The organism is Brevibacterium moorei (assembly GCF_024580735.1).
GTDB lineage: Bacteria > Actinomycetota > Actinomycetes > Actinomycetales > Brevibacteriaceae > Brevibacterium > Brevibacterium moorei.
This window is the reverse complement of the sequence record NZ_JANIJX010000018.1, coordinates 1-57,671: the sequence shown is the minus strand read 5'-3', so window position 1 is coordinate 57,671 and position 57,671 is coordinate 1. Positions and strand designations below refer to the sequence as shown.

The following is a 57,671-nucleotide window of genomic DNA, read 5'->3' as shown; positions in this document are numbered from 1 at the left end:
CTGTTCGATCAGGCCATTGGTGTTCAGCGTCTGCGAACCCATCGCGCCGACCTGCTGATTGATCTGCTGGGGCAGGGTGTTCAGGGTGGGCCTAGGCGCCTGGGACAGGCTGCTCAACTGCGGAACCACGGTGCCGGAGAGATACGATTCGAGCTGGCGGAGCAGTTCACGGGCATAGGGCAGACCGAAGGTCGACACCGAGGTCTCCACCGCACCTGCCAGGCGGCGCTCGAAGGTGTGCGCCCAGTCGAAGGCCCAGCGGTAGACCACGCGGTCGGTCCGCTGGCCCATATCCGGGCCGGTGCGCTGCATGTGTCCGGCCATCACGGCCAGCCACTGGTTGCCCGGCATCCCGGTTGCCGGTGCCATATTCGCCTCGAAGCCGGAGGTCTGCACGACCTCCTGGGACCAGGCGTTCGTCTGCACCTGGCCGATCGAGGAACGCAGCCACGTCACCAGCCCGGCCGGGGTGGTCGCCTGTTGGCGGTCCGGCAGGCCCATTTCACGCAGGAAGTAATCCCACTGGGATTCCACCAGGGCGCGCAGCTGTTCGGTGCTGCCCTGCTGATTGCCGGCCTGCAGATGTCCTTCGCGCAGGCGGTCCACCGCGGTCCGGGCCATCCGCTGAGCGGCGTAGTGCCGGTAGCGATCGCGGCCCAGGGACAGCCGGCCGAAGCCGAATGTGCCCCAGGACAGATCCTGCCGGTTCTTTGCGCCCCAACCCAGATAGGTGCCGTTGGCCGCGGTGTCCGAAGACGGATTGCCCAGGTAGAAGGCCTGGAAGTTCCCCGAGGCCCGGCCGGAGACCATGAGTGCCGCCAGGCCGCGGGCCAGGCCGCGGTACAGTCCGGTCTGCGAGCCGTCGCCGAACCTCGCCCGTTCCAGGCCCTGGTACTTACTCACGGGGAAGACGCGTGCGAAGGGCGGCTGGCCCGTGGAGTTCACGTGCTGGCCCAGGGCCTCGAGCGTGCGCACGTCGTGCGGTTCGGCAGCGGTGGTCTGGGCCGCGACGATCTCGCCCAACATGCCCAGGGCGTTGGGCTTCACCCCGCTCAGGTTGTCCGGGAAGATATCCGAGGTGTACATGAAGACGCCGGTTTGGCTGGAGAGCACGCCGTTGGTCTGGGCCAGCAACCGGCATACGTCCAGGGCCATCGAGGCGCCGGCGCCGCCGGCCATGGACGATACGACGAAGACCATGGTGGGCGAGGCGGGGTCGAAGCTGCCCGCACCCGGCAACTTGGCCGCGACCTCCTGCATCTGCGAGGTGGCCTCATCGGTGTTGAGCTGGTCGATCGCGTATTGCAGGCCCTTGAACACCTCCTGTGACCGGTTGAGCGTGATGATCCGGCCCACTGCGCGCATCTGGCCTGCGCCGGTGACCAGTGGGACGGTTACCTTGCGTGGATCGCGCGGGGCCCAGGTGACGAAGTCCGCCAGGTCCCCGGTGCGCATGAGCTTCTGGGTCACCGCGTTGTCCAGAACCGGATAGGAACCGGACGACGGCGCGGTTCCGATGTAGCGGCCGCCCTGATCGGCGACATTGCCGATCCCCTTGATCTTGGTATCGGCGGCCACCGGCACGTCCACGTGGACGAACTGCCAGCCGGCGGGCAGGCTGTCGAAGCCATAGGGCAGGAGTTCGGACTTCAGGTGGTCCATCAGCCGGGCCAGGGTCTCTCCACCCGAACCACCGCAGCCGACAACGAGGAACTTGAACATCTCTAGCCTTTCGGATCCGGGTGGATAACGTCGAGGTGCACCCCGGGGTGCGTCTTAGGTGCCGCGATCACGCCGAGCTTCACCATGAGGCGTCTCCCCACGGGTTCTGCTGCCCGGGTTGATTGCCCGGTTGCGGAGGCGTGCCCGGCTGTGGCGGGTTGCCGGGAGCCTGTGGCGGGCGCGCCGGCGGTTGTGGGGGCGCGGGCGGCTGCGGCGGTGCGCTCGGCTGTCCGGGCGGAGTGCCCTGACCCGGCTGTGGCCCCGGTGTGCCCTGGGTACCGGGCCCGCTGGGCGCGCCGAACGGATTTCCGCCCTGCGATCCCGGCGGAGTGCCCTGACCCGGCTGTGGCCAGGGCGCCGCGCCGCCGGATACGGCGGTCTGCGCGAACGGGTCGGTCTGCGCGAACGGATTGTCCTGCGGGCCCGCCGGCCCACTCTGGGCCCAGGGGTTGTTCGGATCGGTGCCGCCGCCGGAGGCGGCCTGCGCCTCGGCGGGCAGGGAGGCGTAGAGGTCGTGGGCCTCGCGATTGATCTGGGTCTCCAGCTCCTGCCGCTTGGCATCGGGCCAGCTCGCCGGCAGCAGCACCAGCAGCTCGGCGGTGTCCGCCGGCGCACCCGCCGTGCGCAGCAGCAGCCACTGACCGTGCACCGCCAGGGGCAGGCGTGCGGGCGACTTGCCCGGCGCCGAGGCCGCCACGGTGTACGTGCCCTCTGGGACCTCGACCGCGGTGTAGCCCACGCCCAGCGGCGAGGCGCCGATCCGGGTCCGCAGGGTCACGCCGGCCGCGTCGAGCTGCCTGGCCCCCTGCGGGTCCACGGGCACGGTGCCGCGCAGATCCGCGGCGCTGAAGGCGAAGCGGGAGCCCTCGCGCTGGACCTCGGTTGCGGTGATCTGCACGGGCGCGCGCACCACCACCAGGGGCTGTGCCGGGATCCGGGCGCCCAGCCACTTGATGAGGTACATGAGCGCCAGCGGGATGCCGGGGCCCAGGACCAGGGCGCACACGAGCACCAGCCAGAAGTTCACCAGGTTCAGCGGCTTGCTGATGCCGGCGCTGAAGGAGACCTCGACCGGGGTCGGATCGCCCTTGCCGTCAGCCGGTGCCAGCATCACGGTGAAGGTGCCGGAGACCGTGCCGTTGCCGGTCTGATCCGACTTCAGGTCCACGGGGAGTTCGTTCCCGCCGGAGACGCAGGAGTCCTTACCATTGGCCTGGGCACCGACCTGCGCGCCGGTGAGTTCCTCGGGGGCGGCGGCGATGTTCGTCTTGCCCGATTCGACCCAGGCACAGCCCTCGCCGGTCACCGGCAGGACCGCGTGCAGATCGACACTGCCCTCGGCCTGGCCGAAGTCCACCTTGGTGGGCACCGACGGGTAGTTCGCCGGGGCCTGCACGTTGACGTCCTGGTTCACCGCGACCACGCCCAGCTTGGTGCCGGCCACGGTCTTGCCCTTGTTCGCGGGATCCGGAGCGGAAGCCGTGGTCAGGGCCAGGGACATCTGCAGGTGGCCCGCACCGGTCGGCGCGTCCTGCATCGGCCAGGTATAGGTCTTCGATCCCAGGTCTGCGAACTTCGCGGTCTGCGCCAGGGTGTGGGGCACCGACTTGGCATCGGTGAACACCGCGGAGAATGTACCGGTGCCGCGGATGTCGGAGGCGGACACGGGCTTGCCGTCGCGGTCGGAGAATCCGAAGCTTACATCGGTCAAGTCCTGGCCGGAACGGAATTCCGCCGTGGTGGGGTCGGGGTACTTCTTCGAGTGCCAGACCGGCTTGAGGGCCGGTTCGATGTGCAGGTTCGAATGGCTCTGTGCGTTATTGGCGGAATCGTCCTCGGCCACGAAGGCGAAGCGCCACACGCCCACCTGTTTGCCGTTTGCGCCGTCGAGCTTGAACGACAGGCTGGTGCCCTCGGAGGTGTCCCACTCGTAGTGCAGGCGGTTGCCGCTGACGGTGATGTCCTTGGCGGAATCGGCCTGGTCGAGCTTCACGTTCTTGCCGTCGGGGCCCATGATGATGGCGCCCACGTGGTCGTTGTCCACGGTGGCGAAGGCGTCGACCTGCGGGGTGCTGGCGTCGAGCACGAACTGGTGGGACTGCTTGGTGCAGAACTTGCCGTCGGCGCACACGCCCTTGTCCTGGCGGACCACGGTGGAGCCCAGGCCGGAGATCTTGTCGAAGGCCAACAGTAGATCGTCGATGTCATCGGCCAGGTAGAAGTCGCCCGGTCGGGGGTCGACGAGTTTGCCGCAGGTCTGACCGCCGGAGTCCTTGCCCTCGACGATCGAGCGCATCAAATCGAAGGTCTTGCCGTCTTTGCCCAGGCCGACGCCGAACATCGCGATCTTGGCCGAGCGGACCTGGTCGGCCAGGCCGCCGGAGCGGCAGATGTCCTTCTGCGCGGCTGCTTCCGCCGCCTTGACACCCTTGTCGGTCTTCAGGTCGGCGTCCTTGGCGTAGGCCTTGCGCTTGCCGTATTTGGAGGCGGTGGCAGCGTCGCGCTGCTGAATGTCCATTTCGCCGTCGGAGAGCCAGACGATCGCCTGGCAGTGCGCGTTCTTGCCGCCGGCCGAGTTGTCCGAGCTGTCCTTGCCTGCGTCCTTCTCATCCGCCGAGGCCCGTTCGGCCAGCTGCTTGTGCGCCGAGTCCAGGGCGGTCCAGTAGTCGGTGTCGATGCCGTCGGTGCGCTTGTCCAGGTCCTGCACGGAGTTGCTCATCGATTCCGCGTCGGCCCGGCCGTTGATCCGGGTCCAGTCGCGTTCCCGCTGGTAGTCGTGGGCGAAGGTGCTCAGCGCGACGTTGAGTTCCGTTTTCGGGTCGTCGGCCAGCCGGTCGAGCAGCTTCAGGGTGGCCTTGACGCGCGTGTTCTTCGGGTCGGTGTCGCGCAGGCTGCCCGATGAGTCCATCAGCAGCAGCAGATCGGCCTTGCCGCCGCCGGCCACGCAGGCGCCGAACTGTTCGGGCAGGGGCAGGGCGTCCTTGTCATCGGTCGCGCTGTCCGCCGCCGAGGTGCCGGATGCACCGTCGACCGAGGTGTTCATCGGCTGGGCGGGGGCGGCGTTCGCGGGGACGGGGTTGGCCGGTGTCGCCGGGGATGCGGCGGGGGCGGCGGCCTCCGGTGCGCTTGCGGGGGCGGCGTTCGCGGCCGTGCCCAGACTGCTCAGGCCCAGCAGCAGTGCCGAGGCCGCCAGCAGCCGGGTGGTCTTGCCCGCCAGAGTGCTCAGGCGTCTGCCCATGACTGGTCTTCCCATCACATCCGTCCGATCCAGAAGGCGGTGAACAGCGCCGTCACGATGATTCCCACAACCGCGATCCCCGCGGCAGTCCAGTACAGGGGACCTGCCAGGGACTTGAAGGCGTAGAGGCCCGAGGCCCGGTTGCGCGTGTCCACCGCGCTGAACCGACCCAGAGTCAGCAGGGCGCCGGGCCCGGCCAGCAACCAGCCGATGGGCGCCAACCAATTCCAGGGCAGCAGCGCCAGGACGATCCCGACGACGGCCAGGCCCGCGGAGATGTAGAGGAGGACCAGTGGGGGCCCGGCGAAGCTGAAGTCCTGGTCGAAAGTGCCGCCCTGGGGATGCTGGGCGGAGAAGGGGGAATCGGGGGTCTGCGGGGTAGCGCCCTGCTGGGTAGGGCCCTGTTGGCCGAAGGGGTTCTGCCCTGCGGGTACTTGACCGGCAGGGCTCTGGGCTCCTGGGCCCTGCGCTCCTGGGCCCTGGCCGGCGGATCCGGTGCCGGGGCCGAAGGGCGATTGGCCCGGTGCCGCAGGATTACCGGCGCTCTGTCCGAAGGGCGCGGCGGCTCCCGGCCAGCTCCCCTGCGAGCCGTGCTGATTGTGGTCGAACGGAGATGTCACGCCGCATCATCCTTCCATTGTGAACACTCTCACTCACCCTACTCAGCGCTTATCCAGCTCCGCAAATCCTTTCCATCCCGTAATTCAGGGATACCTACTCATGTCGAGTACCCTGCGATTCTCCGCCCGGCGCTGCCGTGACACACACTTCTTGGGGTCATCTGTTTCAGATTCCACTGTTTGAACGGTGACATCTGAAACAGATGACCCAAGTCTTCAGTAGCTCAGATCCGGACGCCGACGCTGCGCAATTTGGCCCGCAGTCCCCCGCCACGGTGTCCCGCACTGCTCCGTACTGCGCTGCTCCGTCCCGGCTGCCGCACTGCATCTTGTCCGGCAGCCGAGCCCACGACGTCGGCCCATTCGACGCGGACCACACGGTAGTAGCGCTGCAGATAATCCTGCCGGTACTTCTCTCGACGGATGTCATCCTGCTCTGTGTATTTGGACCAGCCGTCTGCCTCGATGATGACCCCCAGGGATTCGATGAGGAAATCCACCCGATAGTGATTCCACCCGTTGTCGGTCACGAAGACGATCTGCTGCGTGAAGTCGTGAATGCCCAGCCGGTGCAGGGCCAGCGCGGTCAGACTCTCCAAAGGCGATTCCGCCAGGCCGGTGGCCCAGTCCGCCAGCCGGCGCGCCCGCTTCATTCCATAGGCGCCGGCCAGATCCTCCAACATGCCGAGGACCTCGTGCAGCCGGGCCCGACGAACCGCGAAGTCCTCGTAGTACCGGGCCCGCACCCCCGGATACCCGATCCCCACCTGGGGCACCGCCACGGGCGGACGCCAGTTCGCGAAGCGCTGCGGGTACCGGTGCAGGACGCCTGCATCCACATCGGAGCGCCCGCCGATATAGGCGTCCGCAGCGATGAAGCCCTGCAGCGGATCCGCGTCTCGCAGCAGGTCGGCCACTGTCCAGATGGGGTTGCTCATCGGGATGCCGGGCAGGTCGATGCAGGAACTGTGCACGAAGGCCTCCGGGATCTCGCGCTTACGCCGCTGCAGACGAGTCGTCCTCACAGCTGGGCGCAGTGGGTCCGATATGGAGAATCGGTCCAAGTGGCTGTCCATCAGGGGTATCCGCTGGGCGGCGGCAGCGCTGTGGTGGCTGAGCACCTGCCCTTCGAGCAGGCCGTACTCAGCGAGGTGGCCCAGATGGTGCTTGGTCCTCTGCTCGTAGACCAACGCCTTGGCCGCTTGCTCGCCGTGCTCGGGGTTCTCCAGGAGCTCCGGGGAATCGATCCAATCCCGGAAGGGGATGTGGCGCGGATCAGCACAGATCCTCGCGACTGCGAACATCCCGCTCGCCACGGTCCGCATGCAGCAGCCCACCGCAGAGTAGATGTCCCGCACTCCGAACTGCGCATTGATAAGCGTTTGACGCGATACGACGTTATACATGTCATGATCGTGACAACAATGGACGATCATTGGAAGAGGACGGTGTTCTCCTGTGTATAACACCATTTCGCTCCACAGACGATTGACCTGCGGTGCCCCCACCTCAAGTCTTGTGGCCATCTGTTTCAGATTTCACTGTTCAAACAGTGAAATCTGAAACAGATGGCCACAAGTCGCAAGCAGTCCGAACCGGCCCAGCCCTACAGCAGCATGATGCGCGGGTCCTCGACGGCCCGGCCCAGATCGGCCAGGAACTTCGAAATGACCTCGCCGTCGACCAACCGGTGATCCGCCGACACCGCAAGGGTGGTGACCTCGCGGACGGCCAACTGCCCATCGACCACCCAGGGCTTCTGTTTGATCGCCCCGAAGGCCACGATCGCGGCCTCACCGGGGTTGATGATCGGGGTGCCCGTGTCCACGCCGAACACGCCCACATTGGTGATCGTGATCGTGCCGCCGGCCTGCGCCGCAGGAGTCGTCCTGCCCTCACGCGCCGTGTTCGTCAGCGCGCGCAGCTCGCGGGCCAGGTCCTCCAGGCCCAGTGCGTCCGCGCGCTTGATGTTCGGCACGATCAGCCCGCGCGGGGTCGCCGCGGCGATGCCCAGGTTGATGTAGTGCTTGATGAGGATGTCATCGCCGTCGAAGCACGAGTTGATCCGCGGATTGCGCAGCGCCGCCCAGATGACGGCGCGTGCGACGACCAGCAGCGGCGTGACTTTGACGCCCTCGCCTAGGACCTTGCCGGCCTTGAGCGTGCGGACGAAGTCCATCGTGCCCGTGGCATCGACCTCGAGGAATTCCGTGACGTGGGGCGCGGTGAACGCCGAGGTCGCCATCGCCTGCGCCATGAACTTCGTGACGCCCTTGAACGGCATGCGCTCCTGCAGCTCGGCCGGGTTCGCATCGCGCGCGGCGCTCTGGCCCGTGGGCAGTCCGCTCACCGTGGCCGAGGCCCCAGCCGCTCCCGCTGTTCCTGCGCCCGCCGCGGCAACCGGCCCGGAGGTCGCGCCCGCAGCGCCGCCTGCCAGGAAGGCTTCGAAATCGGCGCGGGTGACCTCGCCGTGGACACCGGTCGGGGTGATCAGCGACAGGTCGACGCCCGCGTCCGTGGCGGCCTTGCGCACCGGCGGCTTGGCCAGCGGCCGAGCCCCGATGGACCCTGCGGCCGTGGCCGAGGTCCCCGCCGGGCTCTGCGCGGGTGCCTGGCTCTGCGCGCCGGCAGCCGGTACAGCCGCGGCGACCGGAGTGGCAGCAGCAGGTGCGGCTGCGCCGGCCGACACCGCGGTCGCAGCACCAGCGACAGGGGCGCCCGCCTTGCGGGGCCTGCGCTTCTTGGACCCGGCCTTGGAGCCGTAGCCCACCAGATTGGGGCCGTCTCCGGATTCGGCCGGCGCCACTGCCGCCGCTCCGGCTGCAGTGCCGGGCGCCGCACCAGCGGCTGCCCCGACCACGGCGGCGGCCGTGGCTGCAGCGGAACCGGCGGGGGCCTCGGCGCCGCTAGCGCCTGCAGTACCGGATCCACCGGGAGCCGCACCGGTGCCGCCGTCGAATTCGACGATGGGGGTGCCGACCTCGACGGTCTGGCCCTCGTTCACCAGCAGCCCGGTGATCACGCCCGCCTGTGGGCTGGGCAGTTCGACCAGCGATTTGGCCGTCTCGATTTCGACCAGCACCTGGTTGACCGTCACGGTGTCGCCCGGGGCGACCTTCCATGCGACGATGTCGGCCTCGGTCAGTCCTTCGCCCACATCGGGCAGCGCGAAAAGAGTGCTCATATTCCCTCTACCCTCCGAATCAGTAGGCCAGTGCCCGGTCGACGCCGTGCAGGACCCGGTCCAGGTCGGGCAGGTAGTCCTCCTCCAGCTTGGATCCCGGGTAGGGCGTGTGGAAGCCGCCCACGCGGATGACGGGGGCCTCCAGATGGTAGAAGCAGCGTTCGGTGATGCGCGCGGCGATCTCCGAGCCCAGGCCCAAGAACACAGCGCCCTCGTGCAGGACCACCAGGCGGCCCGTCTTCTTCACGGAGGCCTCGATGGTGGCGAAGTCGATGGGGTTGAGGCTGCGCAGGTCGATCAGTTCGACGCTGGTGCCCTCTTCGCGCGCGGCGGCCACGGCGTCCTGCGCCTGCGGCATGGTGGGTCCGTAGGCCACCAGGGTGACGTCGGTGCCGGGGCTGACCACCTGGGCGTGCCAGCCGTCCAGACCGCGGTTGGCCCGGTCGACATCGCCCTTGAGCCAGTAACGGCGCTTTGGTTCGAAGAACATGACCGGGTCGGGACTGGCAATGGCCTCCTGGATCATCCAGTAGGCGTCGTGGGCGTTCGACGGGCTGATGATCTTCAGTCCGGCGTGGTGGGCGAAGACGGTTTCCGGGGATTCCGAGTGGTGTTCGGGGGATCCGATGCCGCCGCCGAAGGGCACGCGGATGACCACCGGCATCTTCTCCGCGCCGCGGGTGCGGTTGTGCAGTTTGGCCAGCTGGGTGACGATCTGGCTGTAGGCGGGGTAGATGAACGCGTCGAACTGGATTTCGATGACGGGCTTGTAGCCGCGGACCGCCATACCGATCGAAGTTCCGACGATGCCGGCCTCCGCCAGCGGGGAGTCGATGACGCGATGCTCACCGAAGTCCTTCTGCAGGCCCTCGGTCACACGGAACACGCCGCCCAGCTTGCCGATGTCCTCGCCGATCAGCAGGACCTTGGGGTCGTTTTCCAGTGCCTTGCGCAGGCCGGCGGTGATGCCCTTGGACAGGGGCATCGTGGTGATGTCGGGCTCGTGGCCATTGGCCCTGGCCGCGATCTCCAGAGCCGAGGCCCCCGCCGGGTTGACTGCCGCTGGTTCCGTTCCAGCAGGATTCGTCGCAGCCGAGTTCGTTGCGGTGGTGGTCATCGGGCGTCAGCCTCCAGGTCCTCGGCGAAGCCGTCGAGGTAGGCCATGTACTCCCGCTTCTCCTCTTCGATCAGTGGGTGGGGTTCTTCGAACACGTAGTCGAAGATGTCGCTCACAGGCGGTTTGGGCATGGCCATGACGGCCTCGCGGATGTGGGCGGCCAGGGCGTCGGCCTCGCGTTCGACCGAGGCGAAGAAGTCTGCAAGTTCGGCTGCGGCGGCCGGGGACCGGTGGGCCGCCTCGGTCTCCAGGTAGGTCTTGAAGCGCACGATCGGGTCCTTGGCGGCCCACGATTCCGTCAGCGCGTCCGACCGGTACTTGGTCGGGTCGTCGGCGGTGGTGTGGGCGCCCATCCGGTAGGTGAAGGCCTCCAGCAGGCGGGGGCCATTGCCCGCGCGGATGTCGTCCAGGTTCGCCTTGGCCACGGCGTACATCGCCAGGATGTCGTTGCCGTCCACGCGGGTGCCAGGCACGCCGAACCCGGTGCCGCGGGTGAACAGCGGCGCGTTCATCTCCACCGAGTTCGGTTCGGAGATGGCCCACTGGTTGTTCTGGATGAAGAACAGAGTGGGGGCGTGGAAGGTCGAGGCGAAGTTCAGGGCCTCGGACACCTCGCCCTGGCTGGTGGCACCGTCGCCACAGCAGGCGATGGCCACCGCGTCGCGGTCCGGGTCGCCGGTGCCCACGTCCCCGTCCAGCGAGATGCCCATGGCGTAGCCGGTGGCCTGCAGCATCTGGGCGCCGATGACGATCGTGTAGGTGTGGAAGTTGTAGGCCTGCGGGTCCCAGCCGGCGTGGTTCTGCCCGCGGTACATCTCGAAGATCGTCTCCGGGCGCAGCCCGCGGCACCAGGCCAGGCCGTGTTCACGGTAGGTGGGGAAGACGAAGTCCTGATTGCGCATCGCGTGACCCAGGCCGATCTGGGCGGCTTCCTGGCCCAGCAGTGGCGCCCAGAGGCCCAGCTGACCCTGGCGCTGCAGAGCATTGCCCTCCGCATCGACCCGACGGATCAGCGCCATATCGCGGTAGAGTCCGCGCAGGTCCGCGTCCGTTAAGTCCGCGACGTAGCGTTCGTACGAACCGCCGTCGACTCGCCGACCTTCCGGGGTGAGCATCTGAACCATCGTCGGGTCGTGATCCAATATGGACTCCTTCGTCCCGATCATGTTCGATGTCATACCGTTCTCCTCACGTAGGGATGGCGTCTGGTTTGCAGCCACCATCGGATGGGGTGGGCGCCGTAGCCTGTAGGCCGACGTCCTGGTTATGCATGTCACATATTGATACAGATTAACGCACCAGGCCCCTCGGCGGCCACCGGTGGGCGATAGTTCCCCACACCGTCCGATTACCGGGTTCTACCCTACTTTTGTAGGACGTTGGATTATTTTTCCGAACAGCCGGGAAGTGGCCCCTTTGTGAGCCCGAACAATCGTTCGGGAAAACCCCCGGAAAACGGTTCTGACCAGGGCGCGCGAGTACCAACCCGGGTACCGTCGCGGGTACCGTTTCGGACCCCGGCAGCTCCGCTTCCCCGGGCCCGAGGCCACCGCCAGTCTGGCGCGAACCTCACCCCGCCCGGCGGTCGCGCGCAACCTGTGCCACAACAGCCAAGCGGATGTACTCCGACAGGCTCATACCCCGTCCCCTCGCAACATCGTGCACTGCTTCATCCAACGCTTCCGGCGCCCGCACCTTCCACGTCTTCGTGGTCGCCGCCTTACTGCCCGCCGAAAGCCTTGGACGCCCCATCGACACCCAGACCGCATCTTCGACACTCAGCTCAGGGGCAATACGAGAGCCGTCACGATGGACCGCATCCCCTAAGGGCTTGAGTTCGCCCGCTTGGGCCGCATCAGCCAGAGCGCCGAAAAACTCATCCTCGTTCTCTACCATCGGCCGTTGCCTTCCTTTCCTACAGAGCGTCGGACGTCTCATCTGTCCGAGCACCTCTACGTCAAATGTCGATAGAGGTCCGATAGTTCCATGACATGGAATATGACTATGTCAGCACCCAAGACACTGGCTATTACTTCTATGTACCGCTCGGTTTGCAAATGCGGGTGCCCGACGAACACTCGGGTAGGCAGGCTCTTTGCACTCGCAACGGACTCTGTCCCGGTGCTGTGAATCATCGCGTAAATCGCATCCTCATGAGCGATCCCATGGCGGTCAGCACTCGTGGTGAATCGGATGCCCATTGGCACTCCTCGCTCGTCCTCAGTCTCTCAAAAGCAGGGCCACAAAACAAGGCCTACAGTTTTCAGCTACCACCTCACCCCGGGGTGCGGACGGCTTCGTAGTCGCGGGTGGCCACGCGCTCGCCGGTGAAGAAGCCGCCCATGTCCTCCTCCCAGTCGGCCAGATCCTGTTGGCCCGCTTCCCGCAGGCGTTCCAGCGAGCGCTCGTACTCATCCCGGCTGTGCGAACTCCCCGGGTCCCCGGCGGCCTCCCCGTCGCGCTCGACCGTCAGTGTCGTCCAGTTCGCCGCGTCCGGATTCCGATCCCCGTCCAGGTTCGGCACGATGTCATCGGAGTGTTCGACGGCCAGCACCTTGGCATCGGCGGGTGCGAAGTCCGAGGTGGGCGATCCGGCCGTGAGCACCCCGCGCACGTCGTAGTCGCCGGCGAACTCCGGATCTGAGGCCAGGGACTGCGCGATGATCCCGCCTTGGGAGAAGCCGGTGAGCAGGATCTGGTCGTCGCGGCCGGCGCCCGAATCCCGCAGCGCGGTGCGCACCGCCTTGTGCATCGCGGTGTCGCGGCCCAGGACTCCCTGCGCGTTCGTCTTCAGGTCGGAGCCGGCCCGAGCCGGGCGCGCGCTCCATTCCGTGGTGCCCGGCAGGTAGACGATGAAGCGCTTGCGGCCGTCGGCCCCGCGGTACTCCTCGACGCGCACGCGCCCGTTGTCCACGCCCTCGGGGTTCGTCGCACGGGACCGGTTGAATAGTTCCCGCGCGTTCCCCGGTGCCCGGGTCCCGCCGGCGCCCGTTGCCCCGCCGGCTCCCCCGGCTGAGGCCGGACCTGCAGCGCCCGAGGCCGGACCTGCACCCGCTATCCGGCCCACTCCGCTCCCACCGGCCACCGCGCCCGCCGCGATGCCCGCAGCCGCCCCGGCCCCCACGGCATCCACCATGGCCCCGGCGCGGCTGTCATCGTAGACCTTGTCGACCCGGACCCCGGTGTCTCCCAGCAGACCCATCCTGCGCGCGGTGGCCACGGCGAGCGCCGTCAGTGTGCGCGAGTCGTGTGGCAGGATCCCACCGGGGCCTCCGTCGGGCCCCAGTTCCACGCCCGGCGGCAGTCCCACGAAGCCGTTGACGAAGCCCGGCAGGAGGTTCTCGATGAGGGTCCGGGTGGCGCCAGGATGCCGTGCCGCTGTGTCGCGCAGCCAGATCCCGGCAACGCCTCCGACGGGTTCCAGGCCCTTGCCCGCGGCCCCGGCCACGGCTCCCACGCCCTTTGCCCCTACACGGATCAGGGACTTCGCCACCTCCGGCTCGAACGTCCCGCCCACGAACGACAGTCCGGTGATGACGGCCCCTGCGGCCATCCCGATGCCGATCCCGCCGACCACCAACGGCACCGCCAGGTTGATCCCCACCACCGGCAGGACGACTCGGGCGGCGTGCCCGGCCAGATTCCCCAGGCCGCGCAGTGCCCGGTCGATCAGGCCGTCCACCAGGGACTCCGCGTCCCGATAGGCTCTGGCAGTCAGGCGCAGGGAGCCGGCCAGGGAAACGAAGTCCGCCGCCAGGCCGGCACTGTGCGCGGTGAAGGTGGACTTGGCCGCCTGGACCCTGGCGAAGGTGCCCGGCGACGCGATCGCGCTGAGGTCCTCCAAAGGGTTCAGGTCGGCCCAGGCGGCGCGCTTGGCCAGGCCGGACAGTTCTGACGCCACATCGCCCAGGAGGTCCGCCACGGCGTCCAGGTCATCGAGCCGGGCGCTGACCGATCCGGCGCCGCCCCTGACCTGTACCCAGCTCATCGCCACGCACTCCCCGGCCCCGGTTCGTCCCATGTGGCGGACCGCCCACCGGCTGCACTCCCCCGCTGACCGGGCCGGCCGCCCTGCTCCACTCTCCGTCCCCGCCAATGGGCGAAGCGCGTGAGGTCCTCGGAGAGCTGCCTGCGCAGCTCTCCGGCGAAGGCGGAACCGGACGGGATGAACTCGACGGCCAATGACAGTCCGTGGGGACAGTCATCGCAGCCGTGGACGATCAGCGGCTCCAGTTCGAAGTCGGCGGCCAGGACCGAGGCTGCGGACCCGCCCACAGGCCGCTGTCCCCACTGCGGTGCGGCCCGGGCCGGTTCCTCCCAGGGTGGGTCGTCGCAGAAGGCCAACGGGTCCAGGGCCGCGACACGCTCCGGGTCAGCGTCCGGATCGATGACCACCAGGCAGCCACTGATGGTGGCGCTTTCAGCATCCCTGCCCAGTTCGTCGATCAGCCCGGTCAGTACTGCGGGCAGTTCGCCCAGGCCGCAACTGCGCAACACCACCATGCTGTGCTGGGCCAGGTCTTCGCGTTCGGACGCCGAGGCGACGGCGGCCGGGACCCGATCGATCGTGCCGTGGATCCCGGCTTGGTTGCCGCGGATCCCGATCGTCAGCTCCAACCAGTCCGCATCCGTCATCAGCCGCAACGGGATGAGAGCCTCCGGTTTGGACATGCAGTGGCCCACTGCGGCCAGCTCATCGGCGAACTCCGCTGTGTCCCGGCGGAGCTGCTCCATATCGAGGCCCGTTTCCCCGGATTCCCCGTAGTCTTCGTATTCCTCATGCCGTTCCGTGCTCATATCCGTTTCGTCTCCCTTCCAGTCCCGGCACCCGGCCCTTCCGGGACACCGCATGCGCTAGACACCGAACCCACCCGGCCCTTCCGGGGCTCCGAACCCACCCGGCGCTCCGGGCCCTGGTATTCCCGGCGCCACCAGGGCCTCGGCCCCCGCCGCCGCAACCGCGGCGATGTGCGCGTCGTAGGCGGCTGCGACCTCGGAGGCGGCGTCGGCCAGGCGGTGCAGCCGCTCCAGACGATTGCCCACCGACTCGCGATACCGGTCGGCGGCGCGTGAGCGCCATTGCACGTGTCCGGCGCTCAGGGCCCGGCCCGCCAGGTCGTGCGCCTGGATCACCAGTGAGCGCCAGTTGTCCCTGGCGGCTTCCAGATGTGTCGTGTCCATGCACCCACTGAAGCCCACCGGCCTCGGGCGCGGAAGCCCCTGAAACCGTCCTGTGGACAACCGCGCGGCGTCCACAGCCGGCGGACGCGGCACTCGCCCGGCCATGCACAGGCAGATGACGCGTCGGTCACCTCACCCGGCGCACCCGCCCTGCACCCCGAGCCGATGGCCTCGCATGGCAACCCGAGCCCGGCAACCCCCGCACCCGCCCACGCAGGTCACCCACCGCCCCCGGCATGAGAACATAGAGCCATGACTCGTGTGACTCTTGCCCAGTTGGAACCCGCCATCGCCCTCGGCCCCCTGGATGGCCGCTACCGCAAGGACGCTGCTCCCCTGGTGGACTATCTGTCCGAGGCGGCGCTCAACCGCGACCGCATCCATGTGGAGGTCGAATGGTTCATCCACCTGAATGAACAGGGTGTTGTACCGGGGGTGCGCGCACTGCTCGACGATGAGAAGCAGCAGCTGCGCGACTGGGCCGAGGCCTTCGACGCGGAGACGATCGCCCAGCTGGCGACCTTCGAAGCGGTCACCGTCCACGACGTCAAGGCCGTCGAATACGCGATCAAGGAAGCCCTGAGCCAGATCGGCGCGGACGACCTGAGCGAACTGGTGCACTTCTGCTGCACCTCCGAGGACATCAACAACCTGTCCTACGCCCTGGGCATCAAGGGCGCGGTGCAGGACGTCTGGCTGCCTGCGGCGGCCAAGCTGATCGACCAGCTGGCCGCGATGGCCGATGAGCTGGCCGAAACCCCCATGCTGGCGCACACGCACGGGCAGCCGGCCACGCCCACCACGATGGGCAAGGAGATCGCGGTGACGCTGCGCCGCCTGGCCCGCCAGCACGCGCGCATCGCCGGAACCGAATTCCTGGGCAAGATCAACGGCGCCACCGGCACCTACGCCGCACACGTGGTGGCGGCCCCCGGCGTGGACTGGCCTGCGGTGGCGAAGTCCTTCGTCGAGGACAAGCTGGGCCTGACCTTCAACCTGCTGACCACGCAGATCGAGTCGCACGACTGGCAGGCGGAGCTGTACGCGGATGTGGCCCGGTTCAACCGGATCGCCCACAACCTGGCCACGGACATGTGGACCTACATCTCCATGAACTACTTCAAGCAGATCCCGGTCGAGGGCGCCACCGGTTCCTCAACGATGCCGCACAAGGTCAACCCGATCCGCTTCGAGAACGCCGAGGCGAACCTGGAGATCAGCTGCTCGCTGCTGGACACGCTGGGCGAGACCCTGGTGACCAGCCGGATGCAGCGCGACCTGACCGATTCGACCACGCAGCGCAACATCGGCGTGGCCTTCGGGCATTCGCTGCTGGCGTTGAACAACCTGGTCAAGGGCCTGGTCCGCCTGGACATCAACACGGCCGCGCTGAATGCGGACCTGGACCACAACTGGGAGGTGCTGGCCGAGGCGATCCAGTCGGTCATGCGCGCGGCCTTCCTCAAGGGCGTGCCCGGAATGGACAATCCCTACGAGAAGCTCAAGGAGCTCACGCGCGGCCACCGGGTCGATCAGGCGGAGCTGCAGTCCTTCGTGGCGGGCCTGGGCCTGCCGGACGAGGACGCAGCGCGGCTGGCGGCACTCACGCCGGCCACCTACATCGGGGTCGCCGCCGACCTTGCCAGGGCCGAGGTCGCGGCCTGGAGGGCGCGCGCCTGACACAGGGTACGACTCGGGTCCGGCGGACCGACCGGGTGCCCAATACCCGCGCCAGACGGCGCGGGTATCTGTGCGTGGTGGCGCTGCTGGCCGTGTGCTGCCTGGTGGTTGACTCGTTCATCCCCCGGGTGGCTCATTCGCGCCAGTACGCACTGTTCGGCAACTGGCTGTTCCACGCGAACACGCAGGAGAAGGTCATTGCGCTGACCCTGGACGACGGCCCCAGCGAGGATCCGGGGCCGGTGCTGTCGATGCTCAACCGGCACGGGGTGCGCGCGACCTTCTTCGTCAACGGCATGTGGATGGAGAAGTACCCGACGGTGGTGCCCCGGTTGATCGCCGATGGGCACCAGATCGCCAACCACACCTGGGACCACCGGCACATGATCGGGGTGGCACCGTGGAGCATGCACCAGGAGATCGCGGGGACCGACCGGCTGATCCGGCAGGCCGGATATACGGGACGGATCGCCTTCCGCGCACCCTATGGGGACAAGTTCATCGGCCTGCCGGCGTACATGACGGCGACCAACCGGCTGGGTGTGATGTGGGACGTATCCCCGGAGAACTTCCGGCCGGACCAGACCGCCCAGCAGATGGTGGAGCGCGGGATGAAGCAGGTGCATCCGGGTGCGATCATCGTGGTGCATCCCTGGTGGGACCGGGAGAAGACCCGGCTGGCCACTGGCATCATGATCGATCTGCTCAAGGCCCGAGGCTACCGTTTCGTCACGATCGACCAGCTCGCCGCGATGAACGGGCAGGGGTAGTAAGTTAGTCCCGGGTGACCCGCCGGGCACGGGCCGCTATCGGAGACATCCCCGCCTTGCCCGCAGTCATGGAATCGAAGGTATAACCGCATATGAGCACGCCCTCTCCTCAATCGCGCCGCCAGCAGCAGTCTCCGACTTCGGGACAGTCGGCGTCCAACCGTGGCGGCTGCGGTTGCCTTATCGCCATCGTCGTCGTGATTCTCCTGATCATCGCCGTGCTGGTCGGCATCTTCCATGGCAAGGACGATTCGGACGATTCTCCTGAGCAGAGCACAGTCGAAACGCCCACGCCCGCGATCACCTCCCCCGCACCCACGCCGGTCGAAACGTCGGTCGAGCCCGTCGACGCCTACGAGTACGACGATGATGACTCCATCGATGACGAAGATACCGACGACTCGGACGAATACGACACCGATGAGGATGACACCTACTTCGATGATGACTTCACCGATGATGAGGACGAGGACATTGACGAGGACGAGGACACCGACGACGGCGGTTCTGCCTACTACGCCAACTGCAGTGCGGTGAGGGCGGCCGGCGCGGCGCCCATCTATGCAGGCGACCCCGGATACAGCAGGAAGCTGGATCGGGACGGCGATGGAGTCGGGTGCGAATAGCTTAAGGTTCCTGCTCACATCACACAGTTTCGTCCCGGCTCCTTCCGTATACTTACTCCTCGGGAGTATGCCGTACGACTCCCGTACCCTCGGGAGGAACCATCGTGTCTCAGGCACCCCAACCCCTACAGAACCCCGGTCAGTACCCCAGTGACCCGGGCGGGCAGCTGCGTGAGCGCCCGCGCAAGAAGAAGATGTCCAAGGGCAAGCGCAACACCCTGATCATCCTATCGATCCTGCTGGTCATCATCCTGCTGATCGTCGGCGCGGTCGCCTGGTACGGCGGGGCGCTGGCCAAGAAGTACGACGAGGGCACGAACAAGCTGACGCAGGAACAGATCTTCGGCAAGGGCAACGACGTCGCGGATTCCAACGGCACCAATGTGATGCTGCTGGGTTCGGACGCCCGCGGATATGAGAACGTCGAGGACTACGACAAGTTCACCGGCGTGCGCTCGGACACCCTGATGATCGCCCACTTCCCCGCGACCAAGGGCAAGGGCGTGCAGGTCGTGTCGATCCCGCGTGACACCTTCTGGCAGATCCCCGGCAAGTCCAAGGCGAAGATCAACGCGGCGATGTCCTGGGGCGGCATTCCGCTGACCATCAAGACCGTGCAGGACTACCTGAAGATCAAGATCGACCATGTGGCCGTCATCGACTTCGAGGGCTTCAAGGACCTGACTGACGCCCTGGGCGGCGTGGACGTCCAGTCCCAGAAGGCGTTCAGCAGCCACGGCCAGACCTACACCAAGGGCACCAATCACCTCAACGGTGAGCAGGCCCTGTGGTTCGTGCGCGAACGCCATGCCTTCGCCGACGGCGACATGCAGCGCCAGCGCAATCAGCAGGCCTTCCTCAAGGCAGTAGTGAAGAAGACGGTCTCAAAGGACACCCTGACCAGCCCCAGCAAGGTGTCGAACCTGGTGGGCGAATTCGCCCCCTATCTGACCGTGGACGAGGACTTGAGTGCCTCGCGGATCGCCAAGCTGGGGCTGGGGATCGGTTCGATGACGGCTTCGGACATCACGTTCGCCACCGCTCCGATCAGTGGCGATGGACGCGAGGCCGGTGGCCAGTTGGTCCTGTACCCGGACATGGATCGCCTCAAGGACCTGCGCAAGGCCTTCGACGATGACACGATCGCCGAATACGCAGAAGAGAACGGCGACGAACACTACAAGTGACTCCCCCACTACTCAGCCGCTGAGCTGGCAGGAGCATCTCAGCGAACAAGATCCCCCGATCCCCGGATCGGGGGATCTTTGTGTAAATATTGTGAGAACTAGGTAGTACGCATGTGAAAAATCGGTGAACACACGGTACGCTGCTACACGGGGGAAGTTAGCTGCACTGTTATCATCCCCGCACCACGCCTACCACTAGGAGCTCCTCCGTGAGAATCATGGCCGTCTATGGCACCAGGCCCGAAGCTATCAAGCTGGCGCCTGTCATCAAGGCGATCGAAGATGCCGATGACATGGAGAGCATCGTGGTCGACACCGGGCAGCACCGCGAAATGGTCGAACAGGTCAACCGCGCCTTCGACATCCTGCCTGACTATGAACTCAGCATTATGGCCCCAGGTCAGAGCCTGAACCGGATCGTCTCCAAGGTTGTGGAGGGCGTGGATCCCATTCTGGAGTCCGAACGTCCGGACGCTGTCCTGGTTCAGGGCGACACGTCCACGGTCATGGCCACGGCAGTCGCTGCGTTCAACCGCCAGATCCCCGTGGTTCATCTGGAGGCAGGCTTGCGAACCGGAGACCTCAAATCCCCGTTCCCTGAAGAGGCCAACCGTCGGATGACCGCGCAGGTTACCTCCCTCCACTTGGCACCCACCGCCAATGCCCGCGAGAACCTCCTGCAGGAGAACATCTCTGATTCTCAGATCGTCGTGACCGGCAATTCCGTCATCGATGCTCTGATGGTCGCCACTACTCGTTTCGATGTGCAGTTCCACGATGAGTGCCTGGCCTATCTGGCTCAGGACCGTGCAGAGGGCGTCGCCGGACCGGTCATCCTTGTTACTTCCCACCGGCGGGAGAACCAGGGCCCGGCCATGCGAGGAATCGGTCTGGCCGTCGCAGATCTGGCCAGGAAGTTCCCCGCGGCTACCTTTGTGCTGCCGCTGCACCGTAACCCCAAGGTCCGCAAGGCCATCAAGCCCGCCGTTGAGGGTCTGCAGAACGTCCTCGTCGTCGAACCCTTGGATTATCCGGAGTTCACAGCGATGCTGTCACTGTCGGACATCGTTCTGACTGATTCCGGCGGTGTCCAGGAAGAAGCACCCAGCCTGGGCAAGCCGGTGCTGGTCATGCGTGAGAATACGGAGCGCCCGGAGGCGGTCGCTGCCGGCACGGTCAAGTTGATCGGGACCGACCGTGACCGTCTGGTTCACGAAGTGTCCGTCCTCTTGGAGGACCATGATGCATATGCCTCAATGGCCAATGCTGTCAATCCCTATGGTGATGGCCTTGCGTCCACCCGTGCTCTCGAGGCCATGCGCTGGATGTTCGATGCAGGCGTTCGCCCTGCAGACTTCGACACCGATACCGAATCCATCCTCCCCGCAGCCGAGTCGGCAAGCATCGCCCAGGAGATCTTCTAGTCTTGGAAATTCCCTTCAAGTCCGTTGCTGTCATCGGCCTTGGCTATATTGGCCTCCCCACCGCAGTCGTCCTTGCTCAGGCAGGACTTCAGGTCACAGGTGTCGACGTCAAGAAGTCCACGGTCGATTCAGTGAATGCCGGTCAACTGCCTTTCGTAGAGGCTGGTCTGGGCGAAGCTCTCAAGGCAGTAGTGTCGGCCGGCGCGCTCACCGCACAGTCCGAACCCCCACATGCCGATGCCTACATCGTGGCCGTACCAACGCCGTTCAAACAGCACCACCAGGCGGATCTATCTTTCATTCTTGAAGCGGCGCGCAATATAGCGCCCCAGCTCCAGGGGAATGAACTGGTCATCCTCGAATCAACGTCTCCCCCGGGAGCCACGGAGCAAATGGCTGCGGAGATCCTCAGTGCCAGATCCGACCTGACCGACCAGCCAGGCCTCCCCAACTCCGTGTACTTCTCACACGCACCGGAACGCGTCCTGCCCGGCCGCATCATGGTAGAGATGTCGCAGAACGACCGAATCATCGGCGGGACAACCCCACATGCGGCGGAACTCAACCGCCAGCTCTACTCGACCTTCTGCAACGGTGAGCTCCTCGTCACCGACGCACGCACGGCCGAGATGGCAAAGCTGACCGAAAACGCCTTCCGGGACGTCAACATCGCCTTCGCCAATGAGCTCTCGATCATCGCCGATGACTTGGACATCAATGTTTGGGAGCTCATCGAGCTAGCGAACCATCACCCCAGGGTGAACATCCTGCAGCCGGGACCTGGCGTTGGAGGACATTGCATCGCCGTCGACCCTTGGTTCATCGTTTCCGCCAGCCCAGAGAACGCCAAGCTGATTGAAACCGCGCGCAACGTGAACGATCACAAGCCCCAGGTCGTACTGAACAAGGTATACGAAGCGGTCAAACGCATCGAGAAGCCGACGATCGCGGTGCTCGGCATCGCGTTCAAGCCCGATGTCGACGACCTACGGCAGTCACCGTCGAAGGCGATAGCAGTCCAGCTCTCAGAGACTCTTCCCGCAGCAAAGCTCCTCATCGTCGAACCGAACATCGAGCAGCTTCCGCCCGAGCTCAATACTCGAAACAACGTTGCACTTACCGCCCCAGGTAATGCCCTATCCGTTGCTGATGTGATTGTATTACTAGTAGACCACACCCCATTCCGCCATTTATCGCTCACCCCTAAAACTGCGCAGACTCTAATTGACACTCGGGGAATATCCTCAGATAGCCTAGACTATAACACTAAATCTAAATAGGTGCTTCTTCGGCGACACACCGTCGACAGAGCATCACGCATAGACGTAATAAATCGCGCCATAGAAACAGGACCAGGAAGATCATGAATATACCAAGAGATATAGCAGCCAAAGCTTACCGCAAGTTAAAAGAGGCAAGGCGTTCGCTTCTGGAAAAGCAGAGTGAACCCATCAAAACACCTGCCGATACAGTTCCTGTTAAGAAACCCGCCAAGCTAGACGAAGCGGCACCTCAAGCAGCAGCGCCGGCTCAGCAGAAACGCAAAGATCCTAAATTATCCGTAATTGTTCCCGCCTACAATGTTGATGACTACCTAGAGGAATGTATAAATTCCATCCTAGTACAAGACTATGGAGACTTCGAGGTGGTAATAGTTGACGATGGATCTCCAGGAAAAACGCCGCTCATTGCCGATCGTTTGGCAGAAAAAGATGGCCGAATAACGGTAATTCATCAAGAAAATGCAGGCCTCGGAGCTGCACGCAATAAGGGCATACTTTGTTCGTCGGCCCCCTACCTCACATTCATCGATTCTGATGACACCATACCCCAACACGCGTTCAAGTCCATGATGGACTCTTTGCATTCCAGCGGATCCGACATTGCCGTTGGGAGTATCGCAAGGTTCAATTCAACACGGACCTGGACTCCCTTCTGGGTCAACCTTGTCCATGATATTCGCAGGCAGGGAATAACCGCAAAAGAATTACCTCCCATTATGTGGGATGTCTTTGCATGCAATAAAATATTCAAGCGCACAACCTGGGATTCAATCGTGGGAACATTCCCCGTAGGAACGCTCTATGAAGACCAAGAAAGTACAGCAAAGCTATTTGTAAACGATGCTACGCTGGATATTCTTCCAGAGGTTGTTTATAACTGGAGACTGCGCGAAGACGGTCAGTCAATAACCCAGAACAAGAGCAATATCGATGACCTTAAGCAACGCTTGAAAGTTGCAGAAGAGACGCGAAAAATAGTCTCTTCCTACACCCAAGAATATACTGATTACTGGTTTACCAAATGCCTAGGCGAAGACTTCTTCTACTACTACCGTGAAGTCCCTCGAACCGACCTTCAATTTTTCGAAGCATTGCAAAATGGCATACGTGATTTCTTTGACAAAGCCACACCAAAAGCAATATCTGATATTGCTCCGGTGCGGCGATGGATGGCTTATTTTACTGCCGTAGGAAACCGCGAAGGACTAATCAAGCTCCTGGTCCATCTGGACGAGTACAGGACATATTTCTCCGCAAAAAACCATGGTGAAGAGATCATCGCAACCATCCCAGATTTAGAAGAAGTTCTGGATTCCATTCCGGAGGAACTCCGGATCGCTTCATCTGATCATTTTGATGCGCAAGCACTAATAACAAATATCGAAAGTGATCAGGACGGATCGCTTATCATATCAGGGATGGCGTATATCCCAAACTATGACGAGGACATATTTGTATCTCTCGAGCTCCGGGGTGACTCGTCTACAATCGGTCCGTTCAGAGCAACGATGACAAACGGTGCTCCGCTGCAAATCACTGCCGATCCTTACAACTGGCACTCTCGCTCGGCCTTCACCGTAATGGTCCCGGCGTCCTCCCTGGATGCAGAACTTGAGTCATTTGATTCTACCGAAACTGATGAATATCATATTCTCCTAAATCTGTCCAACAAACATCAGAAGTGGTCAATAGAGAATCCCAAAAGGTCTGGTGACGGGCCAGCCGCGTGGCCGACCGTAGGTAATCTGACGGCCAAAGGTGCCCGATATGTGATCATAGGAGATCCTGCCTCCAACACCAAGGTCAAGTTCCTGCAGCCTCGCTTCATTCTTGACGATTTCTCACAGAATGGTCGCCACTATGAGGTGCATATAAGCATCAACGATACTGCCAATCTTCGAAATACAAATCTGTTCGATTTGTCCGCGGCGGCAGTATCCGTAAAGATGGACGGGAATGTTCTTCTGTCAGTACCTGCAAAAAATGTTGGAAGATCCATCCACGCCGAGTTTGAAATACCTCGCTCAGTCTGCGTCGACTCAAAGAAATTCTCTCAACTTTTGAGTTTGGAAGTGGTCTGCGATTCTCGCAGGAGATCCGCAGTTGCTGTCAAGAAAAATATTCTCCAGGATAATCTGAGAGACAAATATTCTCTGTGCAACTCTGGGTACGGATATGCGCAAATCAATATCTCGTGCCTTTCATCATTTGCCGAGTCTATCGAATACGATGAGACTTCAGACTCCCTTATTATATCGGGCCAAGCACTGATAGATCCGGAACACATTAGAACACATACACCCTCTTTCTCTCTGGTCAGAAAAGGGCATGTCATAAATGCAACTAGGGTTGAGTGGAACGCTTTAGAATCTAAGTTCAAGACCTACTACAGTCTGGTAGACTCGACGAATTCATATCGCGATCGGGGATTACCTGATGGCAGGTATATCCTCCAAGTTCTCCTTCCCACGAAGCAGCAACGCCCAGCAACGAGTTGGGTCCCTTGCACTGATGACCTCATGAGTCACCTTCCGCTCGAGCTCGAAACATCACACCATACAGTCAAGCTCACCGCCATTGGCAAGAGTCGGACCGTTCAGGTGCAGCTCACTGGCAGCGGGAACACTACCGAGAACCGTTCTGCGGTGGTACAGCGACACATGTCTCAGAAATATTTTAGGGATACTGCTAGGGCAGTCTCCAACAATGCTGTGCTCTTCGAATCGTTCGGAGGTAACTCTGTCTCAGATTCGCCCAGAGAACTCGACCGAATCATTAGCGACAAATACCCCGAAGTAGTTCGATACTGGTCCGTCCGCGATAGCAGCATCGTGGTTCCGGACGGTGCAGTACCACTGGTAGTTGGTACCGATGCTTGGATGAAGGCATTGGCTACTTCCAGAGTGCTCGTAAACAACAACAACTTCCCGCACTATTTCAGGAAGGGAGTCAATCAGTACTATATTCAGACTTGGCATGGAACACCGCTAAAGCAGATCGGTAATGATGTTCCTCCCGCTAATCTGTCTCTGCGGTACCGTTCACTAATGAAAAAAGAAGCTGAGAAGGAGTGGGATCTCCTACTCGCTCAGGCGGAGTGGTCGGGGAAAACTCTGTCATCTGCATTCGGTTACTCAGGAGAAGTATTCGCCAACGGGTATCCCCGAAATGATTCTTTGAACGACCCGGAAAGAGCACTAGAGGCTAACAACCGGGTCAGAGATCTGTATGACATCCCGGCGAATAACACTGTTGTCTTGTACGCACCTACGTGGAGAGATAACCTTAAGGACGCGTCCGGACGGTACAGCCGCGTATACAATCTCGACTTGCAATCAGCCGTTAAAAAGCTGGGTAGCAAATTCACGATTCTGTACCGCGGACATGCCAACTCGCTGAATTCTAATGCCAAGGATCTGCCTGCTGGCGTTATAGATGTTTCAGCGCATACCGATGTCAATGATCTTATATCGACGTCCGACATGATGATAACGGACTACTCTTCGATCATGTTCGACTACGTGACCACTGGAAAACCAATTTCCTTCCTTGTACCTGACCTGGAGCAGTACCGAGACAGCACCAGAGGATTCTATTTCAATTTCGAAGAATCTGCCCCTGGCCCTCTCTTCCGGTCCACACCCGATACTATTGATTGGATCCAAAGAACTGCGAATTCGGCTTTTGATGCAGATTTTAAGTATGCCGAGTTCAGAAGTAGCTTTGCTCCTTTCGACGATGGCAAGGCCGGCGAACGTCTTGTTAAGTCCATCTCCAGCAAACTCAACTGGACCAACTAGTGTACGTCTCCCAAATCTTGACAGTATACTTTCCGGTTGGACAGGGTGAAAACCGCCACCTTTTCATTCTTGTCTAGGCAGTGTCACGTATTTAGTGTAGTATAGTAGTAGGTGTTGTGACTTTTAGGTCATAAAGACCGGGCACCAAATCTAGTAAGCTGGAGTTTAAAGTGGAATTAGAAAATACATCTAGACTGGCCGTGACTTCTCAGTCGTATAAGGCTTCCCCGGGTACTCCCCGAACCATTTGGATGTACTGGGAGAACGTGTACTCCGATAAGATGCCGGACTATATTCGTCTTTGCTATGAAACAATTTGCGCTCATTCTCAGTCGCTAAATGTAGTGTTGCTCACTCCTGAGAATGTCAGAGATTATGTCCCTTCTCTCCGTGAGGATTTTGAACTTATTCCGCAGGTTGCACACAAGGCGGACTATATTAGAGCCGCGGTTCTTGCTGAAAATGGCGGAATGTGGATGGATATTGATTCCATCGCCATACGACCAATTAGGCTGATATTTGACTTGCTTTTCGATACAGGTGCAGTCTTCTATGGATGGAAGCCACTGGAACCAAGTATTGGTTTGATTGCGGCAGTTCCCCATCACCCTTTAATTGTCGCCTGGCGTGAGGCTATCGAGGAGCGATTGAACGGCGACTTAAGTCAGCGATGGGCCGGCATCGGGTACGATCTACTTTGGCCTCTCGCCAGAAAGATTGATTATACACAAATCGATCGCCGTATTTGTGCACCGACGCATTATACAGAAACCGGAAAATTTATCGAAGATTCTGACCCGGCTTCTCTCTTGGATGACAGGACTGTAGTCATCCAACTGTACAATAAGATGTTCTTTAAGACCTACGGCGCCATGGAGCGATCCAAGATCCTTGCATCTAATACGGTTATAGGACGGCTATTGAATGAACATATGAGGGCAGATCCGTCCTGGGTTACGACCAGTGAGCTGCTATCTGAAGACCCGGCAACTCCGGACCGGACTCGAGCTCTGGCTAAAGATCGCGGTCTAGATCTTGGAACTGCTTACATTCAACTCGCGGTCGAGCTCCACTCTTCTCTTACCAGAGGCTTCACCTTACACAAGTTCGCGAATTTACACCCAGAGTTGCGTTTAAAGTAGTCAATATTTTGAGTGTTTGATTGTTGACTCACAAGTGGTCGCCCTTTTGATTATATGGAGATTGTGATCGCCGTCTAATCAATAAGACCTTAGCCGCTTGGCGCGCAGGTCAGGCCTGATTCAAGAATACGTAGGGCTGGCCGCAGTCCCCGGGGGATGTGTTTCCTCCTATCGGTGCGTTACAGACATCGCATTCAAGGTCACTGTGTAGCACAGACTACTGATGCTCTCACGTATGTCCCCTAATGATGCCTCATTGGAACATAGGGGCTCGGGCTTCCTGGCCGCCTTCGTGGACAACCCATCCAGAAGGCTGGACCGGCTAGTGGCCTGCAGGGAGTAAGAAGAGTCCGGCCACTCATTATAGAAGCCTCGTTCGGCACTGCCATACGATTCGATATCCGGTGTATAGAGAAAAGAAGGACGACCTAGGGCTGCCCAATCGTAAACGATGCTCGAGTAGTCGGAGACAAGGGCATCGGATGCAAGCATGAGGTCCTCTACGTCAGGGAAATCCGTTACGTCGATAACGTCCTCACCCAGGGCATGGAACGAGTTCATGTGATGGCTGCGGACTAGCACCGTACATTTGCTGGCCTCTGCTAGCCACTCGCAATCTAGAAATGGAGACTCACCTTCACTCACCCCATGCCGTGCAGCCTCTCTCCATGTCGGCGCGTAGAGAATAACTCGTTCATTGAGTCCGATGCCGAGTTCTTTCCTCACCTCGGCGCCGCGCTCGGGGCCGGCCAGTAGGCGAACGTTACGCGGCTGCTCACCGACGTAGACCTCACCGGTGTAGCCCGTAGACGACCTCAGGTTCTTCTCCGCATCTTCCGACTGGGCCAAGAGCAGGTCCCACTGGGCAACCTGGCGCGTCATGAGACGCCTATACGTCAACGGGATGAATGCCTTGGGTGCGTCGAACAACAGCCGCTTGATCGGCGTGCCGTGCCAGGTCTGGAGGAAGTACTGCCCCTTCTGCTTCTGGAACCACTGCGGAAAGTTATTGTTCGTAACCAGGACTCGAGCCGAACGCGTGACCTCAGCCCATTCGCGGGTACCGATCACCAGCCGTTGCCCACCTACCGGAACCGGTACCGTACCGTCGATGACGGACCACCACATGGGCACATCGAGGCCCTCATCCTGTAGGTAGTCGAAGATCGCTCGCGGGTTGTCACCTGTCGTCTTGCCACTGTAGGTCTCGAAGACGATCCCCTGTTGCAGGGTGGTTGGCGGGGCGTCTATGAACTGCTGTCGTCCAAACCGTGTCCGTTCTTCCCTGTCCAGTGGCACACCCACGGTCAGACCCAACGTCTCATTGCCGCGTGGGGCAACCCGCACACTGCGAACCGGGCCCTCCAGATAGGTCTCCGGTCCATTCATCACATCGGCGGGTCGGCACCAGCCTTCTGGTTCCTCAGTGTCAGACACAGACCAGCGAACGAAATATCCGCCGGACGGCAACGCAGCATCGCCCACGTCCACGGACGCATGCCAAGTACCGGAAGTACCACCGTCGGTCACCTCAGCCCGGTATGCGGTGCCCGACGATACCAGCCAGATCACCGGAACAGGCCCCTGCGGATCTATCGTTCCGTCCAACTGAAGCAAGTGCTCCTCGATGGACACCTGGCACACCGAAACCCGGAACTTGCGCTGTTCGACCAAGGCAGTGCCGTCTGCCATAGGGCGTACTCTCACCGCAGCAGTATCACCGGCATCTGCTGGTGCGTCCCACAGCACCGGTGTTGTTTCACCGGAGGATTCGACGATCAGCCGGTATTGCCGTTCGGCCTCCCTCAGCTCGACAAGGTCGAAGACGACGGTGACTTCCGCTGTATCGCCGACGGACTTCGTGTCTCCGCTGCCGTCTATAGCATCCGCCCCGGCCTTCAACGGCAGTAACGCCACCCGGTCTATCCGGTTACCGGTTCCCAGGCTCGCACAGGCGATCTGCAACGTAAGCTTCGTACCCGCAGACGTGGCCTCGACCACGCGGAAGGGCGACCCGGCTCCCGGCCGGAACTCCAAGCTGCCGTCGGCGCCGGCTGCGAACACCAGACGCTGTTCTTCCCCGGCCGGAGGGCACGGTCCGATTCGGTTCGTCACCGGTCCTGGCGGCATCGCTAGGAGCGCCTCAACCGTATGCTGGCCGACCTGGGTACTCACCCGCAGCCTGACTGTTTCGGCCGGCAGTGTGGCGGTGGCCTCGAAGCCGGTGTCAGAATAGTCGGTCCACGGGTCGTTGGCCCGGAAATTCGCGTCGGGAGCGGGGCCCACCACAACCTGGTCAATTGGCCGCGCTAAACCGTCGGAACAGACCAGGTCGAACTGCAGCGGTTTTCTCAGCTCAGCAGGTAATCCGGGAACGTGCGCGTCGCCGGCTACCACGACCCGGTCAGGTCCCAGCCACGTCACCGTCTCAGTAGCGCACTGCAGCGAAAGGTCGATTGTGCCCAGGGTCCGTAGCGTTTCGGGGACGGGAGCGATTCGCCCCAGCATGGGTGGATTGGCAAGCAGACGGCCAGACTCCATCACAATCGGGACCGCGGTCGTGTCCTCGAGCTGTGAGCCGATGACCTCTTCCAGATCCTCCGGAGTCCCGTTGATCAACTCCCACGCGATCAACCGGTCCTGGAACGGGACCTCGGCCCACCAGGAATCCGCCAACCCCCACTTTTCAGCGGTGGCGGCCACCTTCGCAGCACAGGTGCGCAGATCCGGTTCGTATGCCGCTTCGTCGGTGTTCGGGACTTCCTTGGCGTACATGACCAAATCGCGGCCCAGCCAGTTAATCAGCAGGCGCAGGCGCACGCCCGAATCCACACTCGAGCCATCAACCATCCTGCTCATCCGGTCGATGATCGTCATGCGGTCGTGCAGATCATCCAGTTGCGCCTTCGACTGCGAGCGCGACTGCCGTCCATCGGCCAACCGCCACGAATACACGTCGGTTGTAAGCACGTCGATGGAACCGGCCTGCAGTGCAGCCCGCAAACAGGGTTCCTGGTCTTCGTAGTTGACGTCTTCGGGGATTCTGCCGACTTGCTTGCGCCAGAACCGCATGTCGAAGATCCGATTCCACAGAACCGGTTCGTCTAAGAGTTCGGGGAATGCGTTAATGGTCGTCCCGGTCCGCTGTTCGCGGTGCACCCGCGCCACGACCTTCGGCCGACTGTTCCCTGCTTTGCCATGCCGGCGGTACCCGCCGATGGCAAACGACGACCCGGACTTCTTCAAACTGTCCAGCAATGCCCGGTAGGCGCCGGGCAGCACTTTGTCGTCCGCATCGACGAAAGCCAGGTAATGGCCTCGGGCGATGTCGACCCCCCGATTGCGGGCGGCGCCGGCTCCATGGGTGTCACCGGCCCGCGACTCGACCAGGCGGACGCGCCTATCACGGGCTGCCAGGGCAGTCACGATGTCCTGCGAACCGTCGTCAGATCCATCGTCGACGACGATGACCTCGAGGTCGCGCATTGACTGGTTCAAGACGCTGCGCACAGAGGCCTCGATGAAGTCGCGGGCGTTCAGACACGGAATGACCACACTGAGTTCAGGGCGCTGTGCCCTGCGGAGCAGTCCGGCTGCGCGCTGGCGCAGACTCCTTTTCTCAGATGAGGACATGCTTTCGCGCCTCTCCGTACACCACCACGGGCCCGTTGGCCAGGATCTCCTCGTCCAGGATCCCCCAGGTGTGATCCTCGGTATTGGATCTTTGCTGGATATAGCCGTAACGGTCTGTGGAGAAGATCCGCCCGCCTGCATCCAAGACGTCGCGCAGGAACTGGGAGTCCTCGCCTTTCGTTCGGGCTGCGAAGGGGATGTCGCGCATTGTCTGCGCCTTCGCCATGATGGTGGGGCCGGCGATGAAATGCTGGAAGGACAGTTCCTGCTTGGGGAAGCGCAGGCACGTCATGTCACCGGCACCCAGGTGAACGTAGTGCGCAGCCTTGCCCACGACCTCGGCGCCGGTGTATTCCATCGCCTTGAGCTGGTCGAAAAGGTAGTGGGGTCCGTACAGGTCGTCATCGTCGATCTTCGCAATGGCATCGCCTGTGGCGGCCTGGACCAGAGTGTTGTAGCACTCCCCCAGGCTCAGTTCGGAGTCTCCTTCGAGCCAGCGCACGTCCAAACCCTGCTTCCGGGCGTAATCACGGTCGTCTGCAGTGGGAGTGAATCCGTGGGTCAGGATCAAAACCTCCAGGTCCACGTCCTGCTGGGCCGCCAGCTGAGCGATCACGTGCTGCAACTGGTGTGGACGGTTCGTCGACACCATGGCAGTCACCGTCGTAGCAGCACGATTCCGGCCGCCCAGGCCGATGTCTTCAAGGACCGTGTCGACCCGTTGGCTGTACGTATGCGACTTCCAAATGGTCCGTTGGGCCAAGTGGGTCATGTGTTCGCGCAGTTCGGCCGATCCGGTCAGCGCGCGAACCCAGTTCCGGGCCTGGTACCTATCCCCCGCCTGAGCGACTTGGCCGGCAGGGAAGAACGTGTCGATTGCCGGGCTGGGCGCGCTGAGCACCGGGGTGCCGCAGGCCGTGATCTCGAAGATGCGGCGGGCACACATCGTCTGGCTGTCCGGGATCGAATTGACGTTGAGGAAAACCCTGTAGCACCGGTTCGCCGTCAGCATTTCCTCATAGGACAGGCCCCCGACCACGCGCTTGTCATATGGGGTGGGAAAGCCATAGCGCTCGTCGACCTGTTCGAACCGGGAGAAGATCTCCAACCCGGTATTCATCCATTTGTCCGCATCCAGGGAACCGCCCAGCAGGACTTCCATTTGAGCCCGGCGTTCCGGGTAACGATCGCGGAAGTATGTACCGGCGAAGGCGACATCGCGTAGGCCATCGGTTGTCCAGCCCTTGGGCCGGACCGGATTGTGGATCGCAGGCTGGGCGGCAAAGGGCAGCAGTCCCACATTGTCGTGGCCGAGTTCACGCCGATAGTCGGGGAGACGTTCGCCTTCGGTTGTGTACACCCAATCGAACAGCTGAGCAGTGTCGAGGAAGTCCTCGAAGTGGACAGGGTCCTCCTTATTCCAGAAGACCGTGGGGATACCGTGTTCACGACAGTGCTCGACTAGAGACTTGAGGGTGTCGGATGGTGCGTGTGGTCCGGTGAGTTGGTACTGCCAGGCGTCGTCGTTGCCGTGCCAGGCTGATTCGACGAACAACAGGTCCAAGGGGTTCTGCTCGAGCTGGTCGCGCCACTGGTCCGGTAGAAGGCGGATCTGGTCCCACTCGTAGTCGAAGGCCAACAGAGTGAAGGAGTCTGCGATGATTCCGACCTTCACATCGCGACGCCCGTGCCAAGTCGCAGGATCCGGAAGGTCCCAGTGGGGGAAAGGATGGTCCTCGCCCGGGCGACCAAGAAGAGTAGCGGTGGGCGGTGCCATGGGAACCTTGATTCCTCTGCTGCCCTGTGCCCTGCGACGGCGTTCGAACTCACGTAGTTGCGCCAGGCCGCCATGTCGCAAGTGGTACAGGCGCCGGCGCCACAATGGCCCGCTCGATCGTTCCGGCACAGAAACTTTCCCTTCGCTTCGGTCACCTACACGGGCTCAGACCGTCCCCGGGACACTACTCACAGATAGCTAAGACGTTAACACGCAGAATACGTAACACGCATTTAACTCCCAGAAATGGGGATACAGTCTCAGTGCTTCTTGAGAGCGGCCAGGGTGTGAGCTGAACACAATGCTATAGAGTAGCCACGCCCGCACCGGCTCACCGTGAAAGTTGCATCCGCATTATGCAGGACCCTCATTCTTCCGACCAACGACCTGCTTCCTGGCGCCGCACTGCCCTGGGCCGTGGCGCCAACCTTGCGCGGCTGACTCCACTGATCGCCTCCGCTGTAGGACGGCTGATCCGAGAAGATCCCATGCTGTTCGCCGTCCAAGCCGTGCGCCGCACCCCGCATTCGGTCCGCGATCTACTGGGACGCCTACCCGAGCCCGCAGGAGAAGGCCGGACTCTCCGTTCCCTCTGGCTTCTCATGCTCGACCGGCGGGCCCAGCTGGAAGACGAACTGGCGCAGTCGCCGAACGCTTCGGGACATATTCAGGACTCCATCCGAGTTCAGCTGGGATTCCCCATCCGAACCGAGGGAGCCTCACCGCAAGCCCTAGCGCACCAACGGTGGGAACTCGGCGATGCCGACGAGGCCGTCGAGTTGGCCGAACCCGACCCCGGACGCCATGCACGTCTGGCCTCGGAACTCCAACTTCTGCAGCCCGGATATGAACTCCGTGTTCCCACCGTTCACTATGGCGACACAAGTTTTGCCAAAATGGCTGAGCCCGTGGTGGAATCTGCGTCGGCGATCAGGGCCATGCACATCGTGACGAACTCACTGCCCTGGACGTCCTCCGGGTACTCCATCCGCACACATTCGGTCCTCAAGGCTCAGCAGTCCGCCGGGTTGGAGATCACAGCGGTTACCCGTCTGGCATACCCGGTCACCGTCGGACTCCCCTGGGCCGGCGCCACAGAGGTACACGATGGCGTCTCCTATCAACGGCTCTTCCCCAAGCGGATGCCGCGCACCATGGAGGAGCGACTGGTCCGGCAGGTGCAAATGACCGTCGATCTAGCCTCCGATTGGCACCCACAGGTGCTCCATGCGACTACTAACTACCACAACGCGTTGGTGGCGCAGGCGATATCCAAGGAGCTCGGCATCCCGTGGGTCTACGAAATGCGCGGCGAACTGGAGAAGTCCTGGGTGGCCAGACAGCCTCGGTCACTCCAGGACCGGGCACAGGCGTCCCAGCGGTTCCACCTGATGCGCGACCGCGAAACCGAGATGGCCCACGCCGCCGACGCCTTGGTCGTGCTTTCCAATGTGCAACGGGATTCGATGATCGAACGCGGCATTTCCGCAGAGAAGATCCACGTCGTTGCGAATGCCGTAGCCGATGACCTTTTGGATGTGCCCCGCGATCCGGTTGCAGCCCGTAAACGTCTGAAGCTGCCGGTGGACGGGTTCTGGGTCGGCTCTGTGTCGTCCTTGCTGGACTACGAGGGTTTCGACACCTTGCTGCGCGCCGTCGCCGAGCTCAAGTCCAGAGGTGTAGACGTCCGCTGCGCGCTGGTGGGCGATGGTGTATCGCGTGCAGACCTGACTGCACTGGCCGCCGACCTGGGGATCGCCGACCGTGTAGTCATGCCAGGCCGAGTGTCTCAGGCCGAGACGACGGACTGGTACAACGCGCTGGACATCATGACGATCCCGCGGCGCGACACCGCAGTCACCCGCGCAGTCACCCCCATCAAGGGCCTGCAAGCGATGGCTCTGGGGCTGCCGCTTGTCGTCTCCAATCTGCCAGCACTGTGTGAGATCGGCAGCGACGAGGGGCAGGGTCTGGCCGTTCCGGCGGAGGACCCAGTGGCCTTTGCGGATGCCTTCCAACGCATCGCCGAAGACCCCGAGTTGGCGGCTTCTTTGTCCGCTGCTTCACGTGTTGCAGCCAGGGGTAGGACTTGGTCAGCCAATGGACGGAAGTATGCGGGGATTTATGCGGGGTTGGTGGGGAGGTAGGCGACTTCCGCTACGCAAGGACCTTCGAACTGCGGCAACCGTGTCAGTGCCAAGTGGCACACTCGCATTATGTATGGCTTTGATCGACACAGCGACTCTATCTGCAGCCAACGCGTGCCGGTCGACTACTGGTGGATCAGCGGTGGTGCGGTCAATGGTGAAGGTGCAATCGACACGATCCTGGACTTGGTTGAGCGGCTGCTGGCCGGCTGGGATTGGACCGACTATGCGCTTGAAGAAGAGCTTGGCTATTTGGCCGAACTCCTTGAGCGCGCGGGCCGGGGACACTTGGAGCCCCTGACGGAGATCAAACCGATCCAACGTGAGTTTTTCTACCGCATGTTCGAGATCCGGCATCAGGTCTCCGTCGTCCGAACCACACGAATGATGGGCAAGGTCATGGACCGCCGGGAATCAGCCGAACACGTGCGGATCTACCACGCAGAAGGCGGCACGCTACCAACCGGTCACGCGCTGGCAGCGCACGTGCACTTGAAACAGATCATGCCTGATGACACCCGGACCCGGGAACTTCAGAACACCCAGATCGACAAAGCGGTCGAAGTGCTGAGCGCAGGTGCGTCCAACCACTGGGGTATCCCACGGTGAGCCTCACCCTTGTCAAGTTTCCGCATATAGGATAAAACTTATACTATGACAGATCGTAAGGTCATCAGGGCTCGGTCCAGGGAGAACACGCGCGCGGTACTCGACTTCAAAGCGGCACTGGTTCAACAGCGCAAGGACCACCATCTGTCTCAACAGGAGGTCGCCGAACGGATGGGCGCCTCCCAGCCGACCGTCAGCCAGTTTGAGACCTATGACAGCAACCCCACCATGCGTACCGTTCAGAAGTACGCGAACGCTGTTGATGCACTGATACAGATGCACGTTCGAGATGACTGTGTACGGACCGACCAGCACACGAGTTGGAGCAAGGTCTCCGACGAGGACGGAAGCGGTAATAACACCCGTATGCCGATCCAAGTGACTAAAACTGGGGGACGATGGTTGGCCCAAGACCAATTGGTGGTGGTCGGACGATGACCGACACACCAGGCGCACTCAGTTTTGGGGAGCTCATTGACGTGGACATCGTCGCCATCCACGCGGACACCCGTAATCCCAGAGACAAAATTGATCAGTCCGCCACTGATAATGACGCCGGCATGGGCTTCATCGGCATCGAGTACAACTCCGAGATGGGAGCACTGCGGTTCCTCTTCGAGGCATACGCCAACAGCACGCAGGGTTATGTCTCGGCAACGGTCGCACCCGTCTTTGGCATGACAGAGACCGGCCTCACCTCGATCAGCAACAAAGCGCTTGACAGCTTCCTTAATGAAGTTGCCGCGCCGACCGCACTGCCCTATCTCCGGCTAGAGCTAGCCGATGCCAGCCGTCGTGTATTCTCTGAGCCCGTGACGTTGCCTCTTGCCCCGAAACACGGTTTCTCGTTCAGCGCACGCATTCGGAACGAGCCTTCGGACTCCTAACCGCATACACCCGTAACTCATGAGTTGAATACCCCTCCCGGGTATAGAATCGCTCCCATGACAGCACATCACTCAGACGCCACACCGGCCGTCGCCGCGGATGATTCCGCCGCGTCTGCACAGGTCGCGCCTGCACAGGACCACTCCCCCACCCACGCCCACCCGGGCACTCATACGACGGGCCATGGCCAGGCCGGCGGGGACCTCGGCGACGGGAAGAAACCGCACCCGGATCACGGCTACGACCAGGTCGCCATCGCCAAGCGCATGAAGCGCATCGAGGGCCAGGTCCGCGGGATCGGGCGCATGATCGACCAGGACACCTACTGCATCGACGTGCTCACCCAGATATCGGCCGTCACCGCGGCCCTGCACGCAGTGGGCGTCAACCTGCTCGAATCGCATATGAACCACTGCGTCGTCGAAGCCGCCCAGGAATCACCCGAAGCCGGCGCTGCCAAGATCGCCGAGGCCACCGCCGCCATCCAACGACTCATCAAGAGCTGAGGTGCGGGCTGCCTTGTCAGGCTTGAGCCGGGGAGGGAATGAAGCCACGGGCACGGAGCAAATCCTTCACTGCCTCGTCCTCGTCGAAGATGTAAGCCCGCGCCAATAAATCGTTGAACCTATCGGCTACCGACGCATCGTCTTCGTCGACAGGGATCGTCAACAGCTGAGAGTCGTCTGCACCGATCAGGCAGGCGTTGGCCGTAAAGATCGCAGTACGCTTATTGCCGTCCATGAACGGCTGCGCTTTGGCCAACTGGATGAAGAGCTCCAACGCCATTTCATGAACGTCCTTCTGGCCTATGGCGGAACACACGATTGCTTCCAAGGCCGCATCGCCTACCGCTGGGGGCAGATGCTGACCGTATCGGGTCCTGACCCCGATCCCCTGATCATCTCGTTTGAACTGACCAGGGAATATTGAGGCACTTCGAGTCAGCTGCGCATTGACCGCCTTGACGAACTGCCCATCCAGTGATTCACCTGTGTGGTTGATGACATAGGCGGAAACATCGCGCATATCGCGGAGAAGCTCAAGATCGGCTCGCGAGGTAACGCCGTGTAAGTCGCCCGATCGGAGGAAGTTCTGGGTGTCCAGCCGACCGGTGCCAAGACCGTCGAACACCCTGCCCGCAGAGTAGACGACAGCAGCCAGATCGGCAATCTGAAGACTGACCATGGCGATTGAGTCCTTTCGCTGGGCAAACGGGTCACTATGCATATCTTCCCACGCCAGGTTAGAGTCATCGCCAACATATACCCCATGGGGGTATACAATACCGGTTAGAACCACGAACTTCTGAGAATGGGAGCACCACCATGACCACCACCAACCTCAACGTCTCCGGCATGACCTGCGGCCACTGCGAGAACGCAGTCAAGGAAGAGCTGGGCAACATCGCCGGAGTCACCTCGGTCACGGTCGACCTACACGCCGGCCAGGTCAGCCCCGTGACCGTCGAATCGGCTGCCCCACTAGACCAGAAGGACATCGCCGCAGCCATCGACGAAGCCGGGTACGAACTGGTGTGAGCACGTCCGCTCCAGACTCTGCAGGCCACACCGCATACACCCGCCAGGTCACCCTGGACATCACGGGCATGACCTGCGCATCCTGCCAGGCCCGAGTCCAGAAGAAGCTCAACCGCTTGGACGGCGTGCAGGCCACCGTCAGCCTGCCCCTGAACTCGGCCTACGTCGCCGTCACCGGCCCCATCACGGACGCGGACCTCATCGCCACCGTCGACAAGACCGGCTACGGCGCAACCGTCCGCCCGCCGACCCCGCCGGCAGGAGCGGATGGCGAGGAGAACACCAACCAGGCGGGGGCCTCGGCAGCGGATCCCGACCACCTGCGCGCCCGTTTCATCACCGGCCTGATCCTGGGCATCCCCGTCATCGCCATCTCCATGGTCATGTCCTGGCACTTCCCCGGCTGGCACTGGCTCATCGCCGCGCTCAGCCTACCGGTCGTCACCTGGTGCGCCTGGCCGTTCCACCGCAACGCCTACAAGGCCGCCCGAGGCTTCAGCTCCACCATGGACACCCTGGTCAGCGTGGGCGTCACCGTGTCCACCGTCTACTCGCTGGTCACCATCGCGATCGCCACCGGACACGGCCACCTCCTCCACCTGCCCCACCACTACCACCTGTGGTTCGAGGGCGCCGTGGCCGTCACCGTCTTCCTGCTGCTGGGCCGCTACATCGAGGACCGCGCCAAGAAATCGGCCACCGCGGCCCTGCGCGCCCTGGTGTCCATGGGAGTCACGACCGCCCACCGCGTTGTGGGCGATGCCAGTGGTGCGGCCGGCTCAGCTGCGGCCGGCGGGACCAGCGTCGAAAGCACCACCATCGACGTTCCCGTGGCAGCCCTGGCACCCGGGGACACCGTCTTGGTGCGCCCCGGCGAGAAGGTCCCGGCCGATGGCACCGTGCTCACCGGCGCCTCGGCCGTCGACGAATCCCTGCTCACCGGCGAATCCGTCCCCCGCGAGGTCGCCCCGGGCGACCGCGTCACCGGCGCCACCGTCAACGCCAACGGCGCGCTGACGGTGCGCGTCGAACAGGTCGGCGAGGAATCCACCCTGTCCCAGCTGCAGGCCATGGTCGAACGCGCGCAGGCCGGCCGTCCCGCCGCTCAGCGCCTGGCCGACCGGATCTCCGCGGTCTTCGTGCCCGTCGTCTTCGCCATCGCCGCGGCCACCCTGCTGATCTGGGGCCTGGCCACCGGCGACTGGACCTCTGGCCTGCGCGCCGCCGTGACCGTGCTCGTCATCGCCTGCCCCTGCGCCCTGGGCCTGGCCACCCCCGTGGCCACCGCCGTCTCCAGCGGCCGCGGCTCGCAGCTGGGCATCCTGGTCTCCGGGCCCGAGGCCATGGAGACCGCCGGACGCATCACCACCGTCGTGCTGGACAAGACCGGCACCCTGACCAGCGGGAACATGAGCGTCATCGACTCCGAGCTGTCGCCGGCCGCACTGTCGGCCCTGGCCGCCGCCGAGGCCATGTCCGAGCATCCGATCGCCGCCGCCATCGCGCGGGCCGGTGCGGATGCGGCCACGTCGTCTGAGCCTGCGCCCCGGGTCGAGGACTTCAGCGCCATACCTGGCGGGGGTATCCGCGCCACGGTCGACGGCCGCTCCCTCCTGGCCGGCAAACCCGAGCTGCTGGTAGCCCAGGGCATCGCAGTACCTGCCGAGGCCTCGGAGTCGGATGTGCCGGCCACCATCGTGGCGCTGGCCCTGGACGGCGAATACGCCGGCCGAGTCCTGGTCGCCGACGCAGTCAAGCCGGGAGCGTCCCGTGCGATCGGCGAGCTACACGCCGCCGGTATCCGCACGGTGCTGCTGACCGGCGACCGCGACAGCGTGGCCCAGGCCGTCGCAGGGGAGCTGGACATCGACGAGGTCCACGCCCAGGTGGCACCCGGTGATAAGGAGGCGCGGATCGCCCAGCTGCAGGCGGCCGGACAGCGTGTGGCCATGGTCGGCGACGGTGTCAACGATGCGGCCGCCCTGGCCAGGGCGGATCTGGGACTGGCAATGGCCTCGGGCACGGATGTGGCGCGGGCGGCGGGCGACATCACGCTGATGCGCAGCGATCCCGGGCAGATCCCGCAGGCCATCCGACTGTCCAAGCGGACGCTGCGGATCATCCGCGAGAACCTGTTCTGGGCGTTCTTCTACAATGTCGCGGCGATCCCGCTGGCGGCCCTGGGCCTGCTGGATCCGATGATCGCGGGCGCCGCCATGGCCTTCAGCTCAGTGTGCGTGGTGCTCAACAGCCTGCGGCTCAAGAGGTTCGTGTAAGAATCGGCCTCAGTGCAAACCTGAGGGCTTAGTGCATGACGGGACCGTTGGGGTCCTTGACCTCTTCGGATTTGACGACCCAGTTCAGGCCCATGGCCACCAGGGTCACGACGATGAAGGTGACGACTGTGTACAGGCCGCACAGTGCCAGCGGCTTGAGGCCATCCCACGCTGCGGTGAAGATGATCGTCATAACGAACACCAGTGCGGCCGCCACCATGCCCATAGCCGCGCATTCCTTCATCGGAACGGCTCGGGTGGGCCGATTTCCGGACTGCGGGGCAGGCGATGCGGCATTGTTCTGTGCGGAGCTGCTCATAATGCCCTCAGTCTACGCGGCGTGGGAACAAGCGTCATTTCCCCAGACACTCGTAGGGCATAAACCGCTGGCCTACATGTGTTGCCTACAGGTGCAGGCTATACGGATGGGCACGACGTCTGGGCTGTGCGCATCGGCCGCGCGTCTGAGCGTGCGCCTGGGCCGCGTGCAGGGGCTGCGTGTGCAGAGGCGGCCGAACTGGCACACTAATACGAGTGAGACCCATCCCCGGAACAATCCTCGCGGCTGTGGCGTGTATCGCCGTAGCCGCTCTAACAGGCTGCGCGGACCCCTATGCCGTGACCGACCTGGGTCCGGCTCCACAGCTCACCGAATCCTCGTCCGATTCCTCCTCCACCGGGCGAACCTCTGGGCAGTCCGGCGACAAGGTACACCGCTACTCCCGCAAGGACCTCGTCAGCGCGGTGCTCACCGGGCCCTCGGCCACCGGTGGACAGGACGTGCTGGGCGTCCGCCAAGCCCTCCAGGCCTGCCCCGCCTGCCTGCACCGGGGCAAACCGTTCACGGTCGCGGGACTGGTGTTCGCCTCTGCATCCGTGGTGTGGGATCCGGCCAGGGCAACCGCCGGTGCAATGAACGGGACCGCGGACTCCGCCGGCAAGGCCGGGGACCCGCGCCCCTTCGCCCAGCTCCTCTTCACCACCGACGAGCGGACCCCGGACATCGCCCTGGTGACCACCGGCCGCAACATCACCCTGACCCCCGGCAGCGACCGCACGGTCGTCGCGGAGGAACGGTCGGGCGCGGCCTGGGCGGTACGCGTCTACCGCTATGTGGGCGGCCGCTTCGAAGGCGGTCAGAGAATCGAACACATCCCCTCCCCCACTCCCACCCCCTAGGACCGGGCACTACGGCAGACTTGGGACTGCGCTGGAGCGGGGTCGGAGGCACTACTCGGCTCCGGTGTCAGGGCTAAGCGGTATCCTTGGAACTTGAACGCTGCGACGAGTTTGCGCGCGCCACATCCGGACGCGCACAGCTTCGGGCCCCACGCGGGAACCGAAGTCCATCCGCCGCGGTCTGCCATGGATCGGAAAGGGATACAGGATTCACGGTGCACATAGTCTTGGTCGAGGACGACGAGGTCATCAGGGAGACCACCCAGCTGACCCTGGAGCGCTTCGGATACACCGTCAGTGTCTTCGCCGACGGCCGCGACGGATTCGAATACGTCATCGAGCACGGTGCCGACGTGGTCCTGCTCGACCTCATGCTGCCCACGATGAACGGCGCCTCGATCTGCCGTGAACTGCGCGAGCGCACCGACGTCCCCATCATCGTCATCTCCGCCAGATCGGAGCCGATCGACATCGTCCAGGCCCTCGAGGCCGGCGCCGACGACTATCTGACCAAGCCCTTCGACATGCAGGTGCTCAGCGCCCGCATCCGCACGGTGATGCGCCGCTATGGGGCGAGCACCGCCGGCCTCCCCTCCGGCGACCTTGCCGGGAACCCCGCCGGAACCGACCGGAACCCGACAGGTTCCGTCCCCGCTCCCCCGGCAGGCGCGCCCCGGACCACGCCCCAGGTGGGGCACGCGCGCTACCCGGGCCAGACCTCGGCGGCCCCGGAATCCTGGAGCGCTGAAGAGTCACAGGACGCCCAACAGACCCGCTCGGCCCAGCCCGTGGCGCCGGCGCGCACCGCGCGTTCGGGCCAAGGCGCCGCAGCCGTCCCACCTCGGGCCGAGGTCCCCGCCCGCTGGGCGCGCCCCGCCGGTTCCCCCGCCAGGCAAGCCGGCACTGCCCGACAGCCGGGCTCCATGCGGCTCGGCCAGGTCCTGCCGAACGCCGCGCCGCCCGACCAGCCCCGCACCCAGCCCAACACGCTGGACTTAGGCGCGTTGCAGATCGACACATCGCAGCTGCACGTGACCCTGCACGACAAGCCGGTGCACCTGACCCCTACCGAACTGCGGCTGCTCCTGCTGCTGGCCGACCGCCCGGGCCACGTCTACTCGCGCGAGGACATCGCGCACATGGTCTGGGGCACGGACTGGGCCGGTGACCTGCGGGTCGTCGATGTCCACATCCAGCGCCTGCGCAAGAAGATCGGGACCCGCCGGGTCACGACCATCCGCGGCTTCGGCTACAGCCTGGTCGCCTAGGCCCGGACACCAGCACCATGGCACTTCGGCTCCGGTTCACAGGCCCCCGCGGAGCGCACAGCACCCGCGTTCCCCGGACTCGCCGAGGCCCCCGCCGGTCACTGCGGCTGCGGATGGTCGCGACGGTCGTCGCCGGGGTCATCGTCGCGGTGCTGGCCTGCGGGCTGACGATGCGCGCTGTCACCCTGCGCTCTCAGGCCGAGCAGGTGCGCGACAAGATCACCGCGCAGCTGACCCAGGCGCGCATCATCTACCGCGACACCGGGGTACTCACCCTCGACGCCGTCGTCGACGACCCACAACTGCCGACCGAGGCCAGGGAGTCCGCCTCCGCCGGCTCCATGGTCACCCAGCTGGGCCGCGCCGACGACGGCCACGACTACCTGTGGGCGGCGTCCCCGCTGACCGTCGGCGGGCACGATGTGGTCATCTCCATCCGCTACTCGCAGGCCGAATACGACAATCTGACCCGCCAGATCGACCGCACCGTGGTCGTGGCGCTGATCGTCACGGCGATCGTCGTCGCCGGCGTCGCAGGTCTGGTCGCCGGACGCACCAGCCGCCGCCTGACCAAGGGAGCGCAGGCCGCCAGGGCGATCGCCGGCGGTGACACCTCGGTCAAGATCACCGCGGTCATCCCGCCGGCCGATGACGAAGTCCAGGACTTCGCCCAGGCGGTGGACACCGCCGTCGAACGCCTGGCCGAGCGGATCAGGGCCGAACAGCACTTCGCCGCCGACCTCGCGCATGAACTGCGCACCCCGCTGACCGGCCTGCTGGGAGCTGCGAACCTGTTGGAGGAGGACAGCCGCGCCGCCCAGCTGGTGCGCGAACGGGCGAACCGCCTGCATCTGCTCATCGAGGACCTCCTGGAGATCGCGCGGACGGATCAGGCCACCGCCGAGGTCGCCTGGCAGGATGCCAATGTGACCGCCGTGGTCGTCTCGCAGCTGAACAATATGGAGGCGGCCGGCTCCATCACCGCCGATCAGGTCACGCTCATCAGCCCCGATCCGCAACCGGTGTGGCGCACCGATGGCCGCCGGCTCTCCCGCATCCTGGGCAATCTGGTCTCCAACGGGCTACGGCACGGGGCGGCCCCCATCGACATCACCGTTGGCCCGGACTCTCTGACCGTCGAGGACCACGGACCGGGATTCCCCGCGCCGCTGCTGGCCTCGGGACCCACCCGGTTCAACACCTCGGCGACCTCTGGGATGGGCCTGGGCCTGGTCATCGCGGTCTCCCAGGCCCGTCTCATCGGCATGGAACTGGTCCTGTCGAACACGCCCACCGGCGCCCGCGCCCAGTTGGTCTTCTCCGACCCCCACACCCCCACCTCGAGTTCCACTACGTCCTGAAATGTCGATTGGGAACGCTCCCGGCATGGATTTTCGACATTTCGGGGCGTAGTGGAACTCCGAGTGCGGAGCTCCCGGGCCGCCCCTACTCGAGGAACTCCGGGCGGACGATCGGCAGGGGCTCGGTCTGCGGCCCACCGGTGCGCGCCAGCACATCGTCGAGCAGCCGGGCGCAGCGGATGTAGCCCAGATGCGAATAGGCCTGCGGGGTGTTGCCCAGGTGGGTTTCGGCCACGGGATCGTACTCCTCCGGCAACATCCCGGTGGGCCCCAACAACCCGTGCAGACGCTCGAACAGGTCCAGCGCATCCCCCGTGCGCCCCACCAGGGCGAGCGCCTCGATCAGCCAGCTGGTACAGATGTGGAACCCACCCTCCAGACCCGGCAGGCCGTCGGCGTAGTGGTAGCGGAACACCGTGGGCCCGGCCCGCAGGTCCCGCTCCACCGCGTCCACCGTGGCCACGAAGCGCGGATCGTCGCCCGGCAGCAGGCCGGACAGCCCCACGAACAGGGCCGCGGCGTCCAGATCGTCCTCACCATAGGCCACGGTGAAGGCGCCCACGGCCCGATTGAAGCCCTTGTCGAGCACGTCCGCGGCGATCGCCTCGCGCAGATCGATCCAGGTCCCCGGCACCGGCTTGCCGAACTCCTCGGCGATCCGCACCGCCCGATCGGCCGTCACCCAACACATGACCTTCGTGTACACATTGTGCTTCGGCGCGCGCCGGGCCTCCCAGATGCCGTGGTCGGGTTCCTCCCAGCGCCGAGACACAGCCAGCACCATCTGCCGGGTCAGCTCCCAGTGCTCCGGGCGCAACTCCCCCAGGGCCCTGGCACACTCCAACAAGAGCTCGGTGACCGGGCCGAACACGTCCAACTGCACCTGGTGCTCGGCAGCATTGCCCACCCGCACCGGCCGCGAACCGGCGTATCCGGGCAGATGGCCCAGCACGGCCTCGGTCGTCAGGGCCGAACCGTCGACCGCGTAGAGCGGGTGCAGCTGTTCGGGGCCCTGTGCGCCGGCCAGGATCCCGGTCAGCCAGTCCAGGAAGCCCACCGCCTCCTTGGTCGAACCCAGCTCCAGCAGGGTCCGCACCGTCATCGAGCCGTCGCGCAGCCAGCAGTAGCGGTAATCCCAGTTGCGCACCCCGCCCAGGCCCTCGGGCAGGGAACTCGTGGCCGCAGCCAGCGCCCCGCCGGTGGGCTCATGGCACAGCGCGCGCAGCGTCAGCGCCGAGCGGACCACCGCCTCCTGGTGCAGATCCGGCAGCTTCAGAGAGGCGACCCAGTCGCGCGAGGCCCTGTGCACCTCGTGGCGCAGATGTGCCGGCGGGCCCGAGAACAATTCGTCGAGCACACCGCCGGGCTCCTCGTACTCCCCGCCCAGCGCCAGGGCCAGGACCACGCGCTCGCCGGGCTCATTGGCCGGCACCACCGTGGCGACCGCTGTGTCCGAGCCGCCGATCCCGCCGGCGCCGGGCTCCCGCTCGATCCGGAAGCGCACTCCGGGGGCGTACAGCGTGATCGGTTCCGAGGTCGTGAGCACCCGCACGCCGCCGGGGATCAATTCCAGGCGGACTGGGGTCGCGCCGAAGTCCGGGCGCGGGGCGAAGCGGATCTGTGCCGGGGCGTCGCCGGTGAGCTCGCGCACCAGCACCGCGTCGGCGGACTTCGGGGTACTGGCCGGGGCGAAGTAGTCGTGGCAGTTCAGGCCCGGCCAGCGCGTCTCCAGGACCATCGAGTTCGTCCGATAGCGCTGGGTCAGTGGTCGCGCGCCGTCCGCCGCTGCCACGCTGAAGTAGCCGGCCTGCCGACTGCCGAGGATCTCGGCGAAGATCGCCGCTGAGTGCGGCAGCGGATAGGGCATCCACACGATCCGGCCGGCGGCGTCCACCAGTGCCAGGGAATGGCCGTTGCCCAGCAGCGAGTGCCGTTCGATCAGCACCGACTGCGAACCGAACAGCCAGGCCCGGCGCAGCTCGAACAGGCTGGAGAGCACCAGCGCCACGGCCTGCGGATCGGCCACCGTGAACGAGGCCGCGGTTGCGGAGGTGGAGGTCGTCGCGGCGGGCGAAGCGGCGGGCGAAGCGGCAGCGCCGGCGAGGGCGGCCTCGGGCGTGCCGACCCGGATGCCCAGGTCGCGGTCGCCCAGAGTGGCCAGTGCCGCCTCGTCCGAGGTGTCGTCGCCGATGTAGACGACCGCCGGATCGCGCAGCGAGCCGCGCAGCTGTGCCAGGGCGCGCGCCTTCGACGTCGGCACCACGCTCAGGTCGACCACATCCTTGCCGTGCACCGCGGTCACGCCCTCCCAGGACTCGACCTCGGCGACGGCCCGGCGTGCCAGGTCCTCGATGTCGGGGCCCAGGCCGCGCAGGTGCACGGCCACGCCCGTGGGCTTGGCCTCGACCAGCAGCGCAGGGGCCTGGGCCAACAGGGCGTTCATGCGCTCGCGGATGCGGGTGAGCAGGGTGCGGGCGGCGCGGCTGAGGAAGTCCTCGGTGTCAGGACTGTCCTCGATCCCGTGCGAGCCGAGCAATGTGACCTCGCGCGGGAGCCGGGACATGGCGGCCAGGTCGCGCAGCGCACGGCCGGAGATGACCGCCGAGTCGGTATCGGGCAGCGCCGCCAGCGAGCGCATGCTGGCGACCGAGATCGGCAGGGGGAAGGCGTGGGTGGGCCGGTCGACCAGCGGAGCGATGGTGCCGTCGTAGTCGGTGGCGACCAGCAGCGTGGGCGAGTGCGCAAGCTGGACCAGGCGGGCCAGCAGGCCCTCGGGCAGTTCGCGCGAGGCCTGGGCCAGGTCGCCCAACGGCCCCACCGTGGGGGTGGCCGGGTCCCATGCGCCGAGGCCGCCGGGATCGGGGAAGGCGGAGCCGGCCCCATATGCTTCCGTTGGTGTCACCTCGGCGCCCATCCGACCTCCTCGACCCGCCGACCCTCATCGTGGCCGACCTGCGACTTCGACTGTGGTTCCGACTCTAGTCGACGGCGGGGACCGATATGTGACGAACACGACTGCCCAAGGCGACAAGGGGGCACCACCCGGACGGTGGCTCCACACATGCACCGGTGGCAGCACAACTCACGATTTATCGAGCCACTGGAACTGTTGTGGAGCCACCGGTAAGGCGCAGGCACCTAGGCAAGGGGCACCCCGCCTGCGAGAGCCACATGGTAAGGCGCGGGCAGTCAGACTAGGGGCACCCGGCTCGCGAGAGCCACACGGACGGTGCAGGCGCGAAGGTTCAGGCGCGACCGTGCGGTTCGAAGCCCTCTTCGCCGTCGGCCTCGTCCCGGCGCTGGATGGCGACGAGCTCCTCGGCGGCCAGGATATCCGTGTCGGCCGCCGCGTCGTCATCGCCCAGGCCGGAGTCGCGCAGCGTCCGCACGCGCGAGCGGCGGGTGAACCCACCGATGATGTAGAGGATCGAGGCGATGAGGACCGCCGCTCCCGAAAAGCCCGTAACGCTCAGCGCGTGCATGCTGAAGCCCACCAGCAGTGCGATGCCCAGCAGCAGGTGCACGCAGCCGGCGATCAGATAGTCGTTGGCGTTCGGCGTGGCGCGCAGCAGCGCGTAGATCCACAGCTCGATGATGGCGTGCAGCACCGCCCATACGCAGACGGCCGCGCGCAGCTGGCCGGCGGTCGAGGCCAGGAGCAGGAAGACCAGGGCCGGGACCACGACGATCGCCTGGCCCAGGAGGGGCGTGCGGATGATCGCAGGACTGTACTTGACCTGGACGAGGATCAGCACGGCCTGCAGCACCAGGAAGACCGCGATGATGAGATCCGCGGTGCGCACGGGGATGCCCAGATTGGTCGGACCCCCCAGCATCTCGCGCGGCCAGAACACAGTCGCCAAGCCGAAGATCACGCCCAAGGCGCCGCGGATAGCCATCCACAGACCGGTCCCGGCGTACTGCTTGACCGAGATGGTGGCCGCGGGGCGGTCCGCATCGGTCTTGGGTGTCCCTGGTGTCCCCGAATTCCCGGGTGTCCCTGCTGAAGTCACGCCCACCAGTCTAGCGGGGGCGACCCCGAGCTCGCTCCCCCGGCGGCGCGCCCGCATCTCCTCCACATCACATGCGGAAACCTGCAACACATACGTGTATATGCGTATGTGTTGCAGGTTTCCGCATGTAATAGGATCAAACCTCTTCCAATCGTGTCTAACATGTAGCACCATGTGACCATGTACAACGTCTTTTCACGATCATCGCTACCAAATGATATTTCTATCGATAGATTGCTTCAATCATCCCGGGGTTGCTGCACCACGAGGAGACATCGCGGCGTATACGCCGTTGTGCGCGTATGCCAAACGCCTGCACATGCCGTGTTCATGCAGTGGATCGACTCGCCCGAACTCTTGGATCCCGGTCCGGAGCGCAGTGGTTCAGCTGCCGATCAGGGCACCGACCAGAGACACACCGACCATCAACCGAGGAATCGGTCGGCGGAGGGGCGGCCTGCGACAGGCGCATCCCCCGCAACGGTTTTTCAACGCGAAATCGCACATCATCTGGGACACATATCGACCCTCCGACTCGCACCCGGAGAGCACCTCAGCCACCGATCCGCCGCAGCAGCACAGGGGATCCCCCTCCCGACCCCGGACCTCGCCCACATCGAAGTATCCCGTCCCGAACGCCCGTCCTACACGAACAAGACCTTCCGGAAGCGACAGCGATCCGTTCCGGCGGAGCACCTGTACGACACCTGCGCGGCGTTGCCCGGCGTTTTGATGACCGATCCGTTGTGGACCGCTGCGGACCTCCTCCGGGATTGCGATGAGGTGCACGGAATCATCGCCGCAGACGCCTACACAGGCGGTATCTCCGAAATCACTGCAGGCAGGCTTGCGGCATACCCGAACCGGACCAGGACCGGACTCTATCTGCAGTTTCCATCGAACCTGGTGGAAAGGCACGGGCCCGAAGGCGCTCGCGCTCAGTTCGACCCCGCCTATCGGCACACTGCGATGATCGACGCTCTGGCCCGCACCAATGACATGGCGCCTGAAGCGTTCGGCCAGGTGGTCCCTCTTCTGGTGCCGCCGGGCCATGGTCCAGCGCAGCCTGCAAGCAATCCGCCACCCCCGGTGACGGGTGTCCCGGCAGCTACGCCCCGGTTGGTCCGCCACATCGCTCAGCGGCGAGAGAGGCTGCAACAGATCCTGAACCAACTCGCAGAGCATGCCGCGAGCAGGAACATGAGCAAAGCCAGGCGCTTGCTCGGTTGGTCCACCGGACTCGCCGAGTCACCCTTGGAATCGCTCACGGCATTGGCGCTCCACCGCCTGGGCATCCACGATTTCTGGCAGCAGGTGGCATTCCCCTTCGACGATGCCCTCGCGGGTTTCAGCGATCGGGTCGACTTCTACATTCCCCGCCTCAACCTCATCATCGAGGCCGATGGCTGGAGCAAATACAACGAGTACGGGCCCCGGATGAAGCAGGAGAAGCGCCGCGAGGACAGGCTCGCGCTACGACATGTGGTCATCCGCGTCGAGTGGAGCGATGTCCTGCCGGGACCGCGCGGGTACAGAATCATCGAGAAGTTCCGGGCCAAGGGGTTCAGGATCTGAGCCTCACCGACCCAGGACATGCGCATTGCGCGACCGGCCGCTCACATCGCGCGGCCCAGGCCCCGCATCGCGGCGAAGGGCGTGAGGCCAGGAGACCAGGCGGCTGGGACGGCGCGCGCCCCGGTGACGGGCCGGGCCCGAGTGCCTCAGCTCGCGCTGATCTTGAGGGTGGCCCCCGACTTCTCCACCTTGCCCGGCGTCAGACCCTTATTGGCCGGGCCCGCGATCTTCGATCCGTCCTCGGTCGAGAACACCGAGGTGTGGCACGGACACGTGATGTCGTCCTTGGTCACCTGCCGCACCAGGCATCCCTGATGGGGGCAGATCGCCGAGTACGCCTTGAAATCGCCCTTCGTCGGCTGCACGACCACCCAGCTGTTCTTCACGACGCCGGAGCCGACGGGGACCTCTGTTTCGGGGAGTTCAAGCGGTTCGGGCGCCTTCGACTCCGAACCACAGGCCGCCAGACCGCCGACCACAGCAACGCCCGTCACGCCCACAGCCGCGGACTTGAGGATGCGCCGCCGGCTGGGGGCCGAGACACCGGATCCGGCCGCGTTTGAGGCGACCGCGTTTGCGGCGACCGAGCTTGCGGCGGCCGCGCCTGCAGCCGTCTCGCCTTCCTCAGCTACGGAGTGATCATGGGTACCGGAAACGCGGAGGACAGAACTCATGGGCCCCACTGTAACCACTGGCCCGGACCATCGCCGCTAAGCCCGGCCTTCGACATCCGGCCGCCCGGTCCCTGAGACTCGACGCGAGGACGCTCAGCCGGCGATGGCCTCGGCCAGGGCCCTGACCACGGGCCAGGTACGCGCCATCCGCGCCCGGCCGTAGGCGGCGTCCGGCGAGTCGAGGCCGGCGGCCAGCGTGCGGGCGGACCAGGTGCAGGCGTTGAGACACAGCCTGGCCAGCGCACTCACCTCGACCAATTCGAGTTCCCGATCCGTGAGTTCGGCGGGGGTGCCGGCCGAGGCCGCGACGTAGGCGGAGACGCAGGCGCGCAGGGCGGCCAGCGGATCGTCCACGCCCAGCATCGTGTACGAGGCGGCGATCGCCAGTTCCGCCACGCGCGGAGCCGTGCGGGTGTCGCCGAAGTCGATCAGTCCGGTGATGTGCAGCGCGCCGGGCGTGGCCTCGATCGTACTCGCGGCGCCCGCGCCGAGCAGGATGTTGAAATCGTTGACGTCCTGATGCACGACCTGGCACGGCAACTCGGGCAGCAATGGCCGCACGCGCGTTTCGAAGGCACGCGCGACTCGCCGGGCCAGGGCGACGTCGGCGGACAGCCGGGTCCCCATGTCCACCGGGACCAGGCCGGCGGATTCGAGCGCTGCAATCCGATCGGCAGCCGAGAGCACATTGCGCCCGGTGGTCTCGAACGACCACGGGTGCAGGATCGGTTCGGGCTCGGCCGGAGCCTGCGCCAGCGCCGCGACCAGCCGGGCCGTCAGTCGGCCGACCTGCTGTGGATAGTCGGCCGGGACCTCGGCGGAGGCCGCGACCTCGCCGGCCAGGTACTCCTGCAGGCGCAGCATCACCCGGGGCCCGGCATCCGCCTGCCCATCGTCCGCCGAGGCCACCGCCGCGGGGCCACCGGCGTTCGCCTCTGTGCCCAACGGCGTTGTGCCCGTCGCCTGTGTGCTCGTCGCAGTAGCGCCCGGCAGCGCGGCGTCCTTGGGCACGGCGCCCTGGAGCGGCGCGGTCTGCGGCGCAGCGTCCGCAGGCGCAGGGGCCTCCGCCGCGGCGTCTTTCGTGGTGTCCTGCAATGCGGTGTCGCTCAATGCAGTGCCCTTCGGCGGCACCGCAACGTCCCTCGGCGGCACAGCGACGAGTGCCAGATAGCCCGAGGACTCGCCGGCCGCGGTCGAATACGGGTGCAGTGCAGGCACCTGTCGGGCCACCGGCAAGCCGGCGCGGGCCGCCAGGCCCTGCACGGCGCAGAACCAGTCGGCGTGTTCGACGGGCATCGTGGGACTGGGATACTCGGCCTTGAGCACATAGCTCTTGACAACGTCCTCACCCGAGGCGGTCACCACGATATTGACCGCGATCTCGCCGGCCAGGAAGCGGCCCACCTGCACGTCCAGGCCGAAGTGTGCGCGGCACAGTTCGGCGACCTCGGCTGGGGTCAGGGAATGCAGCGGTCGACTCATGCCCCCAATCCTATGGGAGCACCCCCGACCCTCGTCCACTACGACTCCACTTCGACCTTCGTCCACTACATAGCGAAATGTCGATTGGGAGCGCTCCCACCTCCGAAAATCAACATTTCGTCACGTAGTGGAACTGTTATGCGATGGAGCCTATGTAGTGGAACTCCGGCGAGATGAACCCCCGGAACCACGTGAACCGGATGGATCACCGGAACCGAGCCGGTCGCCTGCCGCAACCAGGCCCAAGCGCACAGCGGGGGCCACCGCGACCGACCATACGATCGAGCCCAGGACATCGGTGGGATGGTGGACGCCGACGATGAGCACGGTGCACACGATGAGCGCCGGATAGGCCACACACAGCACAGCGGCGATGGGCCGGGCCCGGGTCCTGCGCACCAGGAACCACACCCCCATGGCCAGCGCCACCGCGAACCCCGTGTGCCCACTGGGGAAGGAGGGATCGGCGGGCCACGCGGCAAAGGGCTGGGCCAACAGGGAATGGTCGGGCCGCGGCCGATCCACCAGCTCCTTGATCCCGGTGATCGGCAGCCAGGTCACGGCGACCGTCAGCACGAAGGTCAGCACGGCCCGGGGCAAGCGCGTTCCCCACCAGGCCAGCGCCCCGGCGCCGAGCAGCAGACCGATCGCGCCGGGGACCCGCTGGAATCCGTAGACGGCATCCGTCGAGGCCCCGACCCACCCCGGGTGCAGACCGTTGGCCCAGATGACGATCGCCATGTCGATCCCCGGATCCAGCCGCACCACCAGTCCCAGCCCCAGCACCGCGGCCGCGGCGACGATCGCCAGGGCGACCACGGCACGAGGATGGATAGTTGGGGCGAGGATGCCGGCACGGGTGCCCGCATCCCGGGCGACGGGTTCCGGCTGCCGGCCGGCCGCGGGTTCCCGAGGCTGAACCGGGTACTGCTCCGATTCAGGTCCAGGCCGCCCCGGCTGCTCATCGCTATGCATCCCTCCAGTCTCCCATGCACGACTCCGGTGCGGCAGCCGGCGCGGACACCACCCCACCTCGCCCGCACCCATAAGACGCACAAGGACGCGTCCGGCGTGCCAGACTAGGCGTATGAGCCGTGAAGCGAACCTCCGCCAGGGGTCCAGTCCCGAAGATTCCGAACTGATCCGCCGCCGCAATGCCGTCCTGTCGGACTCCTACCGCCTGTTCTACGAGCACCCGGTGGAGCTGGTCAGGGGCCAGGGCGCGCGCCTCTACGACACGGCCGGCCGCGAGTACATCGACATGTACAACAACGTCCCCAGCATCGGGCACTCACACCCGCTGGTCACCGAATACGTCTCGCGCCAGCTGTCCACCCTCAACACCCACACGCGCTACGTCACCCCCGCCGTGGTGGACTATTCGGAGGCGCTGCTGGCCGAATTCCCGCCGGCCCTGGACCGCGTCACCTACGCCTGCACCGGCTCCGAGGCCGTCGACCTGGCCGTGCGCATGGCCCGCTATTACACGGGCAACCGCGGCATCATCGTCACCTCGCACGCCTACCACGGCACCACCACCGCCTCGGCGGAACTGTCGCCGAGCCTGGGCGACGGCAATGCGCTGAGCCCCTTCGTCGAACTCGTGGAGCTGCCCGACCCGGCGGTTTCGGCGGCTTCCCCGGCCGAGGCCTCGGCCGCCTTCGCCGCGGCCGTCGAGTCCGCCGCCGTCCGGTTGCAGGAGATGGGCGCGGGACTGGCCGCGGTGCTCATCGACTCGATCATGTCCTCGGACGGGGTGCGGCCCGATCCGCTGGGGTTGCTGCCGGCGGCTGCCGCCGTCGCGCACCGCTACGGGGGCCTCTACATCGCCGACGAGGTCCAGCCGGGCTTCGGACGCACCGGCACCATGTGGGGCTTCGCGCGGCATCCGGCCGAAGTCGGCTCAGATGACACAGCGGGCGCGGCGGACACTGCCGGCACTGTCGGCACCGGCGCGGCGGCAACCTCGGCAGGGGGCGGGGCCGGGGCCGAGTCCTTCGTGCCCGATATCGTCGTGCTGGGCAAGCCGATGGGCAATGGCATGCCGATCTCGGCGGTCGTGCATCGGCGCGAGGTCGGCCGGAAGTTCGGCCAGAACGTCCGCTACTTCAACACCTTCGGCGGCAATCCCGTGTCGATCGCGGCCGCCCGCGCGGTGCTCGAGGTGATCCGCTCCGAGGACCTGCCGGCGCACGCGCTGCGCTTGGGCGATCGACTGGCCGACGATCTGAGCCGGCTCACGGCCGACCGGACGCTGAACATGAGCGCCGGCGCCGAACGGGGCGGGGCCTCGGACGCGCAGTCCCCCGCGGCAGGCGCGACGTCCGGCGCTGCAGTCGGCGCAATGCCCACTGCAGCCGGAGCAGCCTACGGCGCGGACCCCCGGTTCGCGCCCGTCCGGCACGCGGGGCTGTTCCTGGGCCTGGACGTACTGGACGAATCCGGTGCCCCCGACCCGGCCTCGGCGAACCGGTTGGTCAACGAACTGCGGGAGGCCGGAGTGCTGATCTCGGCCTCGGGCCAGGCGGGCAATACGCTGAAGGTGCGCCCGCCCCTGGCCATCACCGAGCCGGACGTGGACCGCTTCCTGGACATCTTCGCCACCCTCCTCCCCTGACCCACCCCACACACCGTCCCTGAGTTCCACTACTTGCCGAAATGTTGATATATCGGCGATTTCGAGCAGAAATCGACATTTCGTCAAGTAGTGGAACATCCAGCGCGACTCGCGTCAGCTCACTGTCCGTCGGGACCGCCGCGGAAGACGTCGTCGGTGCGGCTGCGGCGGCGGGTGCGCAGGCCCTGGTAGGACCATTGCCGCATGGGTGATGGCACATGCCATTGCAGCTTCCACGCCGTCATCCGGAAGGCGAACACAAAGGCCGCGATGATCAGCCCGGTCCACAGGTTGAACCAGTCCAGCCGGCACACCGCCGCGGTCAGCGCGCACCCCACCGCCGACGGGATCATGTACAGGTCGGAGCCGTTGAACACCGCCGGCAGCTCATTGGCCACCACATCGCGCAACAGGCCGCCGCCGCAGCAGGTGATCAGCCCCAGCACGATCGCGGCGGGCACATTGACCTCGAAGTCCAGCACCCGCACCACGCTGGTCATGCAGAACAGGCTCAGCCCCAGCGCGTCGAAGACGATGATGAGCGTGCGCAGCGGCAGCACGCGCTGCCCCAGGAAGTACACGAACACGGTGCTGAGCACCGGCGGGATCAGGTACAGCGGATTGGCCAGGGTGACGGGGAAGGTCACGAGGATGACGTCGCGGACGATCCCGCCGCCCAGGCCGGCCAGCGCGCCGAGCACCAGCCCGCCGGTGATGTCGATATTGAGCCGGGCGGCCAGCAGGTTCCCCGACAGTGCGAAGGCGAATACGCCGGCCAGGTCGAGGATGAGCAGGATCGTCTGGGAGTCCACGACAGTCGATTGTATCGGGGCGCGCCTTCCCACTCGCCGTTCCACTCGCCTCCCCACCCACGGCTCCGTCTGCCGCCCCCACCCGCCGCCGCGGGACGTCCCCCTGGGACGCCCGCCCTTGGGCCTGCCATGGCACCGGCCCGGCCACCCCAAGCGCACCCGGCCGCCCCGAGCACACCCGGCGTCCGCGCCCGAGGTCCCGGCCGGAACCTCGGCCCCGGAACCTTTGTGCTGCCGCGCCAGCGCGCCAAAGGCACCCAGGTCGAACCTTTTGGAATGCGGTTGTGCAACGGCGTTGCGCGTAGGCTGGGGCGCGGACCGTCACACTGGACGCGGTTCGGAGCCGGGCCGGACGGCGGCAAGACATGCCGCCGCACCCCGACCGGCGGACGCGGCCACCACGCAGACAACCGAGGAGTTCCCACCCATGTTCAAGCAGTCGGACAAGCTGGCCAATGTGCTCTACGACATTCGCGGCCCGGTCCTGGACGCCGCGGACAGCATGGAGGCAGCCGGCCACCGCATCCTCAAACTCAATATCGGCAATCCGGCACCCTTCGGCTTCGAGGCCCCCGATGCGATCCTCGTCGACATGATCAAGGCTCTGCCCACCGCGCAGGGCTACAGCGATTCGCGCGGCATCCCCTCGGCGCGCCGCGCGATCGTGCAGTACTACGAGACGAAGGGCATCCATAATCTGTCCTCCGACGACGTCTACATCGGCAACGGCGTCTCCGAACTCATCACCCTGAGCCTGCAGGCCCTGTGCAACCACGGCGATGAGATCCTCGTGCCGGCGCCGGACTACCCACTGTGGACGGCCTCGGTCGCACTGGCCGGCGGCACCCCCGTGCACTACACCTGCGATGAGTCCAACGGCTGGATGCCCGATGTCGAGGACATCCGCGCGAAGATCACGCCCAATACCAAGGGCATCGTCGTCATCAACCCGAACAACCCCACGGGTGCGGTCTATTCGGAGGAAACGCTGCGGCAGATCGTGACGCTGGCCGCCGAACACGAACTGCTCATCTTCGCCGACGAGATCTACGAGAAGATCACCTACCACGGCACGCAGATGACCAATATGGCCACGCTGACCGGGGAGGACGTCCTGTGCCTGACGTTCTCCGGGCTGTCCAAGGCCTACCGGGTGGCCGGCTACCGCTCGGGCTGGCTGGCGATCACCGGCCCCAATTGGAAGGCCACCAGCTATATCGAGGGCATCAAACTGCTGGCGAATATGCGGATGTGCGCCAATGTCCCCGCCCAGCACGCGATCGCCACGGCGCTGGGCGGCTATCAGTCGATCGACGCCCTGGTCCTGCCGACCGGCCGGCTGGGCGCGCAGATCGACTTCAGCTGCAAGCGGCTCAACGAAATCGACGGGGTCAGCTGCGAACCCGCCGAGGGCGCGCTCTACCTGTTCCCCAAGCTGGACGTGGAGAAGTTCGGCATCGTCGACGACGAGCGCTTCGCCCTGGACCTGCTCAAGGAGCAGAAGATCCTGGTCAGCCACGGCACCGCCTTCAACTGGACCGCGCCCGACCACTTCCGGCTCGTCACCCTGCCCTCGGTCGAAATGCTGTCCGAGGCCTTGGACCGGCTCGAGGAGTTCCTCGACGGCTACCATCAGCATGCGCAGGGCGGGCCGCGGACCATCACGCTCGGCGGCGCTGCCGCAGGTGCTGCGAGCGCGGATCCGGCGGCCGAGGTGCCCGCGGGTTCCGCGGACGTGGCCACCCCGGCTGCGGCTACCGCCGAGCCCTCCGAGGCCAAGGTGTCCGAGCCGGCCGCCGCTTCATGAGCCAGCACCGCTTCATGAGCGAACACCGTTTCGTGAATGCGTGCAGGGGCCGACGGGTGATCGACCTCGTGGACGACCGCGCGAGTGCTTTCGGAAGCACGCGGTGATTGCCGACGGCCGAGCCCACCCGGCCCGCCGCTTCGCCGAGCTGGCCGGCGCACCCTGGGCCAATGGCGCGGGCACGACGACCGAGTTGATCGGCTACGCGGAATCATCCGAGCTGCCGGGCCCGCCGAGTACGCCGGTGCCCGGCCGGGCAGGCCGTGCCGAGGCGTCTGGCAGGGCCGAGGTCCCGGCTATCCCAGCCGTGGCCTCGGCTGGGGCAGCCCCGCTGCAGTGGCGGCTGAGCGTGGCCGAATTGCTCGCGCCCGCCCCGTTCTCCGCGCTGCCCGGAGTAGCGCGCACTTTCGTGGCAGCCGACGGTCCGGTGGTCCTGAGCATCTCCGGACGCCGGACCGCCGTGGCGCCGGGCCGGGCCGTGCGCTTTTCGGGCTCCGAGCCCGTGGAGCTGCTGGCGCTGGAGCGCCCCTGCCACGCCGTGAACCTCATGGTCCGCAGCGCGTCCGGGCAGGCCTCGGCCCGCGGCGCTTCCGGGCTGGCCACTTCGACCACCGATCCGGGCCGGACCACGGGCCCGATTCAGGCCACTCACCTACCGGTCGCCTCACCCATCGCCCCGGGCCTGGTCGACATGCACGTCGTGGACAATGGTTCCACCCGGCGCGCCGTCGTCACCCTCGCCGGGCACCCCATAGCCGAGGTCTCCCTCGACGGCACCTTCGACCTCTACATTCCAGCGGCCTGAGGCCCGGACCGGCCGCCTCCCCGCATCGCATGCGCAAACCTGCAACACATACGCGTATATGCGTATGTGCCCTCTTTGCCAAGCTGGTTGTGAGTCAGTCACGATCAAGCTGAATCGCCCCGGGAATAATAGAGGCAGGGAGATTGGAAGAAGGAGATTCTCTCGTGCCAGTGAAATACACCGACGAACTCAAGGCTCGCGCCGTCGCGCTCGTCATCCATGCCCGGGCCGATCCC

At 64.8% G+C, this 57,671-nt stretch carries 43 protein-coding genes (1 of these 43 running past the window's edge); 22 read left to right on the top strand and 21 right to left on the bottom strand.

Translation table 11 applies throughout. The annotated features are described in order from the left end of the window. The 11 genes from NQ034_RS11930 to NQ034_RS11880 all read right to left on the bottom strand — a co-directional run. Positions 1-1,722: the beginning of a tubulin-like doman-containing protein gene (locus NQ034_RS11930; protein ID WP_257049086.1), read on the bottom strand. The gene continues 1,818 nt to the left of window position 1, outside the view; the window shows 1,722 of its 3,540 coding nt (coding positions 1-1,722); it begins with the start codon at positions 1,720-1,722; its stop codon lies off the left edge, out of view. A 79-nt stretch (positions 1,723-1,801) separates the two neighbouring features. Next, entirely contained in the window at positions 1,802-4,960 is a 3,159-nt protein-coding gene (locus tag NQ034_RS11925; protein WP_257049084.1) for a VWA domain-containing protein, read from the bottom strand. Between the two features lie 14 nt (positions 4,961-4,974). Beyond that, positions 4,975-5,580 carry a hypothetical protein gene (locus tag NQ034_RS11920; RefSeq protein WP_257049082.1) on the bottom strand — a complete coding sequence of 202 codons (606 nt, stop codon included), beginning with the start codon at positions 5,578-5,580 and terminating at the stop codon, positions 4,975-4,977. A gap of 224 nt (positions 5,581-5,804) precedes the next feature. Further along, positions 5,805-6,986: a putative endonuclease domain-containing protein gene (locus NQ034_RS11915; protein ID WP_257049080.1), complete on the bottom strand. Its 1,182-nt coding sequence runs from the start codon at positions 6,984-6,986 to the stop codon at positions 5,805-5,807. A 200-nt stretch (positions 6,987-7,186) separates the two neighbouring features. Then, a complete protein-coding gene (locus NQ034_RS11910; RefSeq protein WP_257049079.1) occupies positions 7,187-8,764 on the bottom strand; it encodes a dihydrolipoamide acetyltransferase family protein in 1,578 nt (525 codons plus the stop codon). 19 nt (positions 8,765-8,783) lie between these two features. Beyond that, positions 8,784-9,758, bottom strand: coding sequence for an alpha-ketoacid dehydrogenase subunit beta (locus NQ034_RS11905; protein WP_373567207.1), 975 nt, complete (start codon positions 9,756-9,758; stop codon positions 8,784-8,786). A 119-nt stretch (positions 9,759-9,877) separates the two neighbouring features. Next, positions 9,878-11,059, bottom strand: coding sequence for a thiamine pyrophosphate-dependent dehydrogenase E1 component subunit alpha (locus NQ034_RS11900; protein WP_257049078.1), 1,182 nt, complete (start codon positions 11,057-11,059; stop codon positions 9,878-9,880). Between the two features lie 391 nt (positions 11,060-11,450). Next, positions 11,451-11,777 carry a hypothetical protein gene (locus NQ034_RS11895; RefSeq protein ID WP_257049076.1) on the bottom strand — a complete coding sequence of 109 codons (327 nt, stop codon included), beginning with the start codon at positions 11,775-11,777 and terminating at the stop codon, positions 11,451-11,453. A gap of 379 nt (positions 11,778-12,156) precedes the next feature. Beyond that, positions 12,157-13,869 carry a hypothetical protein gene (locus NQ034_RS11890; protein ID WP_257049075.1) on the bottom strand — a complete coding sequence of 571 codons (1,713 nt, stop codon included), beginning with the start codon at positions 13,867-13,869 and terminating at the stop codon, positions 12,157-12,159. Further along, the gene (locus NQ034_RS11885; protein WP_257049074.1) at positions 13,866-14,678 is read right to left on the bottom strand and encodes a hypothetical protein; all 813 of its coding nucleotides are present in this window, start codon (positions 14,676-14,678) and stop codon (positions 13,866-13,868) included. The genes NQ034_RS11890 and NQ034_RS11885 overlap by 4 nt, the downstream gene beginning before the upstream one ends. 57 nt (positions 14,679-14,735) lie before the next feature. After that, positions 14,736-15,062 (bottom strand): hypothetical protein, encoded by a 327-nt coding sequence (locus tag NQ034_RS11880; RefSeq protein ID WP_257049073.1) that lies wholly within the window; start codon positions 15,060-15,062, stop codon positions 14,736-14,738. A gap of 252 nt (positions 15,063-15,314) precedes the next feature. Between NQ034_RS11880 and purB the strand changes: the two genes are divergently transcribed. The 8 genes from purB to NQ034_RS11840 all read left to right on the top strand — a co-directional run bounded on the left by purB (position 15,315) and on the right by NQ034_RS11840 (position 26,974). Beyond that, complete coding sequence (purB, locus tag NQ034_RS11875; protein ID WP_257049072.1) at positions 15,315-16,742, top strand: adenylosuccinate lyase; 1,428 nt, start codon at positions 15,315-15,317, stop codon at positions 16,740-16,742. Positions 16,743-16,777: 35 nt separating this feature from the next. Then, positions 16,778-17,512: a polysaccharide deacetylase family protein gene (locus tag NQ034_RS11870; RefSeq protein WP_257049070.1), complete on the top strand. Its 735-nt coding sequence runs from the start codon at positions 16,778-16,780 to the stop codon at positions 17,510-17,512. 92 nt (positions 17,513-17,604) lie between these two features. Beyond that, positions 17,605-18,138, top strand: a complete 534-nt coding sequence (locus tag NQ034_RS11865; protein WP_257049069.1) for an excalibur calcium-binding domain-containing protein — start codon at positions 17,605-17,607, stop codon at positions 18,136-18,138. Positions 18,139-18,242: 104 nt separating this feature from the next. Further along, on the top strand, positions 18,243-19,325 hold the full coding sequence (locus NQ034_RS11860) for an LCP family protein (protein ID WP_257049068.1): 1,083 nt from the start codon (positions 18,243-18,245) through the stop codon (positions 19,323-19,325). 218 nt (positions 19,326-19,543) lie between these two features. Continuing rightward, a complete protein-coding gene (gene wecB, locus NQ034_RS11855) occupies positions 19,544-20,749 on the top strand; it encodes a non-hydrolyzing UDP-N-acetylglucosamine 2-epimerase (RefSeq protein ID WP_257049115.1) in 1,206 nt (401 codons plus the stop codon). Positions 20,750-20,757: 8 nt separating this feature from the next. Then, complete coding sequence (gene wecC / locus NQ034_RS11850) at positions 20,758-22,029, top strand: UDP-N-acetyl-D-mannosamine dehydrogenase (protein WP_257049113.1); 1,272 nt, start codon at positions 20,758-20,760, stop codon at positions 22,027-22,029. An 83-nt stretch (positions 22,030-22,112) separates the two neighbouring features. Further along, positions 22,113-25,832 (top strand): bifunctional glycosyltransferase/CDP-glycerol:glycerophosphate glycerophosphotransferase, encoded by a 3,720-nt coding sequence (locus NQ034_RS11845; protein WP_257049067.1) that lies wholly within the window; start codon positions 22,113-22,115, stop codon positions 25,830-25,832. A gap of 170 nt (positions 25,833-26,002) precedes the next feature. After that, positions 26,003-26,974: a glycosyltransferase family 32 protein gene (locus NQ034_RS11840; RefSeq protein ID WP_373567206.1), complete on the top strand. Its 972-nt coding sequence runs from the start codon at positions 26,003-26,005 to the stop codon at positions 26,972-26,974. Positions 26,975-27,142: 168 nt separating this feature from the next. Here NQ034_RS11840 and NQ034_RS11835 read toward each other — a convergent pair whose 3' ends face one another. Both NQ034_RS11835 and NQ034_RS11830 read right to left on the bottom strand, forming a co-directional pair. After that, the gene (locus tag NQ034_RS11835; RefSeq protein WP_257049064.1) at positions 27,143-30,607 is read right to left on the bottom strand and encodes a bifunctional glycosyltransferase/CDP-glycerol:glycerophosphate glycerophosphotransferase; all 3,465 of its coding nucleotides are present in this window, start codon (positions 30,605-30,607) and stop codon (positions 27,143-27,145) included. Continuing rightward, entirely contained in the window at positions 30,594-32,282 is a 1,689-nt protein-coding gene (locus NQ034_RS11830) for a glycosyltransferase family protein (RefSeq protein ID WP_257049063.1), read from the bottom strand. The genes NQ034_RS11835 and NQ034_RS11830 overlap by 14 nt, the downstream gene beginning before the upstream one ends. 590 nt (positions 32,283-32,872) lie before the next feature. Between NQ034_RS11830 and NQ034_RS11825 the strand changes: the two genes are divergently transcribed. From NQ034_RS11825 to NQ034_RS16255, 5 genes are all read left to right on the top strand, one after another. Next, a complete protein-coding gene (locus tag NQ034_RS11825; protein ID WP_257049061.1) occupies positions 32,873-34,531 on the top strand; it encodes a glycosyltransferase family 4 protein in 1,659 nt (552 codons plus the stop codon). 69 nt (positions 34,532-34,600) lie between these two features. Further along, positions 34,601-35,140 (top strand): hypothetical protein, encoded by a 540-nt coding sequence (locus NQ034_RS11820; protein ID WP_257049059.1) that lies wholly within the window; start codon positions 34,601-34,603, stop codon positions 35,138-35,140. Positions 35,141-35,185: 45 nt separating this feature from the next. Then, on the top strand, positions 35,186-35,578 hold the full coding sequence (locus NQ034_RS11815) for a helix-turn-helix domain-containing protein (RefSeq protein ID WP_257049057.1): 393 nt from the start codon (positions 35,186-35,188) through the stop codon (positions 35,576-35,578). Continuing rightward, positions 35,575-36,027 carry a hypothetical protein gene (locus NQ034_RS11810; RefSeq protein ID WP_257049055.1) on the top strand — a complete coding sequence of 151 codons (453 nt, stop codon included), beginning with the start codon at positions 35,575-35,577 and terminating at the stop codon, positions 36,025-36,027. The genes NQ034_RS11815 and NQ034_RS11810 overlap by 4 nt, the downstream gene beginning before the upstream one ends. A 57-nt stretch (positions 36,028-36,084) precedes the next feature. Continuing rightward, positions 36,085-36,534 (top strand): metal-sensitive transcriptional regulator, encoded by a 450-nt coding sequence (locus NQ034_RS16255; RefSeq protein ID WP_306428276.1) that lies wholly within the window; start codon positions 36,085-36,087, stop codon positions 36,532-36,534. Positions 36,535-36,550: 16 nt separating this feature from the next. Here NQ034_RS16255 and NQ034_RS11800 read toward each other — a convergent pair whose 3' ends face one another. Beyond that, positions 36,551-37,213 (bottom strand): Fic family protein, encoded by a 663-nt coding sequence (locus NQ034_RS11800; protein WP_257049053.1) that lies wholly within the window; start codon positions 37,211-37,213, stop codon positions 36,551-36,553. A gap of 140 nt (positions 37,214-37,353) precedes the next feature. Here NQ034_RS11800 and NQ034_RS11795 point away from each other — a divergent pair, with 140 nt between their 5' ends. Both NQ034_RS11795 and NQ034_RS11790 read left to right on the top strand, forming a co-directional pair. Next, entirely contained in the window at positions 37,354-37,566 is a 213-nt protein-coding gene (locus NQ034_RS11795; protein ID WP_257049052.1) for a heavy-metal-associated domain-containing protein, read from the top strand. Beyond that, a complete protein-coding gene (locus NQ034_RS11790) occupies positions 37,563-39,842 on the top strand; it encodes a heavy metal translocating P-type ATPase (protein ID WP_257049051.1) in 2,280 nt (759 codons plus the stop codon). Before NQ034_RS11795 ends, NQ034_RS11790 begins: the two co-directional genes overlap by 4 nt. A 28-nt stretch (positions 39,843-39,870) precedes the next feature. Here NQ034_RS11790 and NQ034_RS11785 read toward each other — a convergent pair whose 3' ends face one another. Next, positions 39,871-40,161: a hypothetical protein gene (locus NQ034_RS11785; protein WP_257049050.1), complete on the bottom strand. Its 291-nt coding sequence runs from the start codon at positions 40,159-40,161 to the stop codon at positions 39,871-39,873. Positions 40,162-40,376: 215 nt separating this feature from the next. Here NQ034_RS11785 and NQ034_RS11780 point away from each other — a divergent pair, with 215 nt between their 5' ends. From NQ034_RS11780 to NQ034_RS11770, 3 genes are all read left to right on the top strand, one after another. Continuing rightward, the gene (locus NQ034_RS11780; protein WP_257049048.1) at positions 40,377-41,021 is read left to right on the top strand and encodes a hypothetical protein; all 645 of its coding nucleotides are present in this window, start codon (positions 40,377-40,379) and stop codon (positions 41,019-41,021) included. Between the two features lie 215 nt (positions 41,022-41,236). Further along, positions 41,237-42,289, top strand: a complete 1,053-nt coding sequence (locus tag NQ034_RS11775; protein WP_257049047.1) for a response regulator — start codon at positions 41,237-41,239, stop codon at positions 42,287-42,289. A 17-nt stretch (positions 42,290-42,306) separates the two neighbouring features. Then, the gene (locus NQ034_RS11770; protein WP_257049046.1) at positions 42,307-43,650 is read left to right on the top strand and encodes a sensor histidine kinase; all 1,344 of its coding nucleotides are present in this window, start codon (positions 42,307-42,309) and stop codon (positions 43,648-43,650) included. 85 nt (positions 43,651-43,735) lie between these two features. Here the strand turns inward: NQ034_RS11770 and otsB are convergent, their stop codons facing one another. Together otsB and NQ034_RS11760 are read right to left on the bottom strand one after the other, a co-directional pair. Continuing rightward, positions 43,736-46,564 carry a trehalose-phosphatase gene (gene otsB / locus NQ034_RS11765; protein ID WP_257049044.1) on the bottom strand — a complete coding sequence of 943 codons (2,829 nt, stop codon included), beginning with the start codon at positions 46,562-46,564 and terminating at the stop codon, positions 43,736-43,738. Positions 46,565-46,895: 331 nt separating this feature from the next. Beyond that, complete coding sequence (locus tag NQ034_RS11760) at positions 46,896-47,663, bottom strand: hypothetical protein (RefSeq protein ID WP_257049043.1); 768 nt, start codon at positions 47,661-47,663, stop codon at positions 46,896-46,898. Positions 47,664-48,395: 732 nt separating this feature from the next. On the opposite strand from NQ034_RS11760, the gene NQ034_RS11755 reads away from it, so the two are divergent. After that, positions 48,396-49,238, top strand: coding sequence for a PDDEXK family nuclease (locus NQ034_RS11755; protein ID WP_257049042.1), 843 nt, complete (start codon positions 48,396-48,398; stop codon positions 49,236-49,238). Positions 49,239-49,384: 146 nt separating this feature from the next. Here NQ034_RS11755 and NQ034_RS11750 read toward each other — a convergent pair whose 3' ends face one another. The 3 genes from NQ034_RS11750 to NQ034_RS11740 form a co-directional block, all read right to left on the bottom strand. Further along, positions 49,385-49,912 (bottom strand): QcrA and Rieske domain-containing protein, encoded by a 528-nt coding sequence (locus tag NQ034_RS11750; RefSeq protein ID WP_257049041.1) that lies wholly within the window; start codon positions 49,910-49,912, stop codon positions 49,385-49,387. A 93-nt stretch (positions 49,913-50,005) separates the two neighbouring features. After that, the gene (locus NQ034_RS11745; protein WP_257049040.1) at positions 50,006-51,394 is read right to left on the bottom strand and encodes a phosphotransferase; all 1,389 of its coding nucleotides are present in this window, start codon (positions 51,392-51,394) and stop codon (positions 50,006-50,008) included. 150 nt (positions 51,395-51,544) lie between these two features. Continuing rightward, on the bottom strand, positions 51,545-52,369 hold the full coding sequence (locus NQ034_RS11740; RefSeq protein ID WP_257049039.1) for a phosphatase PAP2 family protein: 825 nt from the start codon (positions 52,367-52,369) through the stop codon (positions 51,545-51,547). A gap of 112 nt (positions 52,370-52,481) precedes the next feature. On the opposite strand from NQ034_RS11740, the gene NQ034_RS11735 reads away from it, so the two are divergent. Further along, the gene (locus tag NQ034_RS11735; RefSeq protein ID WP_257049038.1) at positions 52,482-54,011 is read left to right on the top strand and encodes an aspartate aminotransferase family protein; all 1,530 of its coding nucleotides are present in this window, start codon (positions 52,482-52,484) and stop codon (positions 54,009-54,011) included. Positions 54,012-54,130: 119 nt separating this feature from the next. Here NQ034_RS11735 and NQ034_RS11730 read toward each other — a convergent pair whose 3' ends face one another. Continuing rightward, positions 54,131-54,823, bottom strand: coding sequence for a trimeric intracellular cation channel family protein (locus tag NQ034_RS11730; protein ID WP_257049037.1), 693 nt, complete (start codon positions 54,821-54,823; stop codon positions 54,131-54,133). A gap of 427 nt (positions 54,824-55,250) precedes the next feature. Here NQ034_RS11730 and NQ034_RS11725 point away from each other — a divergent pair, with 427 nt between their 5' ends. Next, positions 55,251-56,630: a pyridoxal phosphate-dependent aminotransferase gene (locus NQ034_RS11725; protein WP_306427853.1), complete on the top strand. Its 1,380-nt coding sequence runs from the start codon at positions 55,251-55,253 to the stop codon at positions 56,628-56,630. Between the two features lie 103 nt (positions 56,631-56,733). Next, positions 56,734-57,435: a HutD family protein gene (locus tag NQ034_RS11720; RefSeq protein ID WP_257049036.1), complete on the top strand. Its 702-nt coding sequence runs from the start codon at positions 56,734-56,736 to the stop codon at positions 57,433-57,435. The last annotated feature ends 236 nt before the right edge of the window (positions 57,436-57,671 follow it).

Bases quoted from the DNA above. Each gene is read 5' to 3' on its own strand.
- NQ034_RS11925 (WP_257049084.1), bottom strand. From the start codon at position 4,960: ATGGGCAGACGCCTGAGCACTCTGGCGGGCAAGACCACCCGGCTGCTG.
- NQ034_RS11915 (WP_257049080.1), bottom strand. From the start codon at position 6,986: ATGTATAACGTCGTATCGCGTCAAACGCTTATCAATGCGCAGTTCGGA.
- NQ034_RS11910 (WP_257049079.1), bottom strand. From the start codon at position 8,764: ATGAGCACTCTTTTCGCGCTGCCCGATGTGGGCGAAGGACTGACCGAG.
- NQ034_RS11900 (WP_257049078.1), bottom strand. From the start codon at position 11,059: ATGACATCGAACATGATCGGGACGAAGGAGTCCATATTGGATCACGAC.
- NQ034_RS11895 (WP_257049076.1), bottom strand. From the start codon at position 11,777: ATGGTAGAGAACGAGGATGAGTTTTTCGGCGCTCTGGCTGATGCGGCC.
- NQ034_RS11890 (WP_257049075.1), bottom strand. From the start codon at position 13,869: ATGAGCTGGGTACAGGTCAGGGGCGGCGCCGGATCGGTCAGCGCCCGG.
- NQ034_RS11885 (WP_257049074.1), bottom strand. From the start codon at position 14,678: ATGAGCACGGAACGGCATGAGGAATACGAAGACTACGGGGAATCCGGG.
- NQ034_RS11880 (WP_257049073.1), bottom strand. From the start codon at position 15,062: ATGGACACGACACATCTGGAAGCCGCCAGGGACAACTGGCGCTCACTG.
- purB (WP_257049072.1), top strand. From the start codon at position 15,315: ATGACTCGTGTGACTCTTGCCCAGTTGGAACCCGCCATCGCCCTCGGC.
- NQ034_RS11865 (WP_257049069.1), top strand. From the start codon at position 17,605: ATGAGCACGCCCTCTCCTCAATCGCGCCGCCAGCAGCAGTCTCCGACT.
- wecB (WP_257049115.1), top strand. From the start codon at position 19,544: ATGGCCGTCTATGGCACCAGGCCCGAAGCTATCAAGCTGGCGCCTGTC.
- NQ034_RS11845 (WP_257049067.1), top strand. From the start codon at position 22,113: ATGAATATACCAAGAGATATAGCAGCCAAAGCTTACCGCAAGTTAAAA.
- NQ034_RS11835 (WP_257049064.1), bottom strand. From the start codon at position 30,607: ATGTCCTCATCTGAGAAAAGGAGTCTGCGCCAGCGCGCAGCCGGACTG.
- NQ034_RS11825 (WP_257049061.1), top strand. From the start codon at position 32,873: ATGCTGTTCGCCGTCCAAGCCGTGCGCCGCACCCCGCATTCGGTCCGC.
- NQ034_RS11820 (WP_257049059.1), top strand. From the start codon at position 34,601: ATGTATGGCTTTGATCGACACAGCGACTCTATCTGCAGCCAACGCGTG.
- NQ034_RS11815 (WP_257049057.1), top strand. From the start codon at position 35,186: ATGACAGATCGTAAGGTCATCAGGGCTCGGTCCAGGGAGAACACGCGC.
- NQ034_RS11810 (WP_257049055.1), top strand. From the start codon at position 35,575: ATGACCGACACACCAGGCGCACTCAGTTTTGGGGAGCTCATTGACGTG.
- NQ034_RS16255 (WP_306428276.1), top strand. From the start codon at position 36,085: ATGACAGCACATCACTCAGACGCCACACCGGCCGTCGCCGCGGATGAT.
- NQ034_RS11800 (WP_257049053.1), bottom strand. From the start codon at position 37,213: ATGGTCAGTCTTCAGATTGCCGATCTGGCTGCTGTCGTCTACTCTGCG.
- NQ034_RS11795 (WP_257049052.1), top strand. From the start codon at position 37,354: ATGACCACCACCAACCTCAACGTCTCCGGCATGACCTGCGGCCACTGC.
- NQ034_RS11785 (WP_257049050.1), bottom strand. From the start codon at position 40,161: ATGAGCAGCTCCGCACAGAACAATGCCGCATCGCCTGCCCCGCAGTCC.
- NQ034_RS11770 (WP_257049046.1), top strand. From the start codon at position 42,307: ATGGCACTTCGGCTCCGGTTCACAGGCCCCCGCGGAGCGCACAGCACC.
- otsB (WP_257049044.1), bottom strand. From the start codon at position 46,564: ATGGGCGCCGAGGTGACACCAACGGAAGCATATGGGGCCGGCTCCGCC.
- NQ034_RS11755 (WP_257049042.1), top strand. From the start codon at position 48,396: ATGACCGATCCGTTGTGGACCGCTGCGGACCTCCTCCGGGATTGCGAT.
- NQ034_RS11750 (WP_257049041.1), bottom strand. From the start codon at position 49,912: ATGAGTTCTGTCCTCCGCGTTTCCGGTACCCATGATCACTCCGTAGCT.
- NQ034_RS11745 (WP_257049040.1), bottom strand. From the start codon at position 51,394: ATGAGTCGACCGCTGCATTCCCTGACCCCAGCCGAGGTCGCCGAACTG.
- NQ034_RS11740 (WP_257049039.1), bottom strand. From the start codon at position 52,369: ATGCATAGCGATGAGCAGCCGGGGCGGCCTGGACCTGAATCGGAGCAG.
- NQ034_RS11735 (WP_257049038.1), top strand. From the start codon at position 52,482: ATGAGCCGTGAAGCGAACCTCCGCCAGGGGTCCAGTCCCGAAGATTCC.
- NQ034_RS11725 (WP_306427853.1), top strand. From the start codon at position 55,251: ATGTTCAAGCAGTCGGACAAGCTGGCCAATGTGCTCTACGACATTCGC.